This is a genomic window from Clostridium sp. Ade.TY, assembly GCF_000498355.1.
Lineage (GTDB): Bacteria > Bacillota > Clostridia > Clostridiales > Clostridiaceae > Clostridium.
Genome location: NZ_AVSV01000002.1, coordinates 57672 through 115342, shown reverse-complemented (window position 1 = coordinate 115342; position 57671 = coordinate 57672). Strand labels below are relative to the sequence as shown.

Here is a 57671-nt window from a genome sequence, read left to right as displayed (position 1 = left end):
ATTTAAGATGTAAAGAAAAGAAAAATAGACCAGTTCCTCTTAGCATATCTTTAGGCGTAGCTAGCTTACAAAAGAATAATCAATCATTAGATGATTTAATTAAAGAAGCTGAGGATAAAGTATATAAGAAAAAATTGTTTTCTAATTTAACTATTAAAGGAGAAATATTAAAATCAATAAAAGAAAATTTAGATTGTAAGAAATACATAGATATTGAAGAAAATAAAAGAAAAATTATGATTACTAGAGAACTAGCAAGGCAATTAAATTTATCAGACGAAAAAATAAGAGATACAATGCTAGTTATGGAATTTCAAAACATTGGTATGGTTGGAATACCAGATGAGATTATATTAAAAAAAGAAAATAGAAAAGAAGAAATAGAGCTTTTAAATACACATTCTGAAAAAGGATATAGAATTGCGATGTTAGATAATAAAATAGCTCATATATCAGTTGGAATACTTACTCATCATGAAAGATGGGATGGAAATGGTTATCCTTTAGGATTAAAAGAGGAAGAGATTCCAATAGAATCTAGAATAGTACATTTAATAAACTATTATGAAAATTTGAGAAAGGAATACATTAATAAAGGATTAGAAAGTGATATTTTGGGAAAATTAAAAAATGAGTCTGGAAAAATGTTTGATCCATATATAGTTAAAGAATTTATTAAGTTGCTTAACAAAGGTTTAATAATGTAAATAAAATAATAACAAATAGAGATACTTATTGAAATGATAAAAAATATGATGCATAATAATCCATAATTAAACGTATAAAATTAAATTTTGAGGTAGAGGAGCAAATTTTAATAGTAATATTAATGAGGTAAGCACTATGACTTAATATGAAAGGAAAATTTGCCGAAGTGTATAATTTATGCTTTAAGATTATATGCTGGTTTTATGCAAAATATGTATAAGACTGTCACAAAAATATTTTGTGGAGGGCTATCATTCAAAGGCATAATTAGTTTAGTATAATTAATATTACAATGAACTTATTTACCCTGAGTGAAGTTTTCCTCAGGGTTTTTATTTTTATACTAAACTAAGGAGGAAATTGACATGAGTGAGACAGAAAATAATGAGCTAAAGAGAGGATTAAAAGCAAGGCATCTTAATATGATAGCATTAGGCGGTTCTATAGGAACAGGTATATTTCTTGCAATGGGTGACAGTATCCATGTAGCAGGTATTGGTGGATCTGTAGTAGCTTATGGTGTGATTGGAATAATGGTATATTTTCTAATAACTAGTTTAGGAGAAATGGCTACATATATGCCTGTTTCAGGTTCTTTTGGAGTATATGCTACAAGATTTGTAGATCCAGCATTAGGATTTGCTTTAGGTTGGAATTATTGGTATAACTGGGCAATAACTATAGCAACAGAAATGGTTGCTGGATCTCTTGTAATGAAATATTGGTTTCCAAATGTTCCCGGAGTAGTTTGGAGTATAATTTTCTTAGTATTGATTGTTGGATTAAATTTATTATCAGCAAAGGCCTATGGTGAATCAGAGTTTTGGTTTGCTAGTATAAAAGTTGTTACTGTAATTGTATTTATAGTAATTGGTGTGCTTATGATATTTGGAATAATGAAAGGTGATAGTGCTGGATTTAAAAATATATTTGCAAATGGTGGTCCTTTTGTAGGAGGATTCAAATCAATATTTTCAATATTTTTAATAGCTGGATTTTCATTTCAAGGAACTGAACTTATAGGTATTGCTGCTGGAGAATCAGAAAATCCAGAAAAAACAATACCGAAAGCAGTGCATACAATATTTTGGAGAATACTAATATTTTATATTGGAACTATACTTGTTATAGGATTAATAATTCCAGCAGCACAAGCTGGTGTAAGTACAAGTCCATTTACTATGGTTTTTGAAAAAGTTGGAATAGCAGGGGCTGCATCTTTAATGAATGCAGTAATATTAACATCTGTTTTATCAGCTGGTAATTCAGGAATGTATGCATCAAGTAGAATGCTATATTCAATGGCTAAAGATAAAATGGCACCAAAGATATTTTCAAAACTTAATAAAAGAGGTGTTCCGGTTAATGCTATTATTTTAACTACTATAGTAGCATCAGCATGTTTCTTAACAGGATTTTATGCAGAAAGTACAGTTTATGTTTGGCTTGTAGCAGCATCAGGTCTTGCTGGATTTATAGCATGGCTTGGGATAGCATTATGTCATTATAGATTTAGAAGAGCATATGTGAAACAAGGAAAAGATATAAATAAATTACCTTATAAAGCAAGTATGTTTCCAATTGGGCCTATAATAGCTTTAATTCTTTGTGCAGTTGTTGTTTTTGGTCAAGGATTTGCTTATATAAAACCTAATGGAATAGAATGGATGGGATTAATATCATCATATATAGGAATACCATTATTTTTAATTTTATGGATTACATATAAAGTTAAATATAAGACAAAGATAGTTAAATTAGAAGAGGTAGATTTAGAAAGTGATACAAAAAATTCTACTGAAATTATAGAAGAGAATGTTGATTTAGTTCTCGAAGAAAATTAAAAGTGTATTAATATTTTTTTAAATACTTTTTATCAAATAAAAAAATATGAAAAAAATAAGGAAAAGGTTTTCAAAAAATGCTATTATGTGTTATAATCTTTCTGTAAGCAAAAGGAGGAATGGATTATGACACAAAAAGTACCAACACCACATAATGGAGCAAGATTAGGAGATATAGCAGAAACAGTGCTTTTACCAGGGGATCCACTAAGAGCTAAATATATAGCAGAAACTTTCTTAGAAAACCCTGTTCAATATAATACAGTAAGAGGAATGCTTGGATATACAGGAACATATAAAGGTAAAAGAATATCAGTTCAAGGAACTGGAATGGGAATTCCTTCAATAGGAATTTATAGCTATGAATTAATACATTTTTATGGAGTTAAAAATCTTATAAGAATAGGTTCAGCTGGAGCTATAAATGAAGATTTAAAAACTCGTGATATAGTAGTTGGAATGGGATCATGTACTGATTCAAATTATGCAAGTCAATATAACTTACCAGGAACATTTGCACCAACTGCAAGTTATGAATTAGTTGAAAAAGCAGTAAATACTGCAAGAAACTTAAATATTGATGTTAAAGTAGGAAATATATTATCAAGTGATGTTTTCTATGGTGATGAAGGATTAGAAGGATTAAGAAGATGGCAAAAGATGGGCGTTCTAGCAGTAGAAATGGAATCAGCTGGTCTTTATATGAATGCAGCAAGAGCTGGAGTTAATGCATTATGTATATTAACTATATCAGATTGTCCATTTACTGGAGAAGTAACAACAGCAGAGGAAAGACAAACTTCATTCACAGAAATGATGAAAATAGCATTAGAATTAGCATAATTTAAATTATTTAATTAAAAGCTTATACCATTTGGTATAAGCTTTTTTGTATCACTTTTATATATAAAAAATATAATGTAATGAGAACTAATATTAGAAAGGCGAATTTTATATGAATCCATTATTAAATATGTTGTTTGGAATGGGAAATCCAATGGGTGGCATGGGAGGACCAATGGGCCCTATGGGTGGTTTTGGTGGTAATCCTTTTTTGAATATGCTATTTGGTGGAATGGGAGGTAATCCAATGGGTGGCGGACCTATGGGAATGAATCCTATGATGAATCAATTCGGAAATGGAATGCAACAAATGAGAAATGGAATGAATATGCAAGGTCAAAATCCATTAATGAGCATGTTAATGAATGGCATGGGTAATATGAATAATATGCCTAATATGAATAATATGGGAAATATGAGGAATATGAATAATCCAAATATGAGAAATAATATGAATAATAGAGGGAATTCAGGAAGAAATAACATGACAAATATGAATAATATGCCTAATATGAATTTTAATAATATAAGTGAAGATGATATTAGAAATATGATGGAAATGTTTATGAACAACATGAATAATTCTTCAAATAACACTAATATGAATAATAGGAATTCTAATAGAAGAAATGGAAGGTAATTTCATATAAAATTAGCTCTTTTAGCTTTAAAAGTAATGAGGGCTAATTTTAATATTTATATAAATTTATTTTTAAAATACACAAATATTTAAATAAAGAGATATTTGTTTATATTTTACCATTTAATGTTACATAATTTAAGTAACATTAAATAAAAATGTGATTCAAATCACATTTTTATATTTTAATAAGAGTAAAATATATAGTAAATTGAGGTAAACACTAAGGATTTAAAGTTAAATTAAGTAAATCTTTAGTACTTATCTTAGTATAGATAAGGGAGGTCGGTATCATGGTAGAATTTACAGATGTCGAAATTGAAAAAGTATTATCAGGAGAAGAAAACTTAAAAGACTTTCAAAGATTTTTAAAAGAATTTGGTATAGAAGATACATTTGAGGATGTAACTATTAAACATACTAAAGATAAATTAGAAATGTTATTAGCTATTGCAGAAGATGGAACAGATAAGGAGTTATCTAGCAAAAAGAAAGAATTAAAGAAGCTTTTAGATAATTTAAAGGGTGAAAAAGATAAAAAAGCTGCAATGAAGGCTTTAAGAGAAATTTATTCAGCTTATAGAGATTATGACTTAGATGAAAAAGAATTAGATAAAAAGTTAAAACATTCATTAAAAGAAGTTAAAAAGTATGAACGCTTTAAAAAACATGAAGAAAACATTGCAGAAAAGTGGATTAGAAACTTAAATAAAAAAGGTAATAAAATAGAAGAATAGATTTTAAAGGAGCATTTTTAAAAATGCTCCTTTTTTATGGAGATAGAGATGTCAGAGTAAAAATAGTGTGGTAATTTTATTTTGAAAATAAAAAATCATAACTATTTAAAATTATAACTTCATTTGTATAATCTATTAAGGTATTTATTTCTTTGTTTTTAAATTCAATATTTCTAATAAATAATTTATTTAAAGTTAGTGATGAAAGCAATACTATGTCTATAGTTATATTTATATTTTTATCTATAAAGGATTTTGATAAAAGATAATTATAATTTAAAAGCTTAGCCAATAGTTGTTTTATACCATCTTCGAGTTTGTAAGGGAATAAAAATTTATTTGCAAATAGAACGATTAAAATACCAGATAAAATAAAGATAATTCTATTTGTTGCTATTATATTAATATTTGTATTTAATGATGAAACACATATAGATGCAATAGCAGTAAAGGTAGATAATTTGTAGTATTCTTTAAAACCATATGTTAAATATAGTGAAATTATTAAAGTAATCAAAGTGACAATATTATTATTAAAAATAGTTAAAAAAATTATTATAAATGACATTCCTAAAAAATTTCCAATAAGTCTTTCTTTACCTTTAGATATTGTTTCTTCATAATAAGGTTGCATTACTGACATTATAGTAATAGATACCCATATAAACTTATAAATAGAGTAAATATTTCCAAGATATAAAGTGAAGGTTAAGCAAATTGATATTCTAATAGCAAAGTTAAAGCGTATTGATCCAAATTTGAAATTAGATTTTAAGTAAGATTTAAATTTATCTAGTTCAGATCTTTGTAATTCTTTATAAAGATAATTTTTTTCTTTTATATTTAACTCAAAAAGGCATTTTAAAGTTTTGGTCAATGAAATTAATAAAGCAAATAATTCAGAATAATAATTTTTATAAGAATATTTTAATATAAATTTATTTGTATTTATAATACAATCATTAAAAGATTGGTTGTTATCTATAGATTCTAAAAAACAGTTTAATAATAGTTTTAATTCTTTAAAAAAAAGCCTATCTTCTAAATTAATATTTTTATTATAATAATTTTTTAGTAATATATTAAATTTTCCAAGTATCAAATATATATCAAAAGAAAGCTTTCCAATATTAGTTGTTAAAAATTTTTTGTATCTTGTTTTGTAAATATTGTAGCTTAAATCTCTCATTTCCTTATTGAAGTTTGAATAAATATTATAGTCAAACTTATTTTTACTTAAATTATTTAATTGTTCGCTTAAAAGTGTAAAAGGTTGATAAATTAAATCTTTTATAATATTTTTTTTGAATATAAGTGAAGTAATTAATGAAAATGAAATAACTATAAATATACCTAAAAAAATAGTTAGAATTCTTATTAAATATTCATAGAATGAATTAATTGAAGAGGCTTGAGTAAAAACATATAACATCATAAATGGTTTATATATTTTGGGGTTATATCTAACAGTTAAAAAATATGCAATAAAAAATATTGAAGTGAAATTTATTATTATACCTATGTTTGGAAAAATAGAAGCTATTGTTGATATGGTTACTATTAAACTTAAGAAAAAGATTAGCTTTAAAAGTTTAACAATAGGTTTTATATTTAAATTTTCAAATGATAAGGCAATTGCAGTTAAAGTTATTGGAAATATTAACATAATATTATTTGTGCCAAGAATAATTGAGATAGAGAATAAGGTTAAGTTTGCAATAGAACCATACTTAAACATGGATTTTGTATTTAAATTTATTTTTGCAAATAAAGATTTAATCATAATAATTACCTCCATATTGATATAAAAATAGTATTTACAAGAGAAAAAATTATATTATGAAATTTTATTAACATAAGTAGAATATAGTTCATATAATAATATAAATTTAATAGGAGTAGAGGGGTATGATTAAAAAAAAGCAGGGATTAATAACATTCATAACTATAATATTAGTTTTAGTATTTAATGGATTTATTTATTTTTTCTATGGCTCCATAAATGATAAAATAAATGAAAATAATAATATAAAAAATGATATAAAGGTATTAAATGAATTAAAGGATGAAGTTGTAAGAATGGCTCATGCAGAAAAGTTATGGATAGCTACAGGGAAAAGTGATTACAAAAATAAGTTTGAGGAAGAATTAGAAAATGTAAATAATAAATTAGATACTTTATATGATACTGGAAAAATAGATGAGAATTCAAAAAATGAATTGAAAAATTCTGTAGAAAAATATAAAAAATTATCTTATGAATTAAGTCTAAATGAAAATAACTTTAAAATATCAAATGAACAAGAAAATGCTTTTTTAGAACTTAATAATCTTCAACTTGATATATTAAAAAATTCAACTAATTCAATAGCTGGAGTAGATGAAGCTTTAAAACAAAGTAATGACTTAATATTAAATAGTTCTGAAAGTCAAAAAAGTTTTTTGCAAATAATAAGTTGGGGAATAGGGATTATAGTATCTTCTATATCATATTTTTTTAATAAGAAAACACCAAAAGAACAAATTGACAGTACTGTAAAAGTTTTAGATTGCATTTTTGATAAAGAAGATGGTGAAAATAATGAAGAAACAAAGGATAAAGAAGTAAGTTTTAATAATCAAGTTATTAGTTTAGATAATTATAAAGATATAAATAATATTAAAACATTAGAGAAATGTACGGAAATTATTAATGAGTTAGATATAATATATAAACTTGCAATTAAGTATGAGAATGATTTAGAAGAAAGCAAAGTTACATTAGGTAAGATTGAGATAATAATTAAATATTTAAAAGATAAAATAGAAAATGAAGAATGTAAAAAAGAAGATGAAAAAAATTATATTAAAGATTTAGAATATGGTTTTAATAGATTAAATATATTATTTACTTCATTAGAATCCTACAATCTAATAATAAGAGAAAAAATAAATTTGATTAAAAAGGACTAAAACAAAGTCCTTTTTCGTATAATAACGAATTAAATTAAAATATTTAAAATCATAGTTCTACATGAAAACGTATTTTTAAACAATTTATAAAATTTTTTTAAATAAAAATTCATAAATGTATTGAGATTAGCATATAAACTAGTATATAATTGTGGTGTGAAATATATTTGAAAAAATATGTAAGTTTTAGGAGGGGAATTAATGAAAAGAAAATTTTTAGCACTTGCGCTTTCATTAGTTATGGCGACGGGATTAGTAGCATGTGGAAATAGTGGGGACTCAGGAAAATCAGGTGAAACATCTGATAAAAAAGCAGAGTTAAAAGTAGGTATGGTTACAGATTCAGGTACAATTGATGATAAGTCATTTAACCAAGGAACTTGGGAAGGTATTGTACAAGCTGAAGAAGAGCTTGGTGTTTCTAAAAAGTATTTACAACCAGGTGGGGAAAAGCCAGCTGATTACTTAAAGGAAATAAGCAATCATTATGAAGCTGGAAATAAATTTATAGTTACTCCAGGATTCAAATTTGAATCAGCTATTTTTGAAGCACAAAACAAATATGAGGATGCTAAATTTGTAATACTAGATGGAGAACCACGTAATGAAAAAGGTGATGGAGTTATGGCAAAAAATACAGTTGCTATATACTTTGCTGAGCAAGAGTCTGGTTTCTTAGCTGGAGTTGCATCAGCAGTTCAAATGAAAGAAGCAAACTTTGGATTTATAGGTGGAATGAAAATACCAGCAGTTCAAAAATTTAATTGGGGTTTTCAACAAGGGGTTAAATACGCTAACGAAAATTTAGGAACAAAAATTAAAATAGATAAAAGTAATGTAATTTATGAAGGAACATTTAATACTTCATCAGCTGGACAACAAATTGCAGCAAAAATGTATGATAATGGTGTTAATGTAATATTTACAGCAGCAGGTGGTACTGGAGTAGGAGCTATAACAGAAGCTAAAGCTAGAGCTCAAAAAGGAGAAGAAGCTTGGATTATAGGTGTTGATGTTGATCAATATGCAGAAGGTTTATATAAAGATAAAGATGGAAAAGAAAAATCAGTTATTTTAACTTCAGCTACAAAAAATATTAAAAAATCAACTTTTGATATGATTAAATCAGAATTAGATGGAAAATTCCCAGGTGGAGAAATTTTAACATATGATGCTAAAAATGATGGTGTAGGATTACCAGAAAAAAATCCAAACTTAAGTGAAGAAGCAGTTAAAGCTTCAAATGATGCAAAGGGAAAAATAAAATCTGGAGAAATAAAAGTTTCAGCAGAACAAGGTAGTTTAATAGAGTAATAATTTATGGCTTAATAAATGGGGCGGGAAACTGCCCCTTTTTTAAACTATATAAATTTGTGGGGAGGATATAAATGGAGTATGCAGTAGAAATGCTTAATATTCGAAAAGAATTTCCTGGAATTGTTGCAAATGATAATGTGACATTGAAATTAAAAAAAGGGGAAGTTCATGCTCTATTAGGGGAGAATGGAGCTGGTAAATCAACGCTTATGGGAATGCTTTTTGGGATGTATCAGCCAGATAGAGGAACTATTAAGATAAATGGAAAAGAAGAAAAAATAACAAATCCAAATAAGGCTAATGATTTGGGAATAGGAATGGTTCATCAACATTTTAAGCTGGTTGAGAACTTTACAGTAACAGAAAATATTATTTTAGGTTGTGAACCTAAAAAAGGATTAGTAGTAGATATAAAAACAGCAGCAAAAAGAATAGAAGAACTTTCAAAAAGTTATGGATTAAATGTTGATCCATATGCAAAAATTGAGGATATATCCGTTGGTATGCAACAAAGAGTTGAAATATTAAAAATGCTTTATAAGAATGCTGATATATTAATATTTGACGAACCAACTGCGGTTTTAACGCCACAAGAAATAGATGAGTTAATGAAGATAATTAAAAATCTTATAAAAGAAGGAAAATCTATAATTTTAATAACACATAAATTAAAAGAAATAAAAGCTGTATCAGATAAATGTACAGTAATAAGAAGGGGAAAATATATAGGAACAGTAGATACTAAAAGTACATCAGAAGCAGAAATGGCTAAAATGATGGTTGGTAGAGAAGTTTCATTCAAAGTTAATAAGAAAAAAAGCGAGCCTAAAGAAGAGGTATTAAAAATAGATAATATATCAGTAAAAAATAATAAAAAAGTATTTGGCCTTAAAGATTTTTCACTATCAATTAGAAGTGGAGAAATAGTTGGTGTTGCTGGCGTTGAAGGTAACGGACAGAATGAGTTAGTGGAAGCTATAACAGGACTTAGAAAAGTAGAAAGCGGTAAAGTTATATATAAAAATAAAGATATAACAAATGAAAAAACAAGAAAGAGAATAGATAAAGGAATAGCGCATATTCCAGAGGATAGACATAAGAGAGGTTTAATACTTGATTATACATTAGAAGAAAATATGATTATTGAAGTGTATAATAAAAAACCATTTTCAAAGAGAGGGATACTTAATAAAGCTGCAATTAGAAAATATGCAGAAAAAATAATTGGTGAATTTGATGTAAGGTCAGGAGAAGGACCTATATCAAAATCTAGGACCTTATCAGGCGGTAACCAACAGAAGGCTATTATAGGACGTGAAGTTGAACTTAATCCAGATCTTTTAATAGCAGTTCAACCAACTAGGGGACTTGATGTTGGATCAATTGAATATATTCATAGAAGATTAGTAGAACAAAGAGATAAAGGAAAAGCAGTACTCCTTATATCATTAGAGCTTGATGAAGTGCTTAATGTTTCAGATAGAATAGCTGTTGTAAATAGTGGAGAACTTGTAGGAATAGTAAATTCTGATGAAACTAATGAAAATGAAGTTGGATTAATGATGGCTGGAATTAAAGGAGGAAAGCAAAATGAAAACTAATAGAGGCATAATATCTGTATTAGCAATTATATTAGGACTTATAACAGGTTCGCTTTTAATGCTAGCTCTTAATCATAATCCTATAGAGGGGTTTTCATATCTTTTCCAAGGTGGACTTAAGAGTGTAGAAAGAATAGGTAATACTATAGCAACAGCGACTCCATTAATACTTACAGGTCTTTCAGTTGCATTTGCTTTTAGAACAGGACTTTTTAATATAGGTGCTGCTGGACAAATGTTATTTGGAGGTTTTTGTGCTACGTTTGTAGGACTTACAGTAGATGCTCCAAGAATTATACTTTTACCTTTAATGATACTAGCAGGTATAGTTGGAGGAATGGCAGTTGCATTTATCCCAGGGGTATTGAAGTCAAAGTTTAATGTTCATGAAGTTGTTTCAACTATAATGATGAACTGGACAGTATATTGGTTTGTTTATTATATGGTTCCAAGCTTAATGAAGGGCCAATATGAAACAGAATCAAGACCACTTTCAGAAAATGCTACACTTAAATTAAATTGGCTTTCAAATATGTTTGATGGTTCATATATAAACTTAGGTATAATTTTAGCAATTATATCTATATTTATTATTTGGTTTACTTTAAATAAAACAACATTAGGATATGAACTTAAAGCTGTAGGATTTAATAGATTTGGCGCAGAATATGCAGGTATTCCGGTTAATAAAAATATAATTCTTTCAATGATGATAGCAGGAGGTCTTTCAGGGCTTGCGGGAGTAGTTGAATATGCAGGAAATTCAAATATTGTTCAGGTTGGTGTTCTTCCAACACAAGGATTTGATGGAATTGCAGTATCACTTCTTGGAGCTAATACACCTATAGGGGTACTTTTTGCAGCGTTATTCTTTGGAATTTTATATACAGGTAGTGGATTTATGAGTGCCATGACAGAAATTCCACCAGAAATTGCTGATACTATAATGGCAACAATAATATATTTTGCGGCAACTAGTATAGTAATTGAAAGATTTATAAATAGATTTAGGATGAAAAGAAAAGATAAAGGAAAAATTTTAAGTGATAGTGCAAAAGAAGGAGAGGTGAAATAGTATGCTAGATATGTTAGAACAAGTATTTCCTTATGCAATTGCATTTACTATACCACTTTTGATAACAGCACTTGGAGCCCTTTATAGTGAAAGAAGTGGTGTTACTAATATAGGGCTTGATGGACTTATGATAATGGGAGCATTTGTTAGTGCATTTACTATAGTTACACTTCAAGACAAATTAAATGGAGATTTGCCACTTTGGATAGGTATTATAGCAGCAGTTATAGCTGGTGTTATATTTTCACTTTTACATGCTTTTGCAAGTATTCATTTAAATGCAGAACAAATAATAAGTGGTACAGCTATAAATATGATTGCAGGAGCACTTACAATATTTTTAGCTAGAAACATAACAGGAAGTGGAAATATAAGAATAAGACAAGGGTTTATACCAAATGACATTCCATTTTTAAGTGATATTCCAGTTATTGGAATGATATTTACAAAAACTTATGCATCAACTTGGCTTGTATTGATTATTTTAGTATTGGCAACATTTATACTTTATAAAACTCCATTTGGAATGAGACTTAGAGCATGTGGAGAGCATCCACAAGCTGCTGATGCTGCAGGTATAAATGTTTATAAGATGAGATATATAGGAGTTATGGTATCAGGTGCATTTTCAGCATTAGGGGGAGCTATAATAATAGTTACTTATGCTGGTGAGTTTACAGGAAATGTTGGTGGACTTGGATTTTTAGCTCTTGCAGCTTTAATATTTGGACAGTGGAAGCCACTTGGCATATTAGGAGCAACACTTTTCTTTGGTTTTGCAAGTACTGTGGCAAATGTTTCTCAAGTTATACCAGAACTTGCATCAATACCACCGGTTGTATTAAAAACATTTCCATATATAATGACATTAATTGCATTAGTTATTTTTTCAAAAAGTTCAAGAGCGCCAAAAGCTGTTGGAGAACCTTTTGATAAGGGAAAAAGATAGATTTTAAAAGGTTTATAGGAAGGTACATTCCTATAAATCTTTTTTGTTTTTATAAGTTTATATTATTTTGATATAATTTAGATTAAAAGGACTTTTATTAAGGAGACTATAGTAATGAAAAAGACAATAGGAATATTTGCTCATGTTGATGGAGGAAAAACTACATTTTCAGAGCAAATTTTATATCATACAAATAGTATTAGAAATAGAGGAAGAGTTGATCATAAAAACTCTTATTTAGATAGCCATGAAATTGAAAAAAGTAGAGGGATAACAGTATTTTCAGATGTAGGGAAATTTAATTATAAGGATTCAGAATATTATTTAATAGATACTCCAGGACATATTGATTTTGCTCAAGAAGTGGAAAGATGTATAGGTGTGTTAGACTATGCAATTTTAATAATAAGTGCTGTAGAAGGAATACAAGGACATACAGATACAATATGGAATTTATTAAAGCATAATAATATTCCTACATTTATATTTATAAATAAAGTGGATCGTGTTGGAGCTAATTTAAATAAAATAGTTGATGAAATAAAATTAAAATTTAATGAAAATATTATTTATATGGAAAGTTATTTAAATAATGAATTAAGTTTAGATTTTATAGAAAAAATAGCTGAAAGTGATGAAATGCTTTTAGAAATATACTTAGATGGGGATTTTAATAAGGAATTATGGATAGATAAAGCTAAAAAACTTATAAAGGAAAGAGAATTATTTGTATGTTACAGTGGTTCTGCACTTTTGGATAACGGAATAGTAGAATTTTTAGAAGATTTTAATAAGCTAACATATACTTCTTATAATAAGGAAGGAGAATTTAGGGGAAGAGTATTTAAGGTAAAATATGATGATAAGGGAAATAAAATGGCATTTATAAAATGCTTAAATGGAACTATTAAAACAAAAGATGAAATAAGTTTTAAATATTTTTTAGAAGACTATAAAGAAAAAATAAATGAAATAAGAAGTTATAATGGAAACAAATTTAATGTAATAAATGAAATAGTAGCAGGAGATATAGCTTGTATATTGGGTGTGAATCATTTAAAAAGTGGAATGGCTTTAGGGTTTAGTGAAGATTTAAATTACGAATTAATTCCTACTTTAAAAGTTAAAGTAATATATGATGAAAAAATTAATAGCAATGAAGTATTTAATATATTTAAAATATTAGAAAGTGAAGATAACACTTTAAATGTTAAATTTGATGAAAGTCTTAAGGAGTTGCATATAGATATAATGGGATTAGTTCAAATTGAAGTGTTAAAAGAAGTATTAAAAAATAGATTTAATCTTAATGTAGATTTTGATAGGCCTGAAATACTTTACAAAGAAACTATAATTGGAGAAACTTTAGGTTATGGTCACTTTGAACCTTTAGGACATTATAGTGAAGTTAATTTAAAAATAGAAGAGGGAGAGAGAGGTAGCGGTATAAATTTTATAAATAAATGTCATGCTGATGATTTAACTGTTGGAAATCAAAATTTAATAAAAACACATATATTTGAGAGAGAACATAAAGGTATATTAACAGGAAGTCCAATTACTGATTTAAAAATAACATTAATAACTGGTAGGGCACATAATAAACATACTAGTGGTGGAGATTTTAGAGAAGCAACTAAACGAGCATTAAGACAAGGACTTGAAAAGGCAACTAATAAAGTTTTAGAACCATATTATAAATTTAAAATTGATATTAATATAGATTTAATAGGAAGAGTATTATCAGATATTCAAAAATTGAAAGGTGAATTTAATGATCCTATAAACAATGGTGATAGAGTACTAATAACAGGCAGAGGACCAGTAAAAACTTTTATGGACTATAGTTTAGAATTTTTAAGCTTTACAAAAGGTAAAGGGATTTTAAGTTTAGTTTTTGATGGATATGATTATTGTCATAATGAAGATGAAGTTATAGAAGATAAAGGATATGATAAAGATTGTGATATAGAATATACAAGTTCATCAATATTTTGTTCTAAAGGGCAAGCTTATGTAGTTGAAGGAATTGATGCAACTAAATATATGCATTGTTTAAAATAAGACAATGAAAAAATGATAGCATTATAATATGCTATCATTTTTATTATATAATTTAAATTTATTTATTAGAAAATCAAAGCCAATACTTGCACTCATTAATAATATTGGTAAAATACATACTAAATATCTAGAACGAGTTTCCCAAATTATTAAAAATGAAAATACTCCAAATATACAAATATTAAATAAATATCCGAATTTATTACTTCTTTTAAATAATGATATACTTCCTAAAAATATAAAAATAAGCATTGTAGAAAAACTTATTTGAGATACATATAGAAATGGAACAGTATATTGACTATTTATATTATCTTTTGATTTAAATATATATTTTTGAAAATCAAATTTAAAAATAGGATATCTAGATAGTTTTACTGGAGCAAACATTGTACCATCTGCCCAAGTATATGTTAGTTTTTTATATAAGAATTTTATGTATCCATTAAAACCATAGTTTTTGAGCCTTTGTTTTATTATTTTTATATTTAAATCTTTTTGTAAATCTTTTGTTTTTTTAGTAAGTGTAAGTTTAACATCATCACCATTAAATCCACCTTTATCTTTTAAACCCATCATAATCCAATGAGTTGCTGGTATGCCTGCATTTTCTATTGGCATTTTAAGCCATTTGGAAATGTTAGTGTTTATTAATGATATACATATAAAAAATATTAATAAAATCATAAACAATTCTTTTAGTATATTTTTAAAAGAGTTGTTTATAAAAATTATAAAAATTAAAAGTGCAATAAATGAAATTATTATATTAGTTTTTAAAGATGTTCCAAAGGCTAGTAGTAAACCAATAAAGATTAAATAAAAATATTTAAAATAACCTTTATTTTGAATTTTATATAAGTAATAAAATAAAAATGAAAGTACAGGAAATATCATTGTTAAAGTATCAGTATAAAATATTGGAGCATATGTAAACAATGGGGTTATAAGGATTGAAAGTAATGAAATTATATAAGCTACTTTAATATTAAAAAGTTTAGCTGAAAAAAACCAAGTAATTATTAAAGATAAGTTAATTACACAAACATTTAAAAATATTGCAAAACAATATGGAGATATATTAAATGGTTTTATAAATTTAAATATATTACCAAGAATTATAGCCATTTCAGAGTTGTTTGGATATTTTTCATAAAAATAAGGACCTAATTTAGTACTTCCATTACTTATTTTTATTGATTCACTATAAATAGTACCAAAATCCCAAGAAGGCTTAACTCTAAAGTATTTTACAAAAAAGAATTGTAATAAGATTATAAAAATCAAATTAATTATAAAAAGTATAATAAATTGAGTTTTATTTAAATTTTTAAATAAAAGCAATATTAATATAAATAGTGAAATTAAACAAACAATTCCTAATAATATTACAACTGGATTAAGTTTCCTAAAAATACTAGAATTAAAAATTGATATATTAATTATTAAAGCAAATATAATTAAAAATAATATATTAAAAAGAATTAATAAATTAGATTTTAATTTTAACATTAATTGGCACTCCCATCTTTAAATATAATAAACAAAGATATTAATAGTATGTGCATATATTAAAATTAAAAAACTTAAAATTTAATAATATATTGGATATTTAAATATAAAAGTTGTATAAAATGTATAACATATAAATAATATGAGAATAAAAATAGAAAAGCATACTATAACAATTTAAATGTTAATAAAATTTAAATAATATTAGGAAATATATTATATAAGGTAATAATATAAGCATAATTATTACCTTATATAATAATTTAATGTATAATTATAGTAAATTAAATTATGAGGGGAGATTAGATTATGAAAAAAGTTGAAGAAAGATTTTTAGAGTATGTAAAAATAAACACTAAATCAGATGAGGAATCTATAACAATTCCAAGTACAAGCTGCCAATTAAATTTAGCAAAACTATTAGAAAAAGAGTTAAAAGAAATAGGATTATCTGATGTTAAACTTGATGAGTTTGGATATGTATATGCAACACTTAAAGCTAACACAGATAAAAAAGTTCCAAGCATTGGATTTATATCACATATGGATACAGCACCAGATATGAGTGGAGAAAATGTGAAACCTAACTTTGTTAAAAATTATAATGGAGATATTATAGTTTTAAATGAAGAATTAGGAATAAAATTAGATCCAAAAGAATTCCCAGAACTTAAAAATTACATAGGAAAAACTTTAATTACAACAGATGGAACAACTCTTTTAGGAGCTGATGATAAAGCAGGAATATCAGAAATAATAACAGCCATAGAATATTTAATAAATCATCCAGAAATTAAGCATGGAGATATTAAAATAGGATTTACTCCAGATGAAGAAGTTGGTAGAGGTGCTGATAAGTTTGATGTAAAAGGATTTGGAGCAGATTTTGCATATACTGTAGATGGAGGAGCAATTGGGGAATTAGAATACGAAAACTTCAATGCAGCAGGTGCAAAGGTTGTTATAAAAGGTAAAAATGTACATCCAGGAAGTGCTAAAAATAAAATGATTAACTCATCATTAGTAGCATATGAATTTTTAGGTATGCTTCCACTTAATGAAGTTCCAGAAAAAACAGAAGGATATGAAGGTTTCTCATTCCTTATAAGTATAAACGGAACAGTAGAAAATACTGAAATGTCATTTATAATAAGAGATTTCTTTGAAGACAGTTTTAATAGAAGAATAGAAGAATTTAAAAATGCTGAAGAAAAATTAAATGAAATTTACGGTGAAGGAACTGTTACTGTATCAATAAAAGAACAATACAGAAATATGAAAGAAAAGATAGAACCTGTGATGCATATAGTTGAAACTGCTAAAAAAGCAATGGAAATGGCAGATATAGTTCCTGATGTTGTACCAATAAGAGGAGGTACAGATGGTGCTAGATTATCATTTATGGGACTTCCAACTCCTAATATGTTTACAGGTGGAGAAAACTTCCATGGAAGATATGAATATATAGCAATAGAATCAATGGAAAAAGCAGTAGAAACTATTGTAAATATAATAAAACTTTACGGAGAAAAATAATTTAAAATAAAAAGGTTAGGATATTTTTCCTAACCTTTTTATTTGGTATATAAATTTATTATTTCCTAAATTTTGATGAAATTATATATTATATTTATAAAGTAAATTTTGTGTATAATTAATATAGAAATTATTATATATAAAATAAGTTAATAATATTTAGTGATATAATATAAATAAGACAGTTTAATTTAGGAGAAGTATTTATGGAAAACAAATTTAAAATAGAACAATTTTTAAATAAATATAGTCACTGTAAAATAATAATAGAAGAAAATAATATAAATATTAAAAACCTAGAAGAAATATACGAAGACTACATAGAATATATAGAGTCTTATGAAAATCAAGCTAATTTTATAGCAAATATATTAAGAGCAAATGAATATATTCATTCAGTAAAATCTAGAATAAAAGCAAGTGATAGACTTATTGAAAAGGTTATAAGAAAAACAAAAGATAGAAAAGATAAATATGGAAATGACTTTGAGTTTACAGTAAAAAACTATAAAGATGAAATAAATGATTTAATAGGAATTAGAGTAATACATATTTTTAAAGAACAATGGAAAGAAATACATGATTTTATAATAAATACATGGAAAGTCATAGAAATAACAGCTAATGTAAGAGAAGGGGATAATACTAAAATATTTAATGATCTTGGTATAGAAGTAAGATCAAGGCAGTCAGGATATAGATCAGTACATTATTTAGTTGAATTTTATCCAACTAATAAGAGAGTTATAGCAGAAATACAAGTTAGAACTATATTTGAAGAAGGTTATGGAGAAATAGATCATAGACTTAGATATTCACATAATGAAATACCAGAAATATTAAAATCAAATCTTTTGTTATTTAATAGAATAGTAGGAAGTGCTGATGAAATGGCATCACTTATAAATACTCTTAGTAAAGAATGGGACCAAAATGAATGGAATATAAAAGAAAATATATATAAAACTTTGCTAAAAGAAAAAGATGAAGAAATTCAAAGATTAAAAAAAGAAAATAATATTACATAATATTATTATAAATATAAAACAATGGATGGAGGGGTATTGTGAAGATTAATAAAAAAATTTACTTTATAATGTTTATGGCTTTTATAGTAATGGCATCATTTATTGGATGTTCTAGCAAAAGTAAAGCTGTTGATGCTTTTAATCAGTATAAAGATAAATGGCAAAGCTTAGATTATAAAGGAATGTATGAAATGCTTAGTTCAGATTCAAAAAATACTATTGATGAAACTACATTTGTGCAAAGACTTGGAAATATATATGGAGCTATGAATGCTAGTAATATTGCAATTACTTTAGGGGATGCAACTAAAGAAAATAATGATGTCGTCATTCCATTTACCGTATCTATGGATACTGTAGCAGGAAATTTAAAATTAGATAATTTTAAGGCTACAATAGTAAAAGAGGATGATGGTTATAAAGTAAATTGGAATGATAATTTAATATTCCCGAATATGCAAGAAGGGGATAAATTAAAAGTAAATACTAAAAATGCAGTAAGAGGAAAAATATTAGATAAAGATGGAAAAGTATTGGCTGAAGATGGTGAAGTTAGTATTATTGGAATTCATCCAGCAATATTTAATAAGAAAAATAAAGATGCAAAAATAAAAGAAATGGCAAAAGCATTAGACATAAGTGAAGATACAATAACTAAAAAATTAGATGCAAATATTAATCCAAGTCACTTTGTTGAAATTGTTAAAGCATTACCTAATGATCCAAAGATTAATGGATTAAAAAATCGTGAAGATGATGGGATATTAATTAAAAAATCTACATCAAGAATTTATAATGGTGGGGAAGCTTTTGGTAGATTAGTAGGATATGTAGGTCCTATTACTAAAGAAGAATTAGAAAAAAATAAAAATAAAGGCTATAATACACATAGTTTAATTGGAAAAAGTGGATTAGAACAAGTATATGAAGATACATTAAAATGTGAAAATGGAGGAGAAATATATATTGAAAGAGGAGATAAAAAGATAGAAGTTGCAAGTAAAAATCCAAAGGATGGAAAAGATGTAAAAATTTCTATAGATTCAAATCTTCAAAAGAAAATATATAGTGAAATGAATGGTGAAAAAGGAGCTTCTACTGCTGTAAATCCTAAAAGTGGTGAAGTACTAGCTATGGTAAGTTCACCTTCATATGATTCAAATATGTTTACAACATATATGACAAAAACAGAAAAGAAACAATTAGAAGAAACAAAAAATGCAGCTTATGAAAATAGATTTACAAAACTTTATTCACCAGGTTCTACATTTAAGCTTATAACTGCAACAACAGGTCTTGAAGATGGAGTTATAAAACCTAATGATAAAAAGGATATAAAAGGATTAAATTGGCAAAAGGATACTTCATGGGGAGATTATAAAGTCACTAGAGTTGATGATCCAGGTAAACCAGTAGATTTAAATGATGCAGTTAAGTATTCAGATAATATATATTTTGCTCAAGTTGCGTTAGATCTTGGAGCTGATAAATTTATTGAAGGAGCTAAGAAGTTTGGAATAGGAGAAAAAATAGAGTTTGGATATCCAATGGAAACTTCTCAAGTTGCAAATGGTGGAAAAATAGATGGGGAAATTGGATTAGCAGACAGTGGTTATGGACAAGGTCAAGTTTTAGTAACTCCTTTAAATATGACCCTTGCATATAGTGCATTATCAAATAATGGTGATATTATGAAACCAAGACTTGTTACAAGTATAAATAATAAGGAAGAAGTATTTAAAAAAGGAGCAATAGATAAAAAATATTTGCCTAATGTAATAACTGCATTTGAAACACCTATAAATAGTCCAGGTGGTACAGCTACAGATGCAAAAATACAAGGACAAGAATTAGCAGGTAAAACAGGTACAGCTGAAATAAAACAAGCTCAAAATGATGCAAAAGGAACAGAAAACGGATGGTTTATTGCAACTGATATTAAGAAATCAAAAATTACAATTGCAATGATTTTAGAGGATGTTAAGGATAAAGGTGGATCTCATGCTGTTGTTCCTAAAGTAAGAAATGTAGTAGAAAATTATTTAAAATAATTTATTAAAAAATTGGCACTAATATTATAGTGCCAATTTTTTGTTTAAACTACACCTTTAGTTAAAATTATATTAGCATAAAGGGCCTTTTCTGATGTTGCAATAACCGCATATGCTTTTTTTGATTCTTCATAAAATTTAAATCTTTCTACAAAATCAAAAGAATCAAAAGGTTTAAAATCTTTTTTTATGATTGTTTCATAAGTATTCCAAATAGTAGGATTAACAGTATCACCAGGAACAATACTCATTAGTTTTACAGGTTTTTCTGAATAAGTATCTAATGGAAATAATTCTAATATAGCTTCTAAAATTTCAGGAACATTATGACCGTCTAATCTAACTAACCTTTTAGCACAAGAAGATGATGGGAAATTTCCATCTGCAATAACTATTGTATCGCCATGGCCCATTTCCATAAGTATTTTTAAAAGATCAGGTGAAATAATTGAAGGAATTTTTTTTAACATAAAAACACTCTCCTTTGAATATAAAATAACAGAATACAAAAATATTATATACAAAATATGGTAAAAATTCAAATAAATTAAAAATTATGTTGTGTTAATTGGAAAAAAAAGGTATAATTTAAACATAGTAAATTTAATTAGAATAAAATCAACATAAAACAAAAAAAGGGGTGCGGGGAGTGATCAAATGGCAAAGCAAGTATTGCTAAAGATGGAAGGAATAGATAAAGCCTTTCCAGGAGTACAAGCTTTAAAAAATGCAAAGCTTGAAGTTCAGGAGGGAGAAGTACATGTTCTTATTGGTGAAAATGGTGCCGGAAAATCAACACTTATGAAAATACTAACAGGAGTTTATAAAAAAGACTCTGGGAAAATATTATTTAAAGGAAAAGATTTTTATGTAAAAAATCCTAAAGAAGCAGCAGAGCGTGGAGTATCTATAATACATCAAGAGTTTAATTTATTGCCCCACCTTACTGTTGCGCAAAATATATATATAGGAAGAGAACCAAAGAAAAATAAATTTATAATTGACGAGAAAAAAATGATTAAAGATACAGAAAGTGTATTAAAGTCGTTAAATCTAAGTATTAATCCTAATGAAAGAGTTGATAAATTAAGTGTTGCAGAACAACAAATGGTTGAGATTGCAAAAGCCTTAGCTTTCAAATCAGAAGTTTTATTATTGGATGAACCAACATCAGCGCTTACAGAGTCAGAAATAGAAGATTTATTTAAAATAATAAAGAAATTAAAAGCAGAAGGTGTTGGAATAGTTTATATTTCTCATAGAATGGAGGAATTTAAACATATTGCTGATAGAATAACAGTACTTAGGGACGGAAGTTATATAGGAACTAGAAATTGGAAAGATATAGATATAAATGAAATTATAAAAATGATGGTAGGAAGAGATATAAAAGATCAATATCCAAAAAGAAATCCTAAAATAGGAGAAGTTGTTTTTGAAGCTAAGAATATTTCAAGAAAAGGTAAACTACATGATGTAAGCTTTAATGTAAAAAAAGGGGAAATATTAGGTTTTGCAGGACTTATGGGAGCAGGAAGGACAGAAGTGGCAAGAGCTATATTTGGAGCTGATGCAATTGATTCAGGAGAATTTTACTTAGAAGGAAATAAAATTAAAATAAAATCACCTGTAGATGCTATAAAAAATCAAATAGCATATTTATCAGAAGATAGAAAAAGAGATGGACTTTTATTAGATTTAGATGTTGAGTTTAATACTGTTATTGCAAATATAAAAGAATATAGTAAATTATCTGTTGTAAACGATAAGATATGTAAAAAAGTATCAACTGAAAAGGTTAATGATTTAAAAACTAAAACACCATCTCTTGGACAAAAAACAAAGTTCTTAAGTGGTGGAAATCAGCAAAAAGTTTTAATAGGTAGATGGCTTTGTAGAGATACGAAAGTTCTTATATTTGATGAACCTACAAGAGGTATAGATGTTGGGGCTAAATATGAAGTATATACTTTAATGAAAGAATTAGCAGAAAAAGGGGTTGCTATTATTATGATTTCTTCAGAATTGCCTGAAATATTAGGGATGAGTGATAGAATCATTGTAATGCATGAAGGTAAAAAAACTGGTGAACTTGATATAACTGACGCAACACAAGAAAAAATAATGAGTTTAGCGTCTAATAGTTAATAGAAATTAGGGGGAGATTTTAGGTATGGAAGCTGTTAAAAATAAAAAAATATTAAATGGTGATAAAAAAGATAATAAAGCACTATTACAGAAAATGGCAGCGGGGATAAGCTTACTTTTAATGTGTATATTCTTTTCAGTTGCAACACCTCACTTTTTAAATGTTGATAATATAATAACGATAGCATTACAAACTGCTGTAATAGGAATAATGGCTATAGGTGTTACATTTGTAATTATAACTTCAGGAATAGATTTATCATTAGGTGCAATTATTGCATTAAGTGGTGTTTCAGCAGGACTTTTTATAAGTAAAGGAATGGGTGTTTTAGTAGCTGTAGTACTTGCTATATTAGTTGGTATGTTATTTGGCAGTGTAAACGGTTTGTTGATTGGTAAGTTTAATTTACCTCCATTTATAGCAACGCTTGGATCAATGATGATGGCTAGAGGATTAACATTAGTTCTTACTAATGCAAAGCCAGTATATTTTGATTTAGCACCAAATTTTGCGACTATTTCTCAAGGTAAGTTATTTGGAGTAATTCCTTATCCAGTAATATATTTAATTATTTTAGCAATTATATCAGGATTTATATTAAAAAAGACTTTAATTGGAAGATATACTTACGCAATAGGAAGTAATGAAGAGGCAGCAAGACTTTCAGGAATAAATGTATTAAAAACAAAAATGTTTGTTTATATGTATTGTGGACTTATGTGTGCTATTGCAGGTATTGTAATGGCTGCAAGAATAAATTCAGGTCAACCAACTGCAGGAGAGGGATATGAGTTAGATGCAATAGCAGCAGTTGTTATTGGAGGAACATCTTTAAGTGGAGGGGAAGGTTCAATAACAGGAACTATTCTTGGTGCCTTTATAATGGGAGTATTAAAAAATGGTCTTAATTTAATGAATGTATCACAAAACTGGCAAATGCTTGCTATGGGTGCAGTTGTTATAGGTGCTGTTTATTTAGATATGCTTAGAAAGAAAAAGAGATAGTTGTTAATTTTTTTATTAGTTATTAAAATAAATAATTAATTTAAATTAAAACATAAAATTTGTGGGAGGGTATGATTTATGAAATTAAAAAAACTTGTAGCTATGGTTGCTACAGCAACAGTACTTGCAGTTGGGGTTGTTGGTTGTAGTTCGGGAGGACAAGGAACAGGTGATTCATCAGGAGGAACAGAAAGTAAAAAGGATGATACTTATATTGCAGTTATTTCAAAAGGATATCAACATGAGTTTTGGAAGACTGTAGAACAAGGAACACAGAAGGCAGCAGAAGAACTTGGTATAAAAGTAACTTTTGAAGGTCCTGATAGTGAGACAGAAGTTGATAGACAAATAGAAATGGTTGAAAATGCTATAACAAAGAAAGCGAATGCTATAATGCTTGCACCACTTGATAATAAAGCATTATTGCCAGTTGTTCAAAAGGCTGAAGAAAAAGGAATTCCAGTAGTAACTTTTGATTCAGATTTAGATTCTAATATTCAAAAGAGTTTTGTAGCAACTGATAATAAAGCTGCAGGTGCAATAGCTGCAAAAGAAATGTCAAAGCAAATTGGTGGAAAAGGAAAGGTTGCTATAGTTGCTCATAATGAGGGAACATCAACAGCTCAAGAAAGAAGAGATGGATTTAAAGAAGAAATAGAAAAAAATCATAAAGATATAGAAATAGTTTCAATACAATATTCAGATGGAGATCATGCAAAGGCACTTGCTAAAGCTACTGATATAATGACAGCTAATCCAGATTTAAAAGGATTATATGCAACAAATGAAGGTGCAGTTATAGGTGTTGCTACAGCTGTTAAAGAAAAAGGAAAAGCTGATGATATAACTTTAATAGGATTTGATTCATCAGATCAAGAAATAGCTTTCTTAAAAGAAAAAATAATAGATGGTTTTGTTGTACAAAATCCATATAATATGGGATATTTAGGAGTTAAAGCTGCTAATGATGTATTAGAAGGTAAAACTATTGAAAAGAGAATAGATACTGGTGCAACTTATGTAAGTTTAGAAAACTTTGAAAATGATGATATCCAAAAATTATTATATCCATTAGGAAAGAAATAATATAAAGTTATATTTTTAGGGGGAGATAAAGTCTCCCTCTTTTTGCATTATAAATATTAATATGGTAAAAGATTTACACAAAAATAAATGTAATTAATCTATATATAGTAATGAAAAACTATGATATATATAATATAAAAGTATATCTATCATAGTTTATGTGGATCTTGTAAGAATTACTTTTATAGAAAATACATTGAATTATAAACGAAATATTATAAAGAGTTGTATTAAAAATTTATTTTTGTTAAATTACTAGTAATATTTATTTATGATAGTATCCATATAAATAATGAAACTTAAAGTAATAATTTTTAATTATTTAATAGTTTATTTTAATCAAAATAATTTGATTTAGTTGAAAGAAATACTATAAATTATATTATATGTTTTTAAATGGTTAATTTTATGTTATTTCAAACAGTAAAGTTTTAGTTCATATATTGATTATAATAAATATAAAAAGCATAGGTATTTATAACCTATGCTTTTTATTAATTTATATTAATTTATTTATATAGAGGTCCAAAGTTTTGACATGCTCTAAAATCAGCACCTTCAAGATCCTTTAATCCATGTAATCCCCAAGCGCTTGGTCTAAATATTTTTTCTTCTGGAACATTATGCATTGAAACAGGAATTCTAAGAATTGATGCTAAAGTTATTAAGTCAGCTCCTATATGTCCATAAGAAATAGCACCATGATTTGCTCCCCAATTGTTCATTACTGAATATACATCTTTAAATGCACCTTCACCAGTAAGATTTGGAGCAAACCAAGTTGTAGGCCAAGTGTTATCAGTTCTATTATCTATAGTCTTAGTTATTTCTTCATCTAATTCAACGGAATATCCTTCAGCAATTTGCAGAACAGGTCCTAATCCATCAACTAAGCAAATTCTTGACATTGTTAATGGCATATTTCCTTTAGATAAAAATTTAGAAGAGAATCCACCACCTCTAAAATATTCATTTACTGCAGGGTGCCAAGTTGTTGCAGATAAACAGTCTTTAACTTCATTTTGTGTAATTTCCCAGAATGGTTTCATTGTAGGATTTCCATCTGCATCAGTTTGTCTACCTGAAGCATCTAATGTTGCAGCTCCTGAATTAATTAAATGGATAAATCCATTTTTAGCTTCGTTAGGAAGAGTTTTTCCTGTAACTCTTTTAACTGCTTCTGGAGACCAATATGTTCTAACATCAGCAAATATTTGAGCTGTATTAGTAAGCAAATGACCAAATAACATAGGTACAGCATTTAGTGAGTCATTTTCAGTTGCAAAAACAAAAGCTTCTCTTAATCCGTTCCAGTCAAATGAAGAATTTAATATAGCTTCCATAAAGTCACCATTTGGTGAATGATCTGTCCAGTGTCTTTGACCTTGGAATCCACCGGCAATTGCATTATGACCTTCTGATTCTTCTTTAAATCCAAGTGTTTCTAATCTTGGGTTACCAACCATTAAGTCTCTAACAATTAAAGTCATTTTAACAACAGTTTCCCAGATTTTATCTTTTTCTTCTCTAGTTTTTTGGTTGTTTTCAGAATTTTTATCAAATCCTTCTATGCAGTTTTCTTTAACCCAAGATAAAGCTTTATTAAATTCATCTTTATCATAAATTTCTCTATCAATTCTTCTAGTTATTTCACTCATGTCAACATATTCATTTCTCATGCCAAGATATTTTTGAAAGAATTTTTGATCAACCATAGATCCGGCAATTCCCATAGATACAGATCCAACTGAAAGATAAGATTTCCCTCTCATAATAGCTACAGATAAACCTGCTTTTGCGAATCTTAAAAGTTTTTCTTTTACATCATCAGGTATTTCAGTACAATCTGCATCTTGAACATCTCTACCATAAATTCCAAATGCAGGCAATCCTACTTGATTGTGACCAGAAAGAGCAGCTGCTAAATAAACTGCACCAGGTCTTTCAGTACCATTAAATCCCCAAATTGCTTTTGGCATATGTGGATCCATATCAATTGTTTCTGTACCATAACACCAACAAGGAGTTACAGTTATAGTTAAACCAACCCCTTCTCTTTTAAACTTCTCATAACATTTACTTGCTTCATTAACTCCACCTATAGTAGTGTCTGAAACAACACATTCAACTTGTTCACCATTAGGATAATGTAAGTTTTCTTTTAAAAGTAAAGCAACAGAATGTGCCATATTCATAGTTTGTTCTTCTAAAGATTCTCTTACACCATTTCTTCTACCATCAATAGTAGGTCTTATACCTATTTTTGGATATTTATTATTTATTTTATACATAAAGCACCCCCAAAAAGTTTTATTCCCAATATTTTACAATATAATTTTATAATGAAACAAAAGACAAGTCAATGGAATAATGTAAAAGTTTTCCAAAAAATCTTTTGAATATGTTGTTTGTATTTGATTTATGTTGTATTATATAATTACCAAAAAATGTAAAATGAATAGAGGAGGGAGATTTTTGAGTAATTTTTTAGCTTTTGATTTTGGAGCATCATCAGGAAGAGCTATAATAGCAGAATTTATTAATGGAAATTTAAAATTAGAAGAAATATATAGATTTCCAAATGAACCGGTGTTTTTAGGCGGTAAATATGTTTGGGATTTTCCAAGATTGTTTAATGAATTAAAAAACGCTTTAAAGAAAGTTTCTGTAATGAATAAAAAAATTGATGGTATAGGTATAGATACTTGGGGGGTGGATTTTGGACTAATTGATAAAAATGGAAATCTAATTGGAATGCCTATGCATTATAGAGACAAAAGAAATTATTATGGAATGAAAGAAACAGAAAAATTTATAAGCTTAGATAATTTATATTTAAGAAATGGAATATCAAATAATGTATTTAATACTTGTTTTCAGCTTGTAGCAGATAAGAAGTATAGAAAAGAAATTTTAGAAAGTAGTTATTCACTATTATTTATGCCAGATTTATTTGCATATTATTTAACTGGCGAAATGAAAAATGAATTTACAATAGCATCTACATCAGCATTATTAAATATTAACAATAAAGAGTGGGATTATGAGCTTATTGATAAACTTGATATTCCAAAAAAAATATTCAATAAAATAATAAATCCAGGAGAAATATATGGTTACTTAACTGAAGAAGTGTTAGAGGAAACAGGACTTTCTTACAATATACCAGTAATAGCAGTAGGGGGACATGATACAGCATCAGCTGTAATGGGAGCTCCATTGAAAGATGAAAAAACTGCATATTTAAGTTCTGGTACATGGTCTTTATTGGGAGTTGAAAGTAATATTCAATTTAAGACGAGAGATGCTTTAAATTGGAATTTTACTAATGAAGGCGGAGCATTTAATAAAGTTAGAGTTTTAAAAAATATTAATGGATTATGGTTACTTCAACAGCTTAAGAAAAATTGGTGTGAATTTCATGAAAATATAGATTTTCCAGATATAATAAGAGAAGCTAAAAAACATGAAAATAAAAAGTTTATAGTGAATACTAATGATTCAGAGTTTATGAATACTAAAAATATGATTAAATCAATACAAAAATATTGTGAAAAAAATGGACAAGGAATTCCAGGAGAATTAGGTGAGCTTTCAATAGCTGTTTATAATGGGTTAACTAAAGAGTATAAGGATACTATACGTGATTTAGAAAGTTTATTAGGTTATGAAATAGAAAGGATTAATATTGTGGGTGGTGGAATTAAAGATAAATATTTAAGTGAACTTACAGCAAAAAAAACTGGCAAAAAAGTTATAGCTGGGCCAATTGAAGCTGCTGTAATTGGTAATATTATAATGCAATGTATAGCTTGTGGAGAGATTTCATCAATACAAGAAGGAAGAAAGATTATTGAGAGGTCATTTAATGAAGAAATGTATTCTATTTAAATAGAATATATGAGCATAGCGGAGGTGAAAAATTTGTTAGCCGTTGAAAGAAGGCATAAAATTGTAATGCAAATTCAAGAAGAAAAAAAAGTTTTAGTTCAGGAATTATCTAATAAATTTTCTGTAACTGAAGAAACTATAAGAAGAGATCTTGAAAAATTAGAAGAGCAAGGAATATTAAAAAGAACTTATGGTGGAGCTATAGTTAATGAAGGAACAAATGTTGATATGCCTTTAGATATGAGAGAGGTAATAAATAAAGATGGAAAAATGAATATAGCAGAGAGAGTTGAAGAAGAAATTAAAGATGGTGATACAATAATGCTTGATTCATCATCAACAGCCTATTATGTAGCAAAGTGTTTAAGAAAGAGTAATAAAAGAGTCACATTAATAACTAATTCATTAAAGGTTATAACAGATTTTCAAGATTATAAAAATGTAAAACTTATATTAGCTGGGGGAGTATTTAGAGAATCATCTAAATCCTTTAATGGAAAATGGGCGGAAGCTATAATAAAAAATTATTACGTAAACAAGGCAATTATATGTTGTAAAGGAATAGATATTGAAAGAGGGGTTATGGATTCTAATGAAGAAGAGGCTGAAGTGAAAAAAACAATGGTTAATTCAGCAAGTAAAGTAATATTAGTAGTGGATTCCATAAAATTTGATAGAAGTTCTTTTGTTAATATAGTTGGATTTGAAGATATAGATTATATATATACAGACAAAGATGTAAATGATAAATGGAAAAAAGTTTTAAAAAATAACAAAATAGAGTTAATAGTATGTTAATTAAAAAGAGTTTGCTATATAGCAAACTCTTTTTATAGTTTATATAAAATTTATCTTTTTAAAATAAAAGATAAAACAAAAAAATAACAAATAAATAAATACCATATATTGACAATAAAGAAATTAAATGGTAAAATTAGGAAAGAAAAAAGAAAAATAAAGATAAGTAAAAATGAAATGGGTAGGGGGATTATTTATGATATCAGAATATGAAATAAAAAAACAAATTTGTGAAATTGGAAAGAGAATTTATAATAATGGTTTCGTTGCAGCAAATGATGGAAATGTATCAGTTAGAATAAATGAAAAAGAAGTACTTTGCACACCAACTGGTGTTTCAAAAGGGTATATGACTACAGATATGATTTGTAAGGTTGATATGGATGGAAATGTACTTAGTTCAAATGGAAAATTTAAACCTTCTTCAGAAGTTAAAATGCATTTAAGAGTATATAAAGAAAGACCAGATGTTAAATCAGTAGTTCATGCTCATCCACCATATGGGACTAGCTATGCAATTGCTGGAATTCCGTTAGATAAGGCAATAATGCCAGAGGCTGTAATTGCTCTTGGAAATGTACCAATAGCTGAATATGGAACACCATCTACAGAAGAAATACCAGATGCAGTTGCTAAATATCTTCAATGTTATGATGCTGTTTTATTAGAAAATCATGGAGCATTAACTTATGGACCAGATCTTATGTCAGCTTATTTTAAAATGGAATCATTAGAATTTTATGCAAAACTTATGTTTATATCAAGTCAGATTGGTGAACCTCAAGTTTTAAATAATAATCAAATTGATAAATTATTAGATATAAGAAAGGGAATGAATTTAATAGGAAAACATCCTGGATTATGTTGTAACGAAGATGGAAATTGTAAATATAATTCAAATAATTTATCAGAAAAAGAAGCTACTTTAAATAATGATATCGTAGAAAAAATAGTTAAAGAAGTTACAAGTAAAATATTAGGATCAATTAAATAAGTATGAAATCCAAAAGATTTGAAACTTTAAGAAATAGGCCTATTAATAATGATGTTTTTATGAAGGAATGGCCAGAAAAGGGCTTTACAGCAATGAAAAGCCCTTTTGATCCAAAGCCTTCTATAAAGATTAAGGATAATAAAGTTATAGAATTAGATGGTAAAGTTAGAGAAGAATTTGACTTTATAGATTATTTTATCGCGGATTATTGTATAGATAAAAATATGGCAAAGGAAGTTATAAATGTAGATTCTTTAGAATTTGCAAGAATTATGGTTGATATAAAAACACCCAGAGAAGCAATAGTAAAAATAGCGAAAGGATTTACTCCAGCAAAAATTATTGAAATAATAAATAATTTAAATGTTGTTGAAATGATGATGAGTATGCAAAAGTTGAGAGCAAGGAGAACTCCTGCAAATCAAACTCATATAACAAATTTAAAGGATAATCCTATTTTAATTGCAGCAGATGCAGCAGAATGTGCTCTTAGAGGGTTTAGAGAGGAAGAAACAACAGTTGGAATTGTAAGGTATGCTCCTTTTAATGCTATTTCACTTTTAATTGGTTCTCAAATAGGTAAGAGAGGTGTTTTAACTCAATGTGCTGTGGAAGAGGCTACAGAACTTGAACTTGGACTTAGAGGTTTTACAACATATGCAGAAACAATGTCTGTATATGGAACTGAAAGTGTATTTTTAGATGGTGATGATACTCCATATTCTAAAGCATTTTTAAATTCTGCATATGCATCAAGAGGTTTAAAAACAAGGTTTACATCAGGTACAGGATCGGAAATTCTTATGGGAGAAGCTGAGAAGAAATCAATGCTTTATTTAGAGACTAGGTGCTTAATGGTTACAAAAGGAGCTGGATCACAAGGAATTCAAAATGGAGCAGTAAGTTGTATTGGGATTACATCATCTGTACCATCTGGAATAAGAGCAGTATTAGCAGAAAATTTGATTGCGGCAATGCTTGATTTAGAAGTTGCATCATCAAATGATCAAACATTTTCACATTCAGATATAAGAAGAACTGCAAGACTTTTAATGCAGTTTTTACCTGGAACAGATTTTATATTTTCAGGTTATAGCGGAACTCCAAATTACGATAATATGTTTGCAGGTTCTAATTTTGATGCGGAAGATTTTGATGATTATAATGTCCTTCAAAGGGATTTGAAAGTGGATGGTGGTCTTAGACCTGTAAAAGAAGATGAGGTTATAAAGGTTAGGTATAAGGCTGCAAAAGCAATACAAGGGGTTTTTAGAGAACTTAATTTATCAAACATAACTGATGAAGAAGTTTTAAAGGTAACTTATGCACATGGAAGCAAGGACGTTTTAGATAGAGATGTAATAAAAGATTTTGAAGCTATAGAAGATTTAATGAAAAGAGGAATAACTGGTATTGACATAGTAAAGGCACTCATAAATGCAGGTCATAAGGATGTGGGAGAAGATATTTTAGAAATGTTAAAGCAGAGAGTTTCAGGCGATTATCTTCAAACATCAGCTATATTAGATGATGAATTTAATGTTATATCTGCAATAAATAATAAAAATGATTATTTAGGTCCTGGAACAGGATATAGGTTAGAGGGGAAAGAGTGGGAAAAGGTTAAAAATATAAATAATTTAATAGATAAATACTCCTATTAAGGATTAGGAGGTAAAAGTTATGAATGAAGATTTATTAATAAAAGAAATAACAAAAAGGGTATTAAAAAAGATAGAAAATTTAAATGAAGAGATTAAAGATGAGGTTATTATTGGAATAAGCCCAACATTTAATGAAGAAGTTAAATTCACATTAAATGGATTATCTCACAGAGATGTAATAAAAGAAATTGTTTTAGGTATTGAAGAAGAAGGTCTAAAATCAAGGATTATAAGAGTTTTTAAAACTGCTGATGTAGCTTTTATAGGGAAAGAAGCTGCATTAGAAAGTGGTTCAGGAATAGGAATAGGAATACAAGCTAAAGGAACTATATTAATACATCAGAAAGACTTATATCCATTAAGCAATTTAGAATTATTTCCTCAAGCTCCACTTATAGATTTAAAGACTTATAGAAGTATAGGGAAAAATGCAGCTAAATATGCAAAAAATCAAAATCCAATACCTATAAAAGTAAAAAGTGATTGTATGATAAGACCTAAATATCAAGTAAAGGCAGCCCTTCTTCATATTAAAGATACTGAAAAGGTTTTAAGGGATAAAAGTTCTATTTATGTAAATTTGGAGGAGTTTATATGATATATCCATTAAGTCAAAGTGACTTAGAAATAAAGAGTAAAAGTGGAAAAAGGCTAGAAGAGATAACTATAGATGAAGTAATAAATGGAAATGTAACAGGTGAAGATATAAAAATATCAAAAGAAATATTATTACTTCAAGGAAAAATTGCAGAACAATCTGGAAGAGAACAATTAGGGGAAAATCTAAAAAGAGCATCAGAACTTGTTAGTATTCCAGATGATGAATTACTCAAAATATATAATATGTTAAGGCCTTATAGAAGTACAGAGTTAGAACTTTTAAAGAAAGCAAATGAATTAAAAGAAAAGTATAATGCAATGAAGTGTAGTGAACTTATAATGGATGCTTTAAAGGTTTATAAAAGGAGAGGGATACTTAAAAAATGAAAATATTTGGATTTTATGTAGGTAGATACATAAAAGGCCTTTTGTTAAAGGGTGATTTTTATGGATAAAATAAACTTTTTAAATTTAGAATTATCAAAAAAGGTTATTGAAGAAGTTGAGAATTTAGCCAAAAATGAAGGGATTCCAGTAGTTATTGCTATATGTAATGAATGGGGAAGTATTATAGCAGTACACTTTATGGATGGAGCACTTCCAGCTAGCTTGGATATTGCTATAAATAAAGCTTTTACTTCAGCTACTATTAGAATAGCTACTGAGGATTTAAAAGCTTTATCTATAGATGATGGTGAACTTTTTGGAATAAATAATACAAATAATAATAAAATAGTGGCATTTCCTGGAGGATTTCCTATAAATCAAAGTGGAAAAATAGTTGGAGCTATAGGAGTAAGTGGGGGAAGTGCGGAGTATGATAACAAGCTAGCTTTATTTGGGAAAAATATTTGCGAGGGGGTAATTCAGTGGAAGATAATGAAATAATTTTAGAAGAGATAGTAAAAAGAGTAATAAGAGAAATAACTACTAAAGATATTATAGAAAATGGAGAAAAGCATAATTGCAAAGGAAATTGCAAAAAATCTGGTAGTTGCAAATGCAAGAATAAAGAATCACATGAAAAATATTTATTCGATAATGCTAATGATGCGGTAAATGCAGCTAAAAATGCTTATGAGAAATTAAAAAATTTAACTATAAAAGATAGAGAAAAAATAATAGAAAATATTAGAAAGAAGTGCCTTGATTATTCAGAAAAAATATCTAAAATGGCTGTTGAAGAAACTGGAATGGGAAGATATGAACATAAAGTTCTAAAACATGTATTAGTTGCAGAAAAAACTCCAGGAACAGAAGACATAGTTACAACTGCTTGGAGTGGGGATTCAGGTCTTACATTAATAGAAAATGGAGCTTTTGGCGTTATTGCAGCTATTACACCATCAACTAATCCAACAGCGACAGTGTTTTGTAATTCGATTGGAATGATTGCTGGAGGAAATACTGTTGTATTTGCACCACATCCTGGAGCCAAAAATTGCTCAAGTTTTGCAGTAAAACTTATTAATGAAGCATCTGTTGAAGCTGGAGGACCTGAAAATATAGTTGTATCTTTTAAAGAACCAAGTATAGAAAATACAACTGATTTAATGAAACATAAGGACATTACATTAATTTCAGCAACAGGAGGTCCTGGAGTTGTACATCAGGCATTATCAAGTGGAAAAAGAGCAATAGGTGCAGGGGCTGGAAATCCACCAGTTTTAGTTGATGAAACAGCAGATATTAAGAAAGCTGCCAAAGATATATTAGATGGGGCAACTTTTGATAATAATTTACCATGTATAGCTGAAAAAGAAGTAGTTGTAGTTAATGAGGTATGTGATGAACTAATAGAAAATATGGCTTTATTTGGAGCATATGTTATAAAAGATAAGTCAATTATAAAAAAATTAGAAGAACTAGTTCTTATAAATAAAAATGGAAAGAGAATATTAAATAGAGATTTTGTGGGAAAGGATGCAAAAGTAATTTTAGATAATTTATCAATAGATGTTGATGATTCAATAAGGTGCATTGTATTTGAAGGAAGTTATGATGATTTACTTATACAAGAAGAACTTATGATGCCAATACTTGGAGTTTTACGAGTTAAAGATTTAGATGAAGGTATAGAAATTGCAGTTAAACTTGAACATGGAAATAGGCATTCAGCTCATATGCATTCAAGAAATGTAGATAATTTAACTAGATTTGCAAAAGCTGTTGATACTGCTATTTTTGTAAAAAATGCACCTTCATATTCAGCAATAGGATTTGAAGCAGAAGGTTTTACAACATTTACTATTGCAAGTAAAACTGGTGAAGGATTAAGTTCAGCAAGAACATTTACTAAAAGTAGAAGATGTGTATTAAAAGATGGCTTATGTATTAGATAGTGAATGGGAGGTATGTTATGGAAGCAAATAATTTAAATATAGAAGAAATTATAAAAAGTGTAGTTAAAGAGATGATGAAGGATGACGTAAAAGAAATTATTACTACTAATGAAAATTTAACTACTGGAAAAGTTGGTATGTTAGTATCTAAAGAAAAGATTGAGATTAAAGAATTTAAAATACCGGAAATAAATGATGATGAAATATTAATAAAGATTGAAGGCTGCGGAATATGTGGAACAGATGCTCATGAATTTAAAAATGATCCATTTGGTTTAATTCCCTTGGTACTTGGACATGAAGGTACTGGAGAAATTATAAAAATTGGTAAAAATATAAAGAAGGATTCAAGAGGAAAAGAACTTAAAATTGGAGATAAAATTGTTACTTGTATAATTCCATGTGGTGAATGTGATGTTTGTTTAAATCATCCAGAGAGAACTAATTTATGTGAAAATCAAGGAATATATGGGCTTATAAGTGATGATGATATTCATCATAATGGGTGGTTTGCAGAGTACCTAGTTATAAGAAAAGGATCAACTATATTTAATGTTTCAGATATGGATTTACATTCAAGAATATTGATAGAACCGGCAGCGGTTGTTGTACATGCAGTTGAAAGAGCGAAATCTACTGGTCTTTTAAAATTTAATTCAAAAATTTTAGTTCAAGGTTGTGGACCAATTGGATTATTATTACTTTCAGTTTTAAGAACTATGGGAATAGAAAATATTATTGCGGTAGATGGCAATTCAAATAGATTAGAAATTGCAAAAAGCCTTGGGGCAAATAGTGTAATAAATATAACTGAAAGTAAGGATTTTAATGAAACTATTAAAAAAGTTTATGATTTAACTGATAACTTAGGAGCAGATTTTGCATTCCAATGTACTGGTGTTCCAAAGGCTGCATCTGGTATATGGAAATTTATAAAACGAGGTGGTGGACTTTGCGAAGTAGGATTTTTTGTAGATAATGGTGATTCAACAATTAATCCTCATTATGATATTTGTAAGAAGGAAGTTACTGTAGTTGGTTCATGGGTTTATACACCACAAGATTATTTAATAACATTTGATTTCTTAAAGAGAGCAAATGGAATTGGACTTCCAATTAAAAAATTAATAACACATGAGTTTAATTTAGAAAATTTACAGGAAGCAATGTTAACTAATATAAGACAAGATGGAATAAAGATAGCTATAGTTAATAAATAATGAGGTAATAAAATGAAAGCTATTGGATTAATTGAAGTATTTGGTCTTACAGCCGCATTAGTTGCAGTAGACGCAGCGTGTAAAGCTGCAAATGTAAAGATTGAAGCTTTAGATAAAAATAAACCTAAAAATGCGGATGAACTTAATGTTCCATTGTTAATAGTAGTTAAATTTAGTGGAACTATAAGTGATGTAAATATGGCTATGGAAGCAGCGATAAATGCTTCAAATAAAATATCTGGAGTTCATTCAAAGTATGTAATGGCTCATCCGGATGAAGGTATTAAGGAATTTATAAAAATAAGTTGTATAAAGTAAATTTAAGGGGGATTTTATTATGAAACAAGAAGCTTTAGGAATGATAGAAACAAGAGGATTGGTTGCAGCTATAGAGGCAGCAGATGCAATGGTAAAGGCAGCAGATGTAACTTTAATTGGAACAGAAAAAATAGGATCAGGACTTGTAACTGTAATGGTAAGAGGAGATGTTGGAGCTGTAAAAGCAGCTACAGAAGCTGCATCAGAAGTTTCAGGAAGACTTGGAGAAGTTGTTGCGGTACATGTAATACCAAGACCTAATGGGGATGTAGAAAAAATATTACCAAAATTAGATTAATTAAAGGTTTGATATGGGATCACTAGGGATAGTGGAAGTAGTTGGAGTGGTATCTGCAATGTTAACTGTGGATACCATGACAAAAGCTTCTAATGTAAAATTAGAAACTTTAGAAAAAAAACTTGGTGGAAGGCTTGTTACTATAATAGTTTCGGGAAATATTTCAGATGTTAAAACAGCAGTTGAAGTTGGTAATGAAACTGCAAATAAAATAACTAAATGTGTAGCAAAAGCAGTTATTAGTAGACCTCATGAAGAAGTAATAAATATTATAAAAAAGAGTAAGCAAAAATACAAGGGGCTATAGTTTATGAAAGATAATAAGGAAATCACTTCAATAGATATATCAAATGAAGATAAGACTAAGAAAAAAAGGGGAAGAAAAAAGAAAGAAGTAGTGAAAAGTAATGATATTAATAAAAAAGAAATTATGGAGGGTTTTAAAATGGGACAACAAGCATTAGGTATGTTAGAAACAAGAGGTTTAGTTGCAGCCATAGAAGGTGCAGATGCAATGGTAAAGGCTGCAAATGTTGAAATGGTAGGAACAGAAAAAATAGGGTCAGGACTTGTAACTGTAATGGTAAGGGGAGATGTTGGAGCTGTAAAAGCAGCTACAGAAGCAGGAGCAGAAGTAGCTGGAAGGCTTGGAGAAGTTGTTGCGGTGCATGTAATACCAAGACCACATTCATCAGTTGAGCTAATATTACCAAAAAATATTTAATATAGAGGCCTTTTATTATGTATGAAAAATTAGTTGATAAAATAACTGAAGAGGTATTAGAAATACTTAATAATAGTGAAATCAATATTAAGCCTATAGAATGTAAAAATGTTAAAGTTGGAATATCAGCAAGACATGTCCATTTATCTAAGGAGCATTTAGAAATTCTTTTTGGTAAAGGGTATGAATTAACAAAAAGTAAAATTCTAATGGGAGAACAATATGCAGCTTCAGAAACAGTAACTTTGGTTGGTAAAAAGTTAAGATCTATAGAAAAAGTTAGAATACTTGGGCCAATAAGAGATAAAACACAAGTAGAACTTTCAAAAACAGATTCTATATTTCTTGGGGCAAATGCACCAGTTAGATTATCTGGAGATATAAAGGATTCTGGGGAAATAGTAATAGTTGGACCAAGAGGAACTATAAAAATTGAAGAAGGCTGTATAATTTCCAAAAGACATATTCATATGAATCCAATAGATGCTGAAAAATATAATATGAAAGAAGGTACCGTTTCTATAAAAGTTAAAGGTGAAAGAGCTGGAATATTAGAAAATGTTGATGTAAGAATTAGAAATGATTTTCACTTAGAAATGCATATAGACACAGACGAAGGGAATGCACTTGGCATTAAAAATGGAGATTATGTTGAAATAATATAAGCGTTTTATTCCAAATTTAGACTTTATATAAGTCTTATTTGGAATAAAGCTTATAAATAAGGATGTGAACAGAGTGATAGTTGGAAAAGTTATAGATAATGTTGTAAGCACTAGAAAAGAAGATGGATTGATGGGATATAAGCTTTTAGTAGTTGAACCTTTAGAAGGATATAATAATGGAAAAAATATAGTGGCTATAGATAGGGTTGGAGCAGGAAGACAAAGTATTGTTTTGGTAACTATAGGTGAAAATGCTAACTTAGGCCTTTATAAAAAAGATGTTCCAATAGATGCAGCAATAGTTGGAATAGTTGATGAATAAAAAAGAAAGGGGGAATTCTTTATGGTACTAGATGAACTTAAAGCTTTATTAAAAGAATATGGAGTTGTTGGAGCTGGAGGAGCTGGGTTTCCTACATATGCAAAATTATCATATGATGCAAATATAATTATATTAAATGGGGCAGAATGTGAGCCTTTATTTAGAGTTGATAGAAACCTTTTAAAAGAAGAAACTTATAAAATATTAAAAGGGTTGGACATAATAGTAGAAACTTTAGGAGCTAAAGAAGGGATAGTTGCATTTAAAGAACATTATAAAAAGGCAAATGATGCTGTTGATAATGAAATATATAAATTTGATAGACTTAAAAAGTTTTTACTAAAAGATGGTTATCCAGCTGGAGACGAAGTAGTTTTAGTTTATGAAGTGACTAATAAGATAGTACCACAAGGAGGAATTCCTTTAAATGTTGGAGTTATGGTTATAAATGTAGAGACAGCACTTAATGTATATAATGCTGTAGAATTAAATATTCCCGTAACACATAAATATTTAACTGTTGGAGGTGCTGTTAATGAACCTAAAACTATATATGCACCTATAGGAATTAAATTTAAAGATTTAATAAAAGAGGCTTCAGGATCTACAATTGAAAATTTTAAAGTTTTAGTTGGGGGACCAATGACAGGAAGAATTGGAAGCTTAAATGATACAGTAAATAAAACTACAAAAGGGATATTTATAATTCCAAAGGATAGTTCTATAGTATCAAATAGAGAAATTAAATTATCTATAGAACTAAAAAGAGCAATGGGAGTTTGTTCTCAATGTAGAATGTGTACAGATTTATGTCCAAGATATAATTTAGGTCATAAGATAGAGCCACATAAAATAATGAATTCATTAGCTTTTGGATTAAATTATAATACAGAAGTATTTATCAATGCCTTTGGATGTTCAGGATGTAATCTTTGCTCTTCTTATTCTTGTCATCAAGGGTTAAATCCTAAAGCAGTAATTGATGAATTAAAAAATAGATTTAGAAAAAATGGTATAAAACCAATTAAGATAGATGACATAAAAGAAAAAAAGGATAGGGATTATAAAAGAGTACCAGTAAAACGAGTTTTATCTAGGTTAGGTTTAACTAAGTTTGATAAAGAAGCTGAAATATGCAATTTTTCAGGAGAAATAAAAGAATTAAAAATAAATTTAAAACAATCAATAGGAAAAGAGTCAAGCCCTATAGTTAAAATTGGAGAAAGCATAAAAAAGGGACAAGTTATTGCAGAAGTAGATAATTGCTTAGGTGTGTATTTACATTCACCTATTAATGGGAAAATTAAAAATATTTCTAATGAGTTTATTGAAATAATTAAGGGGGTGTAGTTTATTTTGAATGGTGCATTAGGGTTAGTTGAATTTTTGAAAGTGCCAACAGGAATGTTAATTTCAGATAAAATGGCAAAAACATCTAATATAGAGATAATTCATGCAGCAACAGTTTGTCCAGGTAAATATATAGTATTATTTAAAGGAACTATATCTGAAGTTAAAGAAGCATTAGATGTTGCAAAGTTTGAAAGTGAAGAAAATATTATAGATAGTTTTCTTTTAGGAAATCCTGTAGAAGATATATATAAGGCTATTACTGGATGTAATGAGATAATTGAAAGTTCGGCTGTAGGTATAGTTGAGAGTTATTCAGTTGCATCAATAATAGAAGCTGCTGATATAGCTGCAAAAAGTGCTAAGTTAAATTTAGTAGAAGTTAGACTTGCAAGAGGGATGTGTGGTAAAAGTTTTTTTATAGTAAGTGGAGATATTTCAGCAGTTGAAATGGGGATAAGTACAAGTAAAAAAATGTTAAAAGAAAAAGGCATGTTATTAGATGATGCTATTATAAATAACCCAGATAAAGGATTTATAGAAAACTTATATTAGGAGGTCATATATTATGAACATATTTGATGACAAAGAAGTAATGAGAGTAGTTCAAGAATATGTACCAGGAAAGCAAGTTACTCTTGCACATTTAATAGCAAATCCAGTAGATGAATTATATAAAAAGCTAGGGCTTGTAATTGATAAAAAGGGAGCACTTGGAATAATGACTATAACCCCTAGTGAAGCATCTATAATAGCAGCTGATGTAGCTACAAAATCATCAGATATTTCTATAGGATTTATAGATAGATTTAGCGGATCTTTAGTTATAGTTGGAAGTGTTTCGGCAGTTGAAGAAGCACTTAAAGAAGTAATTAAAGTTTTAAGTGAAACTTTAAAATTTACAAGTACGATTATAACTAAATCATAAAAGTAAATAGGGTAACTTAAATAAAAAATCTAGTAGATATTTTCTACTAGATTTTTATATATATAAGTGTATAAATTATACATATGAAATAAATAATATTTATAATATGAGAACTAATTTATACAAATTTATTAAAACTATACTATATTGTAACGATACATTTGACCTAAGTGTTATATAGGAATACTATTAGTAGCATAAAGAGTGTTAGTTAAAAGATTTGTTTAAAATAAATTAGGAGGAAGTAATAATGAATAATATAAAAGTTAAAGAAGATGAGAAAATAAAAATACTCATAATGACAAGCTTAATGATAGCAGTTGTATTTGTTTCAGGAAGTATAATAAAAATACCAACTCTTAATGGGTTTATGCAACCAGGTGATTGTATGGTATTATTATCAGGAGTTTTACTTGGAAGGAAGTATGGAACTGTAGCAGGTGCTGTTGGAATGGCTTTGGTAGATATATTTGGAGGATATTTAATATGGGCTCCATTTACATTTGTAATAAAAGGATTAATGGCATTTGTTGTTGCGGTTTTTATAGAAAAGTTTAAAGATAAAACAATAAAAGTTTATATTTTAGCATTTATTATTGGAGGAATTATAGATTTAGTAGGATATTTTATAGCTAATGCTATAATGGGAGGTTTAATTTTAGGTGCATCAAATGGTTTTGTAGGAAGTATAATATATGCAGCCATGCATTTACCAGGAGATACAGCCCAAGTTATATTAGGAATTGCAATTGCAATTCCATTAGCTAAATTTATATATAGTATGAGAAGAAACATATTTTAATAAATAAAGGAGATCATCTTAATATTAGATGATCTCTTTTTTATATGAAATTTTATGAAACTAATACCATAAAATTGATGTAAAGGTTTAATATAAAAAGAAAATAAATCGTTTAAATTATAAAAATACTTATATATTACTATATATAATATTAATTTTATAAAAAATATAATAAAATATTTATAAATACAAATTATATTAAATTGACAAGAAAATGTGGAATTGATACCATATAGTCAAGAAGTAAATAAAAAAATATGATGAGTTTTATATGGGAGGATTAAATATGAGCAAAGAACAAGTAGTTGCAAGAGATATATTAAAATATATCGGTGGAAGAGAAAATATAAAGTCAATGGAGCATTGTGCTACTAGATTACGTCTTATAGTAAAAAATAAAGATCTTATTGATGAAAAAGAAATTGAAAATATTGATGGTGTAAGAGGACAATTTTTTGCAGCAGCTCAATATCAGATTATTTTAGGAACAGGTTTTGTAAATAAAGTTTATAAAGCTATGCAAGAAGAGGGGATAGACTCAGGAAATGTAAAAGAAGATGCATATAGTAATATGACAATACCTCAAAAAATATCACGTACACTTGGAGATATTTTTGTTCCTATAATACCTGTACTTGTTGCAACTGGATTATTTATGGGTCTTAGGGGACTTCTTGTAAATTTAGGGATAGACTTTAACCCTACATTTATGAAACTTTCAGAAGTTTTAACAGATACTGCATTTATATTTTTACCAGCATTAGTTGCATGGTCAACATTTAAAAAGTTTGGGGGAACACCTGTTGTAGGTATTGTTCTTGGATTAATGCTTGTTGCACCACAACTTCCAAATGCATGGGAAGTTGTAGGAGGCGCAAAACCTATTTATATATCATTACTTGGATTAAGTATTCCTATAGTAGGATATCAAGGATCAGTTCTTCCGGCTTTAGTTCTTGGTATTATTGGTTCTAAAATTGAAAAAACTATAAGAAAATTCATGCCAGATGTTTTAGATTTAATTTTAACACCTTTTATAACTTTATTAATATCAATGATACTTGGACTTTTAGTTGTTGGACCAATAATGCATACAACTGAAATATATATATTAGATTTATTTAAGATGTTTTTAGCACTTCCATTTGGAATTGGTGGAGCAGTGATAGGTGGTATTCATCAAGTTATAGTTGTAACAGGAGTTCATCATATATTTAATGCTTTAGAGGTTGAACTAATTTCTACAACAGGCTTAAATCCATTTAATGCAGTTATAACTGGAGCTATAGTTGCACAAGGAGCGGCAGCACTTGCAGTTGGACTTAAGACAAGAGATAAGAAAAAACGTTCATTATATATTTCATCAGCTATACCGGCATTTTTAGGTATTACTGAAGCTGCGATATTTGGTGTTAATTTAAGATTTATAAAACCGTTTATATTTGCATGTGTTGGAGGAGCTGTATCAGGGATGGTAGCATCAATAATACATTTAGCTGGATCTGGAATGGGAATAACAGCGGTACCAGGTGCTCTATTATACTTAAATACAAATATAGTTGGTTATTTATTAGTAAATGCAATAGGAATAGTGGTAGCATTTATATTAACATATATGTTCTTCAAACCAGAAGAATAATAGCATAAGCCCTAAAAGTAGTGGTATAATTGAAAAAGAAAATTCGGTTATACCATTATTTTAGGAGGTAAAATGAAAGTTACAATACAAGATATAGCCAACATGGTAGGAGTATCAAAAAGCACTGTATCAAGATATTTAAATGGTGGTTATGTAAGTAAAGAAAATACTAAAAAGATTAAAGAAGCTATAGAAAAAACAGGCTTTGAAACAAATTTTTTTGCTAAAAGATTAAAATCAAAAAAAAGTAAACTTATAGGGATAATAATTCCTAGAATAGACTCATATACAGCAGGTAAAACATTAAATGGAATAAATAAAAAGCTTCAAGAGTATGGGTATCAAGGAATAATATTAACAAGCGAATTAGATAGAAATACAGAATTAAATCATATAAAAAATTTATATAATCAAGGTGTAGATGGAATTATTATAATGTCTTTTGAAATATCAAAAGATCATATAAATTTAGCAAATAAACTTCCTATACCTATTATGTTTTCAGGACAGAGATCAGAATATATAAACCATATTGAATTAAATGATAGGGCTATAGGTAAAATGCTTGGAGAGTATATAAAAGATCAAGGGCATAAAAATATTGTATTTTTAGGAGTAAGTGAAAAAGATAAAGCAGTTGGGTTAGATAGAAAGAATGGATTTTTTGATGCTTTTTATGAAGAAAAGTGTAATTTAAATTTTGTTTTAACAGATTTCTCTTTTGAAAGAGCATATGAATCAGGAAAAAAAGTTCTAAATTATAATCCTACAGCAGTTGTTTGTGCTACAGATAATATTGCGCTTGGGCTTATGAGATATTTCTTTGAAAAAGGTATAAATATGCCAAAAGATATATCAATTGCTGGGTTTGGAGGTTATGATGTTGGAGAAATAACATATCCTTCACTTACTACTGTAAAGATTGACTATAGATTATTTGGTGAAAAAACAGCAGAAAGAATTTTAAAGTTAATAAATGAAGAAGAATTAGAAAATAATTATGAAATACCTGCAAAATTAATAATAAGAGAAAGTGTAGGTAAAGTTTAATATATTTTTTTATTTAATATACTTTAAATTTATTATATTTCACCAAATAGTTTAAATAGAAAGGTGAAATTATAATGAAATTTATGAGTAGTAATGAAATAAAAGAGAAGTGTATAGAGCAATATGGGAAACAAAAGAATAGATGGAAAAATAATTTTCACTTTGATGCTCCATTTGGACTTATAAATGATCCAAATGGGTTAAGTTATTATAATGGTGAGTATTATATATTTTTTCAGTGGAATCCATATGGATGTGAGCATAAATATAAGCATTGGGGAGTTACAAAAACTAAAGATTTTAAAAGTTTTAAAGTTCCAAATGTTGCTCTAATTCCGAATAATATTTATGACAAAGATGGGTGTTATTCTGGAAGTGGTATTGTTAAAAATGGGAATTTAGAGTTGTTTTACACTGGAAATGTTAAAGATGAAAATAATAACAGAGAATCTTATCAATGTAAGGCTGTAATGAAAAGTGATGGAAGTATAGAAAAATTAGGACCTGTGATACATAAAATTCCAAATGGATATACGGCACATTTTAGAGATCCATATGTTTTTAAAAAAAATGGTAAATATTATATGATATTAGGAATTCAAACAAAGGATTTAAAAGGAAAGATTGTGATATATACTTCCGATGATACGCAAAATTGGAATTTTGAAGGTGAAGTTAAAACAAAATTTAATGACTTTGGATTTATGTGGGAATGTCCAGCATTGTTTGAATTAAATGATAAGGATGTACTTGTAATTTCGCCCCAAGGATTAAAGGAAGAAGAATTTAAATATCAGAATATATATCAATCAGGTTATATAATTGGAAAGTTTAATTATGATAATTTAAGCTTTTTAGGTGATGACTTTTATGAGTTAGATAAAGGATTTGACTTTTATGCACCTCAGGTATTTAAAGATGATAGGGGAAGAACTATATTAATTGGATGGATGGGGTTGCCTGAAAAAGAAAAATTCCATAGTTCTTGTGATGATGGTTGGGTTTTTTCATTAACAATGCCAAGAGAAATTACTATTAAAAATAATATGCTATATCAAAAGCCATTAAGTGAAATTAGAGAATTAAGATTAGATAATATTCTAAGTTTAAAAAATAAAAGGTTAGATAATTTTATGTTTAGTGACATAAAAGAAAATAGCTATGAACTTTATTTAGAAATAGAAAAATTAAAATCTAATAATATAGAATTAAATATTACTTTAGGGGTAAATGAATATTTTACTATAAAGTATGATTTTAAAAATAATGAGTGTATTTTAGATAGAAATAATATGATTTTAGGTGAAAAAGGTTTAAGAAAATTTAAATTGGATAATAATTGCATTTTAAAATTAAATATATTTGTTGATAAATCGGCGATTGAAATATTTTTTGATGATGGAAAATTTGTAGCATCAACAAAGATATATCCTAAAGAGAGTGAAAGTAAAATAGAAATTAAATCAGAAAAGGATAATATAAATATTAAGGAATTAAAAATATGGAATATGAGAGGGGTTGAGTACTTTGAATAAAGTATTTTGTATTGGAGAATTATTGATAGATTTTATAGGTAAAGATATTGGTCTTGGAATAAAAAATGGTATAACTTTTGAGAAAAAGGCAGGTGGTGCACCTGCAAATGTTTCAGCTGCTGTTTGTAAACTTGGAGGGACTAGTAGTTTTTTAGGACAAGTTGGGAATGATTCATTTGGAAAGTTTTTAGTTCATATGCTTAAATCATTAAATATAAATACTAATATGACTAAAATGGATGGATATACAACTTTAGCATTTGTTGCAATAGATAAAGATGGGGAAAGAGATTTCGAATTTCATAGGGGTAGTGATGGAGATTATAGCTTTGATAATATAAATTTGGATGAAATAAATAAAAAAGATATAATACATTTTGGTTCAGCTACTGGATTTTTAGATGGAGAACTTAAAAATACATATTTTAAATTGTTAAAGTATGCTAAAGAGAATGGAATATTTATTTCATTTGATCCTAATTATAGAGATATGCTAATAACTGAAGATATAAAAGAAAGATTTATAGAAGATTGTAAGGCATTTATAAAATTATCAGATTTTATAAAATTAAGTGATGAAGAAATTATACTTATAACTGGAGAAAAGGATTTAAAAGAGGGTGTTAAAAAATTACATGAATTAGGAGCTAAAATAGTTTCAGTTACTTTAGGTAAAGATGGAACTTTAATAAGTAATGGCAAATTATTAGAAATAATTCCTTCAATAAATATAGTTCAAGTTGATTCTACAGGTGCGGGAGATGCATTTGTTGGAGCAGTTCTTAAAAAAGTTTCTGAAATATATGATAAAGAAAATATAACTTTTGAAAAGTGGAAAGAAATAATAGGTTTTGGAAATAAAGTTGGTGCGATAACTTGTACAAGTTATGGAGCGATAGACTCAATACCAACAAAAGAAGAATTATAAAAAGGGCTATTTGGCCCTTTTAATTTTTATATTTTTTTAAAACTTCTTTAATTTTATAGTTAATAGAATTTATATCTACAAAATCAATTTTATTACTATTTATATTAAATTTTTCTTTAATTAATAATATTCTATAAACACTTTCATTAATTCGATTTTCAGATATTATATTTTTAGATATAGAAAATTTTATTGAATTTATTACAGTATTTATATTATTTATATCATGACAAACTAATATTATATCACTTCCAGCATTAATTGATTTTACAGCAGCATCACCTATATTATAATTTTCGGTTATTGCACCCATAGTCATATCATCAGTTATTATTAAGCCATTAAATCCTAATTTAGTTCTTAATATATCTGTTATTATAGTTTTTGAAAGAGTTGATGGATTATTTTTATCTAATTTAGGAATTAATATATGTGCAATCATTATGGCATCTACGCCATTTTTTATTGCTTCTTTAAATGGAACTAGTTCAAAATTATTAAGTCTATTAAAGTCGTAGTTTACAACAGGAAGATTTAAGTGAGAATCTACTGAAGTATCTCCATGTCCTGGGAAATGTTTAGCAACTGGAACAATATTTTCTTCTTTAATTCCTTCTATAGTTTTAATTCCTAATTTAGAAACTAAATTTTTATCATTTCCAAAAGATCTTTCACCTATAACTGGGTTATTAGGATTACTATTTATATCTAGTACAGGAGCAAAATTTAAATTAAAACCAAAAGAAGATAATTGAAGCCCTAAAAGTTTTCCTATTTCATAACTAAAATCTTCATTATTTATTTTACCAATGTATTTATTAGAAGGAATATTATAGATTTCATTAGGCATTCTAGATACTGGACCTCCTTCTTCATCTACTGATATAAAAAGAGGAACTTTATTTAAATTGTTAGTTTCTTTTAAGTTATTTATAAGATTAAGAAGACTTTTGGAATCTTTTATGTTTTTACTAAATAAAATTACACCACCTAAATGTTTTTCTTTAATTAGTTTATTGAAATCATTAGAAAGAGTATATCCATCAAAGCCACCTATTATAAGTTGTCCTATTTTTTCATCTAAAGTCATATTTTTAATTTTATCTTCTATTTCTTTATTAATATTTATATTATTTGATACTTTTGTAGTCCTTAGCTGAGTTACATTACTATTTATATATAATAATGAAATTAATATTGTAAATAAAAGGTTTGAAAATAAAAATAATTTTTTCATATAAATCTCCTATAAAATAAAAATAATTATTAATAATATAGTTTACTATGATAATATAATAATATGTTAATAAACATAAACTTTTTTAGGAGAACAATTTATGAAAAAAATAATAATTAAGTCAGATTATAATATTGAAAAATTTTTATTTCAATATGAGAAGGATTTAAAAGAAATATATAGATCTTTAATAAATGAAAATTTAATAGATTTGATAGATATAGTTGATATTGAAAGTTTAACTATAATAGAAAAGAGAAATAAGGATATTATAGAATGCCTTAAATCAGAAAAGATTGGAATTGCACTAATGGCTGGAGGAGTATGTGATGATAATGTTACATTTTTTAGAGCTATAGATGGAGTGCAATATAGAATAGCAAAGGGTGAATGTTATGAAGAAACATCTGAAAACTTTCATGATTATAAAATTATAGAAAATTTAATTAAAGTTGGTAGTATGGAGTTTGTTATAGAATCTTCATATTGCATATTGTTATATTTAAAAAATGGAGAGTTAAATATTGAACTTGTAGAGATTGAATTAAAAGGGGATATATACAAATGCAAAAAAATAAAAGATAGTGGTGACATTGGAAATATAATAAATAAATATATAATCAATAATATAAAATAATAAAAGGTACTACAAAAAGTGTAGTACCTTTTATTAAAGTTTCTGTACATTTATAGCCATTGGGCCTTTTTGTCCATCAGTTATATCAAAAGAAACACTTTCTCCTTCATGAAGATCTTTATTATTTTCACTATGTTTAACTTGTGAAAAATGAACAAAGACATCATTTCCATCATCACAAGATATGAATCCATATCCTTTTTCTTGATTGAACCATTTAACAACTCCAGTTGTACTTGACATAAAAATCTCTCCTTAGTTTTTAATTTCATAGATAGTATTAACTTAAATTCAAAAAAATATTTATAAAATGTTTAAAAATTATAGGTTTTAAGTGTATAATATGTTATATAATAAACAAAAATTCAATAAAATGGTTAAACAAAAGGGAAAAAGGAGAGTATGTATGGGGAGCGTATGGAAGAGGATATTGGATAGTATTTCTGTTAATTATTTTTATTGCAAAATACTAAGAGATAAAGAGGACGTAGGAAATGATTTATTAATTGAGGAAACTAATTTTAATGATAGAACTGTTGTAAATAAAAAATTTAGTGAACTTTTATCTGTTGGACAAACTGTTAAGTGGGTAAGTAATATGAATTTTTTAACAAGTGCAATATCTATTTGTAATGAATATGGAGAATTTAATACTGATAATGTTTCTTTAAAGAGAGTTGATGACAACTATGTTGTTTTATGGTGTAATTCAGATGATAAGAGCAAAAGTTCAATATTTGAGGATGATTTTATAAATCAAAAAAAGCTTTTAGAATTATTTATAGATGCTATGCCAGATTATGTATTTTATAAAGATATTAATGGAAATTATCTAATTTGCAATAGAAAATTTTCAGAACATTTAGGAATGAGTAAGAATGAAATAATAGGTAAGACAGATTACGAATTATTTAGTGAAGATACAGCAAGAAGCTTTAGACAACATGATATAGAGGTAATAAGGGATAAGAGACAAAAAATATATGTAGAAGAAAAAGTTTTAAATAATAATAAGAAATTTATAGAAGAAACAGTAAAAGTTCCTTATTTTGATATGAATAATAATATATTAGGTGTTATTGGAGTATCTAAAGATATATCATATAAAGTTGCAGTAGAAGAAAGTATATTAAATAATGAACTTATTTTATTTAATATGTTAAATAATTTAGAAGATGCAATAATAATAAAAGATAGTGATAAAGTTGTTTTTGTAAATCAGGCATTTGAAAAAATATTTGGAATAAGTAGAGGAGAGTTATATAAAAAAGATAGTATAGAAATAACTAGAGAAATGCTTCATGATGATGATAAAAAATTACTTGATAAAATAGATTATAATGAACCATTGGATGTAGTAGCAAGGCTTATAAGAAGAGATAATGAAATGAGATGGGTTTGGATTAGAAGTAATCCTTTAAAAGATGAAAATAAAAATACTATAAGAAGAATAATAGTTATAAATGATATAACAAATCAAAAGCAAGAAGAAAAAGAGTTGGATAAATTAAGAAGAGAATTTTTTGCAAATATATCTCATGAATTTAAAACACCAATAAATTTAATATATACATCTATACAATTACTTGACTGTAAGCTTGATAGAATGAGTTTAGAGGATAAAGAAAAGTTTGATATGTATATAAGTACTTGTAATAAAAATATATTTAGAATGATAAAACTTATAAACAATATGATAGATAGTATAAAAATATCAGAGGGTGTATTTAAGCATAGACCTAAGAAGATAGAAATAGTAAGTTTAGTTGAGGATATAGTAATTAAAGCAAATAAATTTTTAGAAAATAGTCATATAAATATAGTTTTTGATACTGAATTTGAAGAAAAGTTGGCATTGTTTGATAAAGATCATTTAGAAAGGATAATACTTAATATATTATCTAATGCAATAAAATTTAATGATAAAAATGAACCTATAAATGTTGATTTATTATTAAATGATGGAATGATAGAAATAAGGATAAGAGATAGAGGAATAGGAATTTCTATAGATAAATTAAATAGCTTATTTAGTAGATTAAAGAATGTAAATAATAGAATGACTAAGGTGAATGAAGGTTGTGGAATAGGTTTATATATAGCAAAAGAGTTAGTGGAACTTCATGGAGGAGAGATTAAAATAAAAAGTGTTTTAGGTGCAGGTACTGAAGTTTTAATAAGGATACCTGATGTTTTAAATGATTTAGAAAATTTAAGTTCATATATTGAAGAACAAGAGTATATTGAGCATATACAACTTAACAAAATAGAAATAGAATTTTCGGATATATATTTAAATTAAAAATAAATTCTTTAATAACACCATAATTATAGGTTAAAATATTGTTATAATACTTATAAAAAGAGGTTGATATAGATGAAGATGAAAAAATATAAAAAATTAGGTGGTAAAGAACTTAAAAAGAGACTTTCAGATTTACAGTATAAAATAACGCAAGAAGATGTAACGGAACCACCTTTTGCAAATGAGTACTGGGATAATTTTGAGGAAGGTATATATGTGGATATAACAAGTGGTGAACCTTTATTCATATCAACTGATAAGTTTGATTCAGGATGTGGTTGGCCAGCATTTAGCAAACCTATAGATAGAAATTTAATAAAAGAAAAAAGAGATAATAGTTTTAATATGGAAAGAACAGAAGTAAGAACAAAAAATTCTGACTCTCATTTAGGGCATGTATTTTGTGATGGGCCTGAAGAATTAGGAGGTCTTAGATATTGTATAAATTCTGGGTCTTTAAGATTTATTAGAAAAGAAGATATGGAAAGTGAAGGATATGCTGAATATTTAAAACTTTTAGATAAATAAAAAAGGGCTACATTTGTAGCTCTTTTTTATTTTAAAAGTGATTTTATTTCATCTATTCTTTCAAGTGCCATATTATAGCCATCTTTATATCCTTTTTTTAATTTTTCTATATCTTTTTCAAAGCTTTCAATAGCTTGGTCTTCTCTAGGTCTTATAATTATAGCTTTACCTTGCTTTTCTAATTCCTCACAAAATTTAACTGTTTCATTATATAATTTATGACGAGTTAAAAATGAGTCTTTTAACTTTGGGTATTTCCTAGAAACTATTTTAGCCGCAATTATATTTCTTTTACCTAATTTTTTTCTATAGCTTTTTGGTCTTGTAAGTATTATTAAGTGTTTATCATTTCCATCCTCTATAGCTTTTTTTATTGGGATAGGATCTAATAATCCTCCGTCGTAATAATATCCTTCATTAATTTTTATTGCAGGAAAAAATAATGGAATAGCACATGTTGCCCTAAGCATAGTATTTTTATTATCAATTTTTTTTCCATCTAAGTATTCAGTTTTTCCAGTGATTGCATTAGTTACTCCAACTAATACTCTTCCCTTATAATTTGTAAGTGCATCAATATTATAAGGGGAAAGTTTATTTGGAATTTCATCAAAAACAAAGTCTAAACCAAAAAGACTTTTACATTTAAAGAAATTTCTAAAGCCTAAATATCTTTTATCATTCCTATATTTTTCTAAAATTTCTAAGTTTCTACCTTTTTGAGAGGAAAAATATGAAAATCCATTAGTAATTCCAGCTGAAACACCAATACAATAAGGGAAAAAAATATTATTTTCTAAAAGAGCATCCATAACACCAGCACTAAAAATAGGTCTAAAGGTACCTCCCTCTAATATTAAACTAGCCATAAAACCTCCTAAAAATAAAATATTATAATAAAAAGTATATAACTAACACAAATAAATCGCAAATATAAATGGTTTATCAAGTAATAAAAATAAATTTATATAAATATATTAATAGTGTTATTAATTTACATGTAGAGGGAGTATGGAATTTATAAAAAGTATTTTAGATTTATATATGAATAGAAAAAATTTTTTTCTAGAATTAATAGGAGAACATTTATTTTTATCTTTAGTATCTGTATGTATAGCAACAATAATAGGAGTGAGTTTGGGTATTTTAATATCTGAAAAGAAAAGATTAGCAACACCAGTTAAGGGAATAACAAGCTTTTTATATACTATACCATCAATTGCTATACTTGGGTTTTTAGTTTCAATATCAGGTGTTGGTAACATTACGGCAATAATTACTTTATCTTTATATGGATTATTACCTATGATAACTAATACTTATATTGGTATTTTAAATCTTGATAAGGATATAATAGAAGCTGGAAAAGGAATGGGTACAACTAATTTTCAACTTTTATATAAAATAAAAATACCACTTGCAGCACCAGTAATATTTGCAGGTTTTAGAAATATGGTAGTTATGACAATAGCACTTTGCGGTATAGCATCATTTATAGGTGCAGGAGGTCTTGGGGTTGCTATATGGAGAGGAATAACAACTAATAGTAAAGAGATGACAGTAGCTGGAAGTTTACTTATAGCATCAATAGCATTAATAATAGATTTTATATTATCACATTTTGAAAAGAAAGTAAGTAATATGGCAAATGGATATAGAAGAGAAGTTTATAAAAATGGAAGTAAAAAGTATAATTTTAAAACTAAAGTAGTAATTTCAATTACTATTATACTTATAATATTTGTTATATTAGTTAGTTCTTTTAGTAAGGAAAAGAAACTTATAATTGCATCAAAACCTATGACTGAACAATATATATTAACAGAGATAATATCTCAATTAATAGAAGATAAAACAGATATAGATGTTGAGATAAAAAAAGGTATAGGAGGAGGAACCGCTAATATACATCCAGCATTAGTTTCAGGGGAGTTTGACTTATATCCAGAATACACAGGAACATCGTGGGAATACGTTCTTAAAAACGGAAGTGTAGAATCGAATGATGAATTAATAAAACAATTAAAAAAAGAGTATATGGATAAGTTTAATTTAAATTGGTTAAATCTTTATGGATATAATAGTACTTATGCTATTGTTGTAGATAAAGATATATCTGAAAAATATGGAATAGAAACTTATTCAGATTTAGCAAAGGCATCAAAAAACTTAGTGTTTGGTGCGGAATATGATTTTTATGAAAGAGAAGATGGATATGATGCTATTTCAAAATTATATGGATTTAATTTTAAAAATACTCTTGATTTAGATATGGGATTAAAATATAAGGCTATAGAAGATAAAAAAGTTGATGTAATAACAGCATCAACAACAGATGGAAGATTAGTAGATGAAAGATTCAAAGTTATTAAAGATGATAAAGGATTTTTCCCAGATTATTTTGCTGGAACTGTAATAAGACAAGAAACTTTAGATAAGTATCCAGAGTTAGAAGAAATACTTAGTTTATTAGAAGAAAACATAACAGAAAAAGAAATTGTTAGTATGAATTATTCTGTTGAAGTTAATAAAGAAGATGATTTTAATGTAGCTAAGGAATTTTTAATAAAAAAAGGTTTAATTGAATAGGAGTTTTTTATGAAAGATAATGAGCCTATAATTAGTTTTAAAAAAGTAAATAAAAGTTATGGAACAAAAAAAGTTCTTAAAGATTTTAATTTGGACCTTTTAAAAGGAGAATTTGTAACAGTAATTGGGAGTTCAGGAAGTGGAAAAACAACTACTTTAAAACTGATAAATGGATTATTAAAGCCAGATTCAGGTAAAATAATAATAGATGGAGAAGATATAAATAATAAAAACATTACAGAAATTAGAAAGAACATAGGGTATGTAATACAAGGGGTAGGACTATTTCCACATATGACAGTTGAAAAAAATATATCTTTTGTATTGGATTTAGATAAAAATGATAAAGATAAAACAAAGATAAAGGTTAAAGAGTTAATGAAAGTTGTTGATTTAGAAGAAGAATTAATAAATAGATATCCTAGAGAATTAAGTGGTGGACAAAAACAAAGGGTAGGTATTGCTAGAGCATTAGCTAAAGAGCCTAATATATTGCTTATGGATGAGCCATTTGGGTCTGTAGATGAAATAACTAGAAAATCTTTGCAAGATGAAATAATAAAAATTCAAAGAAAGCTTAATATGACTATATTTTTTATTACTCATGATATAAAGGAAGCATTAAAACTTGGGAGTTTAGTTATGATTATGAATAATGGAAAAATAGAACAAATGGGAAAACCTAATGAAATAATAGAAAATCCTAAAACTGATTATGTTAAAAGACTTATATGTGATTAGTTGCATAAAGAGTTATAAATAATTAAAATGTAAACTAAGGAATTTATATTAGTTAGGAGCACTAGATAGATGATAAGAAGAGGAAATTTAGAAGATTTTGATATTTTATTTAAATGGATAAATGATGAGGATACAATAAAGTTTTCGAAATATGGAAAATGTATGGACTTAGATGAGTTTAATGAGTGGTTTGAAAATCGCATAAATAATATGTTAGTAATGGAAGAAGATTTAGTTCCGTTAGGTCAAATTTCTTATGAAATATTAGATGAAAATAATGAGGCCATAATAAACTATTGTGTAGATAAAGATGAACGTTCTAAAGGTTATGGAAAAGAACTTGTTAAGCATTTAATTAATTTATTAAAAAATAATGATTATAATATAAGGAAACTAAGTGCATATGTTCATAAAGACAATATACAATCTATAAAAATTTTTGAAAGTCTTAATTTTAATAAAGAAGATAAAAAAGAATGTTTTAAATTTTATATTAATTTATAAAAATGAGATAAATACTTACAATTAAGTATTTATCTCATTCTTTTTACAATACATTGAAGTATAATAGTTCTATATCCTTAGATAAAAAGCTTTCTTTAATAGGTTCATCTTTAGTAAGAGCTGTACTTAAATATTTTTTATTGTCATCAGAAAAAACAGTTACTACAGTATTATTTAAACCTTCTTTTAAAAGAACTTTTAAAGCACCTAAAAAGTTAGCACCAGATGATATGCCAACTCCAAGTCCTAAAGAATTTGAAAGTTTTTTTGCCATAACTATTGAATCACCATCATCTACATCAATGACTTTGTTAAGTTCATAAAGTTTTAAAATAGGCGGAACAAATTCATCAGATATTCCCTCTATTCTATGAGAGCAATTACTAAATTTACAGGATAATATTTTTGAATTTGATGGTTCAAGTGGAAAAGATTTTAGTTTTGGATTAATAGTTTTTAAATATCTAGATATTCCCATAATAGTACCACCAGTTCCAACGCCAGCAATAAAACAATTAGGAGGTAAATTGTGCTTTGATAAAGTTTTTGCAATTTCAGGTCCGGTAGTTAAATAATGAGCCATTATATTGTCATTGTTTTCAAATTGAGATGGGAGAAAAATATTTTTATTAATTTTTGCATCTTCTTTGCAGAGTCTTATACATTCAAGAAATCCTCCAGATGATTTTGAAATTAGCTTTATTTCAGCACCAAAGTTAATTAGAAGTTGTTTTCTTTCCTCACTCATCCAATTTGGCATATAAATTTTAACAGGATTATTTAAAAAGCTTCCAATTGCAGAAAATGATATTCCAGTATTACCGCTTGTAGCTTCTATTATTGTGTCATTAGCTTTAATTTTATTTTCATTATAGGCTTTTTTTAATATATAAAGTGCAACTCTATCTTTTATACTTCCAGTATAATTATAATATTCAAGTTTAGAATATATTTTCATTTCTTTACCTTTGTAAGAAAATATAATTTCAATAAGAGGAGTATTACCTATTAAATTATCAAGTGAATTAAATTTATAATTTAAATCATTCATAAAAATCTCCTAAAAAGTCTTTTTATATTAGTATATTTATTAAAGGCATTAGATGATTTAAAATTTATAAATATTTTAAGTTTTTATATTTTACAATAATTTATAAAGTGGAAATGTAAGTTGTATTTAGTTAAAAATTGAAATAGTTAAAATTAATAATAACTTTATTTAAAAAATTAAATTTACCATTTAATCAAAAAATATAGAAAGTGAAAATGAAATATAGTATAATTGAAAAGAAGAATATTTTGGAATAAGAAGAAGAATTTCCGTTAAAAATAGGGGAGAAATTTGTATGCTAGAAACTATTATAATTGCTTTGATTTTTTGTAAAATTAAAGGGTATAAAGTAAAGCCTTTATTTAAAAGCTATGCTATATATCCAGTTATATTTATGGAATGTATAAATCTATTTGTACAATTTAATATATTTAATGGCAATTATAGTTTTATAAAGTATGCAGGAATACTTAAAATGTTTTATTTATGTTCTTATTTACCTCTTATTTTTAAGTATGAACAATATGTTAGTGCAATAATTGGAGCAGGATTTATTTTTGTTGGAGGCATATTAAATGATATTGCTATAAAATTAAACGGTGGGTTTATGCCTGTTTTTCCAAGTTTATCATATTTAACGGGATATGCTAAAGTGGATGCTTTTAGCAAAGTAAACGATATACATATTTTAGGTGGAGCAAATACTAATGCAAAGTTTTTAACTGATATATTTGATTTAGGATATAGCGTATTAAGTATAGGAGATATTTTTATAAGAGCTTTTGTATTTATAGTAATATATAGCTCAGTTAAAAAAATAAATAAATGTTTAAGCTACAATGACATATAAGGGAGAGACATAATTATGCTACACATATCATTTTTTGAATTAATAGTAAGAGCTATTCCAGAAA

At 27.1% G+C, this 57671-nt stretch carries 56 protein-coding genes and 1 riboswitch (2 of these 57 cut by a window edge); of the genes, 48 read left to right on the top strand and 8 right to left on the bottom strand.

Annotation, left to right across the window (positions count from 1 at the left end; genetic code table 11):
- The 5 genes from O212_RS0100545 to O212_RS0100525 form a co-directional block, all read left to right on the top strand.
- Positions 1-707, top strand: the final stretch of a protein-coding gene (locus O212_RS0100545; RefSeq protein WP_024613226.1) for a diguanylate cyclase. It extends 1027 nt beyond the left edge of the window; 707 of the gene's 1734 nt are visible here — the last part of the coding sequence; its start codon lies off the left edge, out of view; the stop codon is at positions 705-707.
- Between the two features lie 85 nt (positions 708-792).
- A riboswitch (Lysine riboswitch) is annotated at positions 793-967 on the top strand.
- Positions 968-1073: 106 nt separating this feature from the next.
- Complete coding sequence (locus O212_RS0100540) at positions 1074-2552, top strand: amino acid permease (protein WP_024613225.1); 1479 nt, start codon at positions 1074-1076, stop codon at positions 2550-2552.
- Between the two features lie 126 nt (positions 2553-2678).
- A complete protein-coding gene (gene deoD, locus O212_RS0100535) occupies positions 2679-3395 on the top strand; it encodes a purine-nucleoside phosphorylase (protein ID WP_024613224.1) in 717 nt (238 codons plus the stop codon).
- 112 nt (positions 3396-3507) lie between these two features.
- Positions 3508-4035, top strand: a complete 528-nt coding sequence (locus O212_RS0100530; RefSeq protein ID WP_024613223.1) for a hypothetical protein — start codon at positions 3508-3510, stop codon at positions 4033-4035.
- Between the two features lie 293 nt (positions 4036-4328).
- Positions 4329-4772 carry a hypothetical protein gene (locus O212_RS0100525; protein WP_029699063.1) on the top strand — a complete coding sequence of 148 codons (444 nt, stop codon included), beginning with the start codon at positions 4329-4331 and terminating at the stop codon, positions 4770-4772.
- A 76-nt stretch (positions 4773-4848) separates the two neighbouring features.
- Here the strand turns inward: O212_RS0100525 and O212_RS0100520 are convergent, their stop codons facing one another.
- Positions 4849-6555, bottom strand: a complete 1707-nt coding sequence (locus O212_RS0100520) for an FUSC family protein (RefSeq protein WP_024613222.1) — start codon at positions 6553-6555, stop codon at positions 4849-4851.
- A gap of 125 nt (positions 6556-6680) precedes the next feature.
- On the opposite strand from O212_RS0100520, the gene O212_RS0100515 reads away from it, so the two are divergent.
- The 6 genes from O212_RS0100515 to O212_RS0100490 all read left to right on the top strand — a co-directional run bounded on the left by O212_RS0100515 (position 6681) and on the right by O212_RS0100490 (position 14730).
- A complete protein-coding gene (locus O212_RS0100515; protein WP_024613221.1) occupies positions 6681-7724 on the top strand; it encodes a hypothetical protein in 1044 nt (347 codons plus the stop codon).
- Between the two features lie 201 nt (positions 7725-7925).
- Positions 7926-9038 carry a BMP family ABC transporter substrate-binding protein gene (locus O212_RS0100510; protein ID WP_024613220.1) on the top strand — a complete coding sequence of 371 codons (1113 nt, stop codon included), beginning with the start codon at positions 7926-7928 and terminating at the stop codon, positions 9036-9038.
- A 74-nt stretch (positions 9039-9112) separates the two neighbouring features.
- Entirely contained in the window at positions 9113-10642 is a 1530-nt protein-coding gene (locus O212_RS0100505) for an ABC transporter ATP-binding protein (RefSeq protein WP_024613219.1), read from the top strand.
- Positions 10632-11717: an ABC transporter permease gene (locus O212_RS0100500; protein WP_024613218.1), complete on the top strand. Its 1086-nt coding sequence runs from the start codon at positions 10632-10634 to the stop codon at positions 11715-11717. The genes O212_RS0100505 and O212_RS0100500 overlap by 11 nt, the downstream gene beginning before the upstream one ends.
- A 1-nt stretch (position 11718) precedes the next feature.
- Positions 11719-12666, top strand: a complete 948-nt coding sequence (locus O212_RS0100495) for an ABC transporter permease (RefSeq protein ID WP_024613217.1) — start codon at positions 11719-11721, stop codon at positions 12664-12666.
- Positions 12667-12780: 114 nt separating this feature from the next.
- Complete coding sequence (locus O212_RS0100490; protein WP_024613216.1) at positions 12781-14730, top strand: TetM/TetW/TetO/TetS family tetracycline resistance ribosomal protection protein; 1950 nt, start codon at positions 12781-12783, stop codon at positions 14728-14730.
- 21 nt (positions 14731-14751) lie between these two features.
- Here the strand turns inward: O212_RS0100490 and O212_RS0100485 are convergent, their stop codons facing one another.
- A complete protein-coding gene (locus O212_RS0100485; RefSeq protein WP_024613215.1) occupies positions 14752-16242 on the bottom strand; it encodes a glycosyltransferase family 39 protein in 1491 nt (496 codons plus the stop codon).
- A 309-nt stretch (positions 16243-16551) separates the two neighbouring features.
- On the opposite strand from O212_RS0100485, the gene pepT reads away from it, so the two are divergent.
- The 3 genes from pepT (at position 16552) to O212_RS0100470 (ending at position 20857) form a co-directional block, all read left to right on the top strand.
- The gene (pepT, locus tag O212_RS0100480) at positions 16552-17778 is read left to right on the top strand and encodes a peptidase T (protein WP_024613214.1); all 1227 of its coding nucleotides are present in this window, start codon (positions 16552-16554) and stop codon (positions 17776-17778) included.
- Between the two features lie 206 nt (positions 17779-17984).
- On the top strand, positions 17985-18806 hold the full coding sequence (locus tag O212_RS0100475) for a RelA/SpoT domain-containing protein (RefSeq protein ID WP_024613213.1): 822 nt from the start codon (positions 17985-17987) through the stop codon (positions 18804-18806).
- A 38-nt stretch (positions 18807-18844) separates the two neighbouring features.
- Positions 18845-20857: a penicillin-binding transpeptidase domain-containing protein gene (locus O212_RS0100470; protein WP_024613212.1), complete on the top strand. Its 2013-nt coding sequence runs from the start codon at positions 18845-18847 to the stop codon at positions 20855-20857.
- 44 nt (positions 20858-20901) lie between these two features.
- Here O212_RS0100470 and O212_RS0100465 read toward each other — a convergent pair whose 3' ends face one another.
- The gene (locus O212_RS0100465) at positions 20902-21327 is read right to left on the bottom strand and encodes an RbsD/FucU domain-containing protein (RefSeq protein WP_024613211.1); all 426 of its coding nucleotides are present in this window, start codon (positions 21325-21327) and stop codon (positions 20902-20904) included.
- A 187-nt stretch (positions 21328-21514) separates the two neighbouring features.
- Here O212_RS0100465 and O212_RS0100460 point away from each other — a divergent pair, with 187 nt between their 5' ends.
- The 3 genes from O212_RS0100460 (at position 21515) to O212_RS0100450 (ending at position 25097) form a co-directional block, all read left to right on the top strand.
- A complete protein-coding gene (locus tag O212_RS0100460; protein ID WP_024613210.1) occupies positions 21515-23005 on the top strand; it encodes a sugar ABC transporter ATP-binding protein in 1491 nt (496 codons plus the stop codon).
- Between the two features lie 25 nt (positions 23006-23030).
- Complete coding sequence (locus tag O212_RS0100455; protein WP_051372972.1) at positions 23031-24011, top strand: ABC transporter permease; 981 nt, start codon at positions 23031-23033, stop codon at positions 24009-24011.
- Between the two features lie 78 nt (positions 24012-24089).
- A complete protein-coding gene (locus O212_RS0100450; RefSeq protein WP_024613208.1) occupies positions 24090-25097 on the top strand; it encodes an ABC transporter substrate-binding protein in 1008 nt (335 codons plus the stop codon).
- Positions 25098-25606: 509 nt separating this feature from the next.
- On the opposite strand, the gene O212_RS0100445 is transcribed toward O212_RS0100450, so the two are convergent.
- Complete coding sequence (locus O212_RS0100445; RefSeq protein ID WP_024613207.1) at positions 25607-27388, bottom strand: L-fucose isomerase; 1782 nt, start codon at positions 27386-27388, stop codon at positions 25607-25609.
- 184 nt (positions 27389-27572) lie between these two features.
- Here O212_RS0100445 and O212_RS0100440 point away from each other — a divergent pair, with 184 nt between their 5' ends.
- The 23 genes from O212_RS0100440 to O212_RS0100330 all read left to right on the top strand — a co-directional run bounded on the left by O212_RS0100440 (position 27573) and on the right by O212_RS0100330 (position 47165).
- Positions 27573-28988 carry a rhamnulokinase family protein gene (locus tag O212_RS0100440; protein ID WP_201767150.1) on the top strand — a complete coding sequence of 472 codons (1416 nt, stop codon included), beginning with the start codon at positions 27573-27575 and terminating at the stop codon, positions 28986-28988.
- A gap of 24 nt (positions 28989-29012) precedes the next feature.
- Positions 29013-29786, top strand: a complete 774-nt coding sequence (locus O212_RS0100435; protein WP_081705784.1) for a DeoR/GlpR family DNA-binding transcription regulator — start codon at positions 29013-29015, stop codon at positions 29784-29786.
- 196 nt (positions 29787-29982) lie between these two features.
- Positions 29983-30780 carry a class II aldolase/adducin family protein gene (locus tag O212_RS0100430; RefSeq protein ID WP_024613204.1) on the top strand — a complete coding sequence of 266 codons (798 nt, stop codon included), beginning with the start codon at positions 29983-29985 and terminating at the stop codon, positions 30778-30780.
- A 2-nt stretch (positions 30781-30782) separates the two neighbouring features.
- Entirely contained in the window at positions 30783-32444 is a 1662-nt protein-coding gene (locus O212_RS0100425) for a propanediol/glycerol family dehydratase large subunit (RefSeq protein ID WP_024613203.1), read from the top strand.
- Positions 32445-32463: 19 nt separating this feature from the next.
- Positions 32464-33042, top strand: a complete 579-nt coding sequence (locus tag O212_RS0100420; protein WP_024613202.1) for a propanediol/glycerol family dehydratase medium subunit — start codon at positions 32464-32466, stop codon at positions 33040-33042.
- The gene (locus O212_RS0100415) at positions 33039-33431 is read left to right on the top strand and encodes a diol dehydratase small subunit (RefSeq protein WP_024613201.1); all 393 of its coding nucleotides are present in this window, start codon (positions 33039-33041) and stop codon (positions 33429-33431) included. The genes O212_RS0100420 and O212_RS0100415 overlap by 4 nt, the downstream gene beginning before the upstream one ends.
- 60 nt (positions 33432-33491) lie before the next feature.
- Positions 33492-33932 (top strand): heme-binding protein, encoded by a 441-nt coding sequence (locus tag O212_RS0100410; protein WP_051372971.1) that lies wholly within the window; start codon positions 33492-33494, stop codon positions 33930-33932.
- Positions 33914-35386, top strand: coding sequence for an aldehyde dehydrogenase family protein (locus O212_RS0100405; protein ID WP_024613199.1), 1473 nt, complete (start codon positions 33914-33916; stop codon positions 35384-35386). The genes O212_RS0100410 and O212_RS0100405 overlap by 19 nt, the downstream gene beginning before the upstream one ends.
- Positions 35387-35403: 17 nt before the next feature.
- Positions 35404-36606 carry a zinc-binding dehydrogenase gene (locus O212_RS0100400; protein WP_024613198.1) on the top strand — a complete coding sequence of 401 codons (1203 nt, stop codon included), beginning with the start codon at positions 35404-35406 and terminating at the stop codon, positions 36604-36606.
- 12 nt (positions 36607-36618) lie between these two features.
- Entirely contained in the window at positions 36619-36924 is a 306-nt protein-coding gene (locus O212_RS0100395; protein ID WP_024613197.1) for a BMC domain-containing protein, read from the top strand.
- 19 nt (positions 36925-36943) lie between these two features.
- Positions 36944-37222 (top strand): BMC domain-containing protein, encoded by a 279-nt coding sequence (locus O212_RS0100390; protein ID WP_024613196.1) that lies wholly within the window; start codon positions 36944-36946, stop codon positions 37220-37222.
- Between the two features lie 13 nt (positions 37223-37235).
- Positions 37236-37529, top strand: a complete 294-nt coding sequence (locus O212_RS0100385; RefSeq protein ID WP_024613195.1) for a BMC domain-containing protein — start codon at positions 37236-37238, stop codon at positions 37527-37529.
- Positions 37530-37667: 138 nt separating this feature from the next.
- The gene (locus tag O212_RS0100380; RefSeq protein WP_024613194.1) at positions 37668-37946 is read left to right on the top strand and encodes a BMC domain-containing protein; all 279 of its coding nucleotides are present in this window, start codon (positions 37668-37670) and stop codon (positions 37944-37946) included.
- Between the two features lie 17 nt (positions 37947-37963).
- Positions 37964-38611: a phosphate propanoyltransferase gene (locus tag O212_RS0100375; RefSeq protein WP_024613193.1), complete on the top strand. Its 648-nt coding sequence runs from the start codon at positions 37964-37966 to the stop codon at positions 38609-38611.
- A gap of 73 nt (positions 38612-38684) precedes the next feature.
- Positions 38685-38933 (top strand): EutN/CcmL family microcompartment protein, encoded by a 249-nt coding sequence (locus tag O212_RS0100370; protein ID WP_024613192.1) that lies wholly within the window; start codon positions 38685-38687, stop codon positions 38931-38933.
- Between the two features lie 21 nt (positions 38934-38954).
- Complete coding sequence (locus O212_RS0100365; RefSeq protein WP_024613191.1) at positions 38955-40283, top strand: 4Fe-4S dicluster domain-containing protein; 1329 nt, start codon at positions 38955-38957, stop codon at positions 40281-40283.
- Between the two features lie 6 nt (positions 40284-40289).
- Complete coding sequence (locus O212_RS0100360) at positions 40290-40838, top strand: BMC domain-containing protein (protein WP_024613190.1); 549 nt, start codon at positions 40290-40292, stop codon at positions 40836-40838.
- A 13-nt stretch (positions 40839-40851) separates the two neighbouring features.
- Positions 40852-41211, top strand: a complete 360-nt coding sequence (locus O212_RS0100355; RefSeq protein ID WP_024613189.1) for a BMC domain-containing protein — start codon at positions 40852-40854, stop codon at positions 41209-41211.
- Between the two features lie 250 nt (positions 41212-41461).
- The gene (locus O212_RS0100350) at positions 41462-42013 is read left to right on the top strand and encodes an ECF transporter S component (protein WP_024613188.1); all 552 of its coding nucleotides are present in this window, start codon (positions 41462-41464) and stop codon (positions 42011-42013) included.
- A 286-nt stretch (positions 42014-42299) separates the two neighbouring features.
- The gene (locus O212_RS0100345) at positions 42300-43652 is read left to right on the top strand and encodes a sucrose-specific PTS transporter subunit IIBC (protein ID WP_024613187.1); all 1353 of its coding nucleotides are present in this window, start codon (positions 42300-42302) and stop codon (positions 43650-43652) included.
- A 72-nt stretch (positions 43653-43724) separates the two neighbouring features.
- A complete protein-coding gene (locus O212_RS0100340; protein ID WP_024613186.1) occupies positions 43725-44702 on the top strand; it encodes a LacI family DNA-binding transcriptional regulator in 978 nt (325 codons plus the stop codon).
- A 74-nt stretch (positions 44703-44776) separates the two neighbouring features.
- Entirely contained in the window at positions 44777-46237 is a 1461-nt protein-coding gene (locus tag O212_RS0100335; protein WP_024613185.1) for a sucrose-6-phosphate hydrolase, read from the top strand.
- Positions 46230-47165: a carbohydrate kinase gene (locus O212_RS0100330; RefSeq protein ID WP_024613184.1), complete on the top strand. Its 936-nt coding sequence runs from the start codon at positions 46230-46232 to the stop codon at positions 47163-47165. The genes O212_RS0100335 and O212_RS0100330 overlap by 8 nt, the downstream gene beginning before the upstream one ends.
- 19 nt (positions 47166-47184) lie before the next feature.
- On the opposite strand, the gene nagZ is transcribed toward O212_RS0100330, so the two are convergent.
- Positions 47185-48402 (bottom strand): beta-N-acetylhexosaminidase, encoded by a 1218-nt coding sequence (gene nagZ, locus O212_RS0100325; protein ID WP_024613183.1) that lies wholly within the window; start codon positions 48400-48402, stop codon positions 47185-47187.
- A 100-nt stretch (positions 48403-48502) separates the two neighbouring features.
- Here nagZ and O212_RS0100320 point away from each other — a divergent pair, with 100 nt between their 5' ends.
- Positions 48503-49039, top strand: coding sequence for a hypothetical protein (locus O212_RS0100320; RefSeq protein ID WP_024613182.1), 537 nt, complete (start codon positions 48503-48505; stop codon positions 49037-49039).
- A 33-nt stretch (positions 49040-49072) separates the two neighbouring features.
- On the opposite strand, the gene O212_RS0100315 is transcribed toward O212_RS0100320, so the two are convergent.
- Positions 49073-49282 (bottom strand): cold shock domain-containing protein, encoded by a 210-nt coding sequence (locus tag O212_RS0100315; RefSeq protein ID WP_024613181.1) that lies wholly within the window; start codon positions 49280-49282, stop codon positions 49073-49075.
- A gap of 163 nt (positions 49283-49445) precedes the next feature.
- Here O212_RS0100315 and O212_RS0100310 point away from each other — a divergent pair, with 163 nt between their 5' ends.
- Together O212_RS0100310 and msrB are read left to right on the top strand one after the other, a co-directional pair.
- The gene (locus O212_RS0100310; RefSeq protein WP_024613180.1) at positions 49446-51341 is read left to right on the top strand and encodes a PAS domain-containing sensor histidine kinase; all 1896 of its coding nucleotides are present in this window, start codon (positions 49446-49448) and stop codon (positions 51339-51341) included.
- Positions 51342-51422: 81 nt separating this feature from the next.
- Entirely contained in the window at positions 51423-51872 is a 450-nt protein-coding gene (gene msrB, locus O212_RS0100305; RefSeq protein ID WP_024613179.1) for a peptide-methionine (R)-S-oxide reductase MsrB, read from the top strand.
- A gap of 26 nt (positions 51873-51898) precedes the next feature.
- On the opposite strand, the gene O212_RS0100300 is transcribed toward msrB, so the two are convergent.
- Positions 51899-52741 (bottom strand): patatin family protein, encoded by an 843-nt coding sequence (locus tag O212_RS0100300; protein WP_024613178.1) that lies wholly within the window; start codon positions 52739-52741, stop codon positions 51899-51901.
- A 142-nt stretch (positions 52742-52883) separates the two neighbouring features.
- Between O212_RS0100300 and O212_RS0100295 the strand changes: the two genes are divergently transcribed.
- From O212_RS0100295 to O212_RS0100285, 3 genes are all read left to right on the top strand, one after another.
- Positions 52884-54461 (top strand): ABC transporter permease/substrate-binding protein, encoded by a 1578-nt coding sequence (locus O212_RS0100295; RefSeq protein ID WP_051372970.1) that lies wholly within the window; start codon positions 52884-52886, stop codon positions 54459-54461.
- Positions 54462-54470: 9 nt separating this feature from the next.
- On the top strand, positions 54471-55202 hold the full coding sequence (locus O212_RS0100290) for an ABC transporter ATP-binding protein (RefSeq protein ID WP_024613176.1): 732 nt from the start codon (positions 54471-54473) through the stop codon (positions 55200-55202).
- 69 nt (positions 55203-55271) lie between these two features.
- Positions 55272-55706 (top strand): GNAT family N-acetyltransferase, encoded by a 435-nt coding sequence (locus O212_RS0100285; RefSeq protein WP_024613175.1) that lies wholly within the window; start codon positions 55272-55274, stop codon positions 55704-55706.
- 43 nt (positions 55707-55749) lie between these two features.
- On the opposite strand, the gene O212_RS0100280 is transcribed toward O212_RS0100285, so the two are convergent.
- Positions 55750-56757, bottom strand: a complete 1008-nt coding sequence (locus tag O212_RS0100280) for a PLP-dependent cysteine synthase family protein (RefSeq protein ID WP_024613174.1) — start codon at positions 56755-56757, stop codon at positions 55750-55752.
- A gap of 295 nt (positions 56758-57052) precedes the next feature.
- Between O212_RS0100280 and O212_RS0100275 the strand changes: the two genes are divergently transcribed.
- The gene (locus O212_RS0100275) at positions 57053-57607 is read left to right on the top strand and encodes a DUF5317 family protein (RefSeq protein ID WP_024613173.1); all 555 of its coding nucleotides are present in this window, start codon (positions 57053-57055) and stop codon (positions 57605-57607) included.
- Positions 57608-57622: 15 nt separating this feature from the next.
- On the top strand, positions 57623-57671 hold the 5' portion of the coding sequence (locus O212_RS0100270; RefSeq protein WP_024613172.1) for a hypothetical protein. Its footprint extends 416 nt past the window's final position; the window shows 49 of its 465 coding nt (coding positions 1-49); the start codon lies at positions 57623-57625; its stop codon lies off the right edge, out of view.

Coding starts and splice junctions, on each gene's coding strand:
- O212_RS0100540 (WP_024613225.1), top strand. CDS start 1,074: ATGAGTGAGACAGAAAATAATGAGCTAAAGAGAGGATTAAAAGCAAGG.
- deoD (WP_024613224.1), top strand. CDS start 2,679: ATGACACAAAAAGTACCAACACCACATAATGGAGCAAGATTAGGAGAT.
- O212_RS0100530 (WP_024613223.1), top strand. CDS start 3,508: ATGAATCCATTATTAAATATGTTGTTTGGAATGGGAAATCCAATGGGT.
- O212_RS0100525 (WP_029699063.1), top strand. CDS start 4,329: ATGGTAGAATTTACAGATGTCGAAATTGAAAAAGTATTATCAGGAGAA.
- O212_RS0100520 (WP_024613222.1), bottom strand. CDS start 6,555: ATGATTAAATCTTTATTTGCAAAAATAAATTTAAATACAAAATCCATG.
- O212_RS0100515 (WP_024613221.1), top strand. CDS start 6,681: ATGATTAAAAAAAAGCAGGGATTAATAACATTCATAACTATAATATTA.
- O212_RS0100510 (WP_024613220.1), top strand. CDS start 7,926: ATGAAAAGAAAATTTTTAGCACTTGCGCTTTCATTAGTTATGGCGACG.
- O212_RS0100505 (WP_024613219.1), top strand. CDS start 9,113: ATGGAGTATGCAGTAGAAATGCTTAATATTCGAAAAGAATTTCCTGGA.
- O212_RS0100500 (WP_024613218.1), top strand. CDS start 10,632: ATGAAAACTAATAGAGGCATAATATCTGTATTAGCAATTATATTAGGA.
- O212_RS0100495 (WP_024613217.1), top strand. CDS start 11,719: ATGCTAGATATGTTAGAACAAGTATTTCCTTATGCAATTGCATTTACT.
- O212_RS0100490 (WP_024613216.1), top strand. CDS start 12,781: ATGAAAAAGACAATAGGAATATTTGCTCATGTTGATGGAGGAAAAACT.
- O212_RS0100485 (WP_024613215.1), bottom strand. CDS start 16,242: ATGTTAAAATTAAAATCTAATTTATTAATTCTTTTTAATATATTATTT.
- pepT (WP_024613214.1), top strand. CDS start 16,552: ATGAAAAAAGTTGAAGAAAGATTTTTAGAGTATGTAAAAATAAACACT.
- O212_RS0100475 (WP_024613213.1), top strand. CDS start 17,985: ATGGAAAACAAATTTAAAATAGAACAATTTTTAAATAAATATAGTCAC.
- O212_RS0100465 (WP_024613211.1), bottom strand. CDS start 21,327: ATGTTAAAAAAAATTCCTTCAATTATTTCACCTGATCTTTTAAAAATA.
- O212_RS0100460 (WP_024613210.1), top strand. CDS start 21,515: ATGGCAAAGCAAGTATTGCTAAAGATGGAAGGAATAGATAAAGCCTTT.
- O212_RS0100455 (WP_051372972.1), top strand. CDS start 23,031: ATGGAAGCTGTTAAAAATAAAAAAATATTAAATGGTGATAAAAAAGAT.
- O212_RS0100450 (WP_024613208.1), top strand. CDS start 24,090: ATGAAATTAAAAAAACTTGTAGCTATGGTTGCTACAGCAACAGTACTT.
- O212_RS0100445 (WP_024613207.1), bottom strand. CDS start 27,388: ATGTATAAAATAAATAATAAATATCCAAAAATAGGTATAAGACCTACT.
- O212_RS0100430 (WP_024613204.1), top strand. CDS start 29,983: ATGATATCAGAATATGAAATAAAAAAACAAATTTGTGAAATTGGAAAG.
- O212_RS0100425 (WP_024613203.1), top strand. CDS start 30,783: ATGAAATCCAAAAGATTTGAAACTTTAAGAAATAGGCCTATTAATAAT.
- O212_RS0100420 (WP_024613202.1), top strand. CDS start 32,464: ATGAATGAAGATTTATTAATAAAAGAAATAACAAAAAGGGTATTAAAA.
- O212_RS0100415 (WP_024613201.1), top strand. CDS start 33,039: ATGATATATCCATTAAGTCAAAGTGACTTAGAAATAAAGAGTAAAAGT.
- O212_RS0100410 (WP_051372971.1), top strand. CDS start 33,492: ATGGATAAAATAAACTTTTTAAATTTAGAATTATCAAAAAAGGTTATT.
- O212_RS0100400 (WP_024613198.1), top strand. CDS start 35,404: ATGGAAGCAAATAATTTAAATATAGAAGAAATTATAAAAAGTGTAGTT.
- O212_RS0100395 (WP_024613197.1), top strand. CDS start 36,619: ATGAAAGCTATTGGATTAATTGAAGTATTTGGTCTTACAGCCGCATTA.
- O212_RS0100390 (WP_024613196.1), top strand. CDS start 36,944: ATGAAACAAGAAGCTTTAGGAATGATAGAAACAAGAGGATTGGTTGCA.
- O212_RS0100385 (WP_024613195.1), top strand. CDS start 37,236: ATGGGATCACTAGGGATAGTGGAAGTAGTTGGAGTGGTATCTGCAATG.
- O212_RS0100380 (WP_024613194.1), top strand. CDS start 37,668: ATGGGACAACAAGCATTAGGTATGTTAGAAACAAGAGGTTTAGTTGCA.
- O212_RS0100375 (WP_024613193.1), top strand. CDS start 37,964: ATGTATGAAAAATTAGTTGATAAAATAACTGAAGAGGTATTAGAAATA.
- O212_RS0100365 (WP_024613191.1), top strand. CDS start 38,955: ATGGTACTAGATGAACTTAAAGCTTTATTAAAAGAATATGGAGTTGTT.
- O212_RS0100355 (WP_024613189.1), top strand. CDS start 40,852: ATGAACATATTTGATGACAAAGAAGTAATGAGAGTAGTTCAAGAATAT.
- O212_RS0100350 (WP_024613188.1), top strand. CDS start 41,462: ATGAATAATATAAAAGTTAAAGAAGATGAGAAAATAAAAATACTCATA.
- O212_RS0100345 (WP_024613187.1), top strand. CDS start 42,300: ATGAGCAAAGAACAAGTAGTTGCAAGAGATATATTAAAATATATCGGT.
- O212_RS0100340 (WP_024613186.1), top strand. CDS start 43,725: ATGAAAGTTACAATACAAGATATAGCCAACATGGTAGGAGTATCAAAA.
- O212_RS0100335 (WP_024613185.1), top strand. CDS start 44,777: ATGAAATTTATGAGTAGTAATGAAATAAAAGAGAAGTGTATAGAGCAA.
- nagZ (WP_024613183.1), bottom strand. CDS start 48,402: ATGAAAAAATTATTTTTATTTTCAAACCTTTTATTTACAATATTAATT.
- O212_RS0100320 (WP_024613182.1), top strand. CDS start 48,503: ATGAAAAAAATAATAATTAAGTCAGATTATAATATTGAAAAATTTTTA.
- O212_RS0100315 (WP_024613181.1), bottom strand. CDS start 49,282: ATGTCAAGTACAACTGGAGTTGTTAAATGGTTCAATCAAGAAAAAGGA.
- O212_RS0100310 (WP_024613180.1), top strand. CDS start 49,446: ATGGGGAGCGTATGGAAGAGGATATTGGATAGTATTTCTGTTAATTAT.
- msrB (WP_024613179.1), top strand. CDS start 51,423: ATGAAAAAATATAAAAAATTAGGTGGTAAAGAACTTAAAAAGAGACTT.
- O212_RS0100300 (WP_024613178.1), bottom strand. CDS start 52,741: ATGGCTAGTTTAATATTAGAGGGAGGTACCTTTAGACCTATTTTTAGT.
- O212_RS0100295 (WP_051372970.1), top strand. CDS start 52,884: ATGGAATTTATAAAAAGTATTTTAGATTTATATATGAATAGAAAAAAT.
- O212_RS0100290 (WP_024613176.1), top strand. CDS start 54,471: ATGAAAGATAATGAGCCTATAATTAGTTTTAAAAAAGTAAATAAAAGT.
- O212_RS0100285 (WP_024613175.1), top strand. CDS start 55,272: ATGATAAGAAGAGGAAATTTAGAAGATTTTGATATTTTATTTAAATGG.
- O212_RS0100280 (WP_024613174.1), bottom strand. CDS start 56,757: ATGAATGATTTAAATTATAAATTTAATTCACTTGATAATTTAATAGGT.
- O212_RS0100275 (WP_024613173.1), top strand. CDS start 57,053: ATGCTAGAAACTATTATAATTGCTTTGATTTTTTGTAAAATTAAAGGG.